At 50.2% G+C, this 56,912-nt stretch carries 53 protein-coding genes and 1 tRNA gene (1 of these 54 only partly in view); 41 read left to right on the top strand and 13 right to left on the bottom strand.

Going from position 1 to position 56,912, the window contains the following annotated elements; genetic code table 11:
- On the top strand, nucleotides 1–304 hold a 304-nt coding region (locus BLP55_RS12470; RefSeq protein WP_170826864.1), incomplete at its 5' end, for an IS3 family transposase.
- Between the two features lie 324 nt (nucleotides 305–628).
- Nucleotides 629–2,983 (top strand): GAF domain-containing protein, encoded by a 2,355-nt coding sequence (locus BLP55_RS12465; RefSeq protein WP_091144690.1) that lies wholly within the window; start codon nucleotides 629–631, stop codon nucleotides 2,981–2,983.
- Here BLP55_RS12465 and BLP55_RS12460 read toward each other — a convergent pair.
- Nucleotides 2,980–4,161: a Pycsar system effector family protein gene (locus BLP55_RS12460; protein ID WP_091144672.1), complete on the bottom strand. Its 1,182-nt coding sequence runs from the start codon at nucleotides 4,159–4,161 to the stop codon at nucleotides 2,980–2,982. The two genes, BLP55_RS12465 and BLP55_RS12460, sit on opposite strands and share 4 nt — an antisense overlap.
- Before the next feature lie 25 nt (nucleotides 4,162–4,186).
- Here BLP55_RS12460 and BLP55_RS12455 point away from each other — a divergent pair, with 25 nt between their 5' ends.
- A complete protein-coding gene (locus BLP55_RS12455; RefSeq protein ID WP_091144670.1) occupies nucleotides 4,187–7,921 on the top strand; it encodes a metallophosphoesterase in 3,735 nt (1,244 codons plus the stop codon).
- On the opposite strand, the gene BLP55_RS12450 is transcribed toward BLP55_RS12455, so the two are convergent.
- The gene (locus tag BLP55_RS12450; RefSeq protein WP_091144667.1) at nucleotides 7,904–8,767 is read right to left on the bottom strand and encodes an NHL repeat-containing protein; all 864 of its coding nucleotides are present in this window, start codon (nucleotides 8,765–8,767) and stop codon (nucleotides 7,904–7,906) included. The two genes, BLP55_RS12455 and BLP55_RS12450, sit on opposite strands and share 18 nt — an antisense overlap.
- 181 nt (nucleotides 8,768–8,948) lie before the next feature.
- Here BLP55_RS12450 and BLP55_RS12445 point away from each other — a divergent pair, with 181 nt between their 5' ends.
- Together BLP55_RS12445 and BLP55_RS12440 are read left to right on the top strand one after the other, a co-directional pair.
- Complete coding sequence (locus BLP55_RS12445; protein ID WP_091144665.1) at nucleotides 8,949–9,134, top strand: hypothetical protein; 186 nt, start codon at nucleotides 8,949–8,951, stop codon at nucleotides 9,132–9,134.
- Between the two features lies 1 nt (nucleotide 9,135).
- Nucleotides 9,136–9,486 carry a hypothetical protein gene (locus BLP55_RS12440; RefSeq protein WP_091144663.1) on the top strand — a complete coding sequence of 117 codons (351 nt, stop codon included), beginning with the start codon at nucleotides 9,136–9,138 and terminating at the stop codon, nucleotides 9,484–9,486.
- A gap of 84 nt (nucleotides 9,487–9,570) precedes the next feature.
- Here the strand turns inward: BLP55_RS12440 and BLP55_RS12435 are convergent, their stop codons facing one another.
- Nucleotides 9,571–10,098 (bottom strand): DUF892 family protein, encoded by a 528-nt coding sequence (locus tag BLP55_RS12435; RefSeq protein ID WP_170826863.1) that lies wholly within the window; start codon nucleotides 10,096–10,098, stop codon nucleotides 9,571–9,573.
- Nucleotides 10,099–10,249: 151 nt separating this feature from the next.
- On the bottom strand, nucleotides 10,250–11,449 hold the full coding sequence (locus BLP55_RS12430) for a T9SS type A sorting domain-containing protein (RefSeq protein ID WP_170826862.1): 1,200 nt from the start codon (nucleotides 11,447–11,449) through the stop codon (nucleotides 10,250–10,252).
- Between the two features lie 328 nt (nucleotides 11,450–11,777).
- Between BLP55_RS12430 and BLP55_RS12425 the strand changes: the two genes are divergently transcribed.
- Nucleotides 11,778–13,535, top strand: a complete 1,758-nt coding sequence (locus BLP55_RS12425) for a tetratricopeptide repeat-containing sensor histidine kinase (RefSeq protein ID WP_139149667.1) — start codon at nucleotides 11,778–11,780, stop codon at nucleotides 13,533–13,535.
- The gene (locus tag BLP55_RS12420; RefSeq protein ID WP_211516830.1) at nucleotides 13,532–14,281 is read left to right on the top strand and encodes a LytR/AlgR family response regulator transcription factor; all 750 of its coding nucleotides are present in this window, start codon (nucleotides 13,532–13,534) and stop codon (nucleotides 14,279–14,281) included. Before BLP55_RS12425 ends, BLP55_RS12420 begins: the two co-directional genes overlap by 4 nt.
- Nucleotides 14,282–14,330: 49 nt before the next feature.
- Here BLP55_RS12420 and BLP55_RS12415 read toward each other — a convergent pair whose 3' ends face one another.
- Nucleotides 14,331–14,675 (bottom strand): DUF3244 domain-containing protein, encoded by a 345-nt coding sequence (locus BLP55_RS12415; protein ID WP_091144655.1) that lies wholly within the window; start codon nucleotides 14,673–14,675, stop codon nucleotides 14,331–14,333.
- A 179-nt stretch (nucleotides 14,676–14,854) separates the two neighbouring features.
- On the opposite strand from BLP55_RS12415, the gene BLP55_RS12410 reads away from it, so the two are divergent.
- The 3 genes from BLP55_RS12410 (at nucleotide 14,855) to BLP55_RS12395 (ending at nucleotide 19,504) form a co-directional block, all read left to right on the top strand.
- Nucleotides 14,855–15,724, top strand: a complete 870-nt coding sequence (locus BLP55_RS12410; RefSeq protein WP_091144653.1) for an AraC family transcriptional regulator — start codon at nucleotides 14,855–14,857, stop codon at nucleotides 15,722–15,724.
- A 148-nt stretch (nucleotides 15,725–15,872) separates the two neighbouring features.
- Nucleotides 15,873–15,945: transfer RNA gene (locus tag BLP55_RS12405), tRNA-Met, on the top strand.
- A 373-nt stretch (nucleotides 15,946–16,318) separates the two neighbouring features.
- Nucleotides 16,319–19,504, top strand: a complete 3,186-nt coding sequence (locus tag BLP55_RS12395; protein WP_091144650.1) for an Ig-like domain-containing protein — start codon at nucleotides 16,319–16,321, stop codon at nucleotides 19,502–19,504.
- Between the two features lie 30 nt (nucleotides 19,505–19,534).
- On the opposite strand, the gene BLP55_RS12390 is transcribed toward BLP55_RS12395, so the two are convergent.
- Complete coding sequence (locus BLP55_RS12390; RefSeq protein ID WP_244503461.1) at nucleotides 19,535–19,747, bottom strand: hypothetical protein; 213 nt, start codon at nucleotides 19,745–19,747, stop codon at nucleotides 19,535–19,537.
- 178 nt (nucleotides 19,748–19,925) lie between these two features.
- Here BLP55_RS12390 and era point away from each other — a divergent pair, with 178 nt between their 5' ends.
- Nucleotides 19,926–20,810 (top strand): GTPase Era, encoded by an 885-nt coding sequence (era, locus tag BLP55_RS12385; protein WP_091144648.1) that lies wholly within the window; start codon nucleotides 19,926–19,928, stop codon nucleotides 20,808–20,810.
- A gap of 15 nt (nucleotides 20,811–20,825) precedes the next feature.
- Here era and BLP55_RS12380 read toward each other — a convergent pair whose 3' ends face one another.
- Entirely contained in the window at nucleotides 20,826–21,302 is a 477-nt protein-coding gene (locus BLP55_RS12380; protein WP_091144647.1) for a hypothetical protein, read from the bottom strand.
- Between the two features lie 514 nt (nucleotides 21,303–21,816).
- On the opposite strand from BLP55_RS12380, the gene der reads away from it, so the two are divergent.
- The 3 genes from der (at nucleotide 21,817) to BLP55_RS12365 (ending at nucleotide 25,570) form a co-directional block, all read left to right on the top strand.
- A complete protein-coding gene (der, locus tag BLP55_RS12375) occupies nucleotides 21,817–23,127 on the top strand; it encodes a ribosome biogenesis GTPase Der (RefSeq protein ID WP_091144716.1) in 1,311 nt (436 codons plus the stop codon).
- A 92-nt stretch (nucleotides 23,128–23,219) separates the two neighbouring features.
- Entirely contained in the window at nucleotides 23,220–24,656 is a 1,437-nt protein-coding gene (locus tag BLP55_RS12370) for an MBOAT family O-acyltransferase (RefSeq protein WP_091144645.1), read from the top strand.
- Complete coding sequence (locus BLP55_RS12365) at nucleotides 24,656–25,570, top strand: SGNH/GDSL hydrolase family protein (protein ID WP_091144643.1); 915 nt, start codon at nucleotides 24,656–24,658, stop codon at nucleotides 25,568–25,570. The genes BLP55_RS12370 and BLP55_RS12365 overlap by 1 nt, the downstream gene beginning before the upstream one ends.
- Here the strand turns inward: BLP55_RS12365 and BLP55_RS12360 are convergent, their stop codons facing one another.
- From BLP55_RS12360 to BLP55_RS12335, 6 genes are all read right to left on the bottom strand, one after another.
- Entirely contained in the window at nucleotides 25,571–26,338 is a 768-nt protein-coding gene (locus tag BLP55_RS12360) for a tetratricopeptide repeat protein (RefSeq protein WP_091144640.1), read from the bottom strand. It lies immediately after the preceding gene.
- Nucleotides 26,339–26,347: 9 nt separating this feature from the next.
- Nucleotides 26,348–27,142 carry a TPM domain-containing protein gene (locus BLP55_RS12355; RefSeq protein ID WP_091144636.1) on the bottom strand — a complete coding sequence of 265 codons (795 nt, stop codon included), beginning with the start codon at nucleotides 27,140–27,142 and terminating at the stop codon, nucleotides 26,348–26,350.
- On the bottom strand, nucleotides 27,142–27,579 hold the full coding sequence (locus tag BLP55_RS12350; protein ID WP_091144633.1) for a TPM domain-containing protein: 438 nt from the start codon (nucleotides 27,577–27,579) through the stop codon (nucleotides 27,142–27,144). The genes BLP55_RS12355 and BLP55_RS12350 overlap by 1 nt, the downstream gene beginning before the upstream one ends.
- Before the next feature lie 3 nt (nucleotides 27,580–27,582).
- Nucleotides 27,583–28,170, bottom strand: coding sequence for a LemA family protein (locus BLP55_RS12345; RefSeq protein WP_091144629.1), 588 nt, complete (start codon nucleotides 28,168–28,170; stop codon nucleotides 27,583–27,585).
- A 184-nt stretch (nucleotides 28,171–28,354) separates the two neighbouring features.
- Nucleotides 28,355–28,687: a MerR family transcriptional regulator gene (locus BLP55_RS12340; protein ID WP_091144627.1), complete on the bottom strand. Its 333-nt coding sequence runs from the start codon at nucleotides 28,685–28,687 to the stop codon at nucleotides 28,355–28,357.
- Complete coding sequence (locus BLP55_RS12335; RefSeq protein ID WP_091144625.1) at nucleotides 28,688–29,665, bottom strand: peptidoglycan DD-metalloendopeptidase family protein; 978 nt, start codon at nucleotides 29,663–29,665, stop codon at nucleotides 28,688–28,690.
- 331 nt (nucleotides 29,666–29,996) lie between these two features.
- On the opposite strand from BLP55_RS12335, the gene alaS reads away from it, so the two are divergent.
- From alaS to BLP55_RS12200, 27 genes are all read left to right on the top strand, one after another.
- Nucleotides 29,997–32,624, top strand: coding sequence for an alanine--tRNA ligase (alaS, locus tag BLP55_RS12330; RefSeq protein WP_091144623.1), 2,628 nt, complete (start codon nucleotides 29,997–29,999; stop codon nucleotides 32,622–32,624).
- Between the two features lie 85 nt (nucleotides 32,625–32,709).
- Nucleotides 32,710–33,543 (top strand): hypothetical protein, encoded by an 834-nt coding sequence (locus BLP55_RS12325; protein WP_139149666.1) that lies wholly within the window; start codon nucleotides 32,710–32,712, stop codon nucleotides 33,541–33,543.
- A 4-nt stretch (nucleotides 33,544–33,547) separates the two neighbouring features.
- Complete coding sequence (locus BLP55_RS12320) at nucleotides 33,548–34,279, top strand: hypothetical protein (protein ID WP_091144618.1); 732 nt, start codon at nucleotides 33,548–33,550, stop codon at nucleotides 34,277–34,279.
- A gap of 3 nt (nucleotides 34,280–34,282) precedes the next feature.
- Nucleotides 34,283–35,029, top strand: coding sequence for a hypothetical protein (locus BLP55_RS12315; protein ID WP_091144615.1), 747 nt, complete (start codon nucleotides 34,283–34,285; stop codon nucleotides 35,027–35,029).
- Between the two features lie 3 nt (nucleotides 35,030–35,032).
- Nucleotides 35,033–35,977, top strand: coding sequence for a GSCFA domain-containing protein (locus BLP55_RS12310; protein WP_091144611.1), 945 nt, complete (start codon nucleotides 35,033–35,035; stop codon nucleotides 35,975–35,977).
- Between the two features lie 119 nt (nucleotides 35,978–36,096).
- Complete coding sequence (locus BLP55_RS12305; RefSeq protein WP_091144607.1) at nucleotides 36,097–36,618, top strand: DUF6252 domain-containing protein; 522 nt, start codon at nucleotides 36,097–36,099, stop codon at nucleotides 36,616–36,618.
- Between the two features lie 129 nt (nucleotides 36,619–36,747).
- Complete coding sequence (locus BLP55_RS12300; protein WP_091144603.1) at nucleotides 36,748–37,032, top strand: hypothetical protein; 285 nt, start codon at nucleotides 36,748–36,750, stop codon at nucleotides 37,030–37,032.
- 46 nt (nucleotides 37,033–37,078) lie between these two features.
- Complete coding sequence (locus tag BLP55_RS12295; RefSeq protein WP_091144599.1) at nucleotides 37,079–39,007, top strand: tetratricopeptide repeat-containing sensor histidine kinase; 1,929 nt, start codon at nucleotides 37,079–37,081, stop codon at nucleotides 39,005–39,007.
- A gap of 237 nt (nucleotides 39,008–39,244) precedes the next feature.
- A complete protein-coding gene (locus BLP55_RS12290; protein ID WP_091144596.1) occupies nucleotides 39,245–39,892 on the top strand; it encodes a response regulator transcription factor in 648 nt (215 codons plus the stop codon).
- Nucleotides 39,893–40,106: 214 nt separating this feature from the next.
- On the top strand, nucleotides 40,107–40,604 hold the full coding sequence (locus tag BLP55_RS12285) for a DUF6252 domain-containing protein (RefSeq protein WP_139149665.1): 498 nt from the start codon (nucleotides 40,107–40,109) through the stop codon (nucleotides 40,602–40,604).
- Between the two features lie 152 nt (nucleotides 40,605–40,756).
- Nucleotides 40,757–42,682 (top strand): tetratricopeptide repeat-containing sensor histidine kinase, encoded by a 1,926-nt coding sequence (locus BLP55_RS12280; protein WP_091144589.1) that lies wholly within the window; start codon nucleotides 40,757–40,759, stop codon nucleotides 42,680–42,682.
- Nucleotides 42,679–43,326 carry a response regulator gene (locus BLP55_RS12275; protein WP_091144586.1) on the top strand — a complete coding sequence of 216 codons (648 nt, stop codon included), beginning with the start codon at nucleotides 42,679–42,681 and terminating at the stop codon, nucleotides 43,324–43,326. The genes BLP55_RS12280 and BLP55_RS12275 overlap by 4 nt, the downstream gene beginning before the upstream one ends.
- Before the next feature lie 114 nt (nucleotides 43,327–43,440).
- Nucleotides 43,441–44,058, top strand: a complete 618-nt coding sequence (locus BLP55_RS12270) for a DUF4230 domain-containing protein (protein ID WP_091144713.1) — start codon at nucleotides 43,441–43,443, stop codon at nucleotides 44,056–44,058.
- A complete protein-coding gene (locus tag BLP55_RS12265) occupies nucleotides 44,058–44,630 on the top strand; it encodes a TetR/AcrR family transcriptional regulator (protein WP_091144583.1) in 573 nt (190 codons plus the stop codon). The genes BLP55_RS12270 and BLP55_RS12265 overlap by 1 nt, the downstream gene beginning before the upstream one ends.
- 64 nt (nucleotides 44,631–44,694) lie before the next feature.
- Nucleotides 44,695–45,768 carry a 1,2-phenylacetyl-CoA epoxidase subunit PaaE gene (gene paaE / locus BLP55_RS12260; RefSeq protein WP_091144579.1) on the top strand — a complete coding sequence of 358 codons (1,074 nt, stop codon included), beginning with the start codon at nucleotides 44,695–44,697 and terminating at the stop codon, nucleotides 45,766–45,768.
- A 114-nt stretch (nucleotides 45,769–45,882) separates the two neighbouring features.
- Nucleotides 45,883–46,827 carry a 1,2-phenylacetyl-CoA epoxidase subunit PaaA gene (gene paaA / locus BLP55_RS12255; RefSeq protein WP_091144576.1) on the top strand — a complete coding sequence of 315 codons (945 nt, stop codon included), beginning with the start codon at nucleotides 45,883–45,885 and terminating at the stop codon, nucleotides 46,825–46,827.
- A gap of 92 nt (nucleotides 46,828–46,919) precedes the next feature.
- On the top strand, nucleotides 46,920–47,201 hold the full coding sequence (gene paaB / locus BLP55_RS12250) for a 1,2-phenylacetyl-CoA epoxidase subunit PaaB (RefSeq protein WP_091144573.1): 282 nt from the start codon (nucleotides 46,920–46,922) through the stop codon (nucleotides 47,199–47,201).
- Between the two features lie 89 nt (nucleotides 47,202–47,290).
- Nucleotides 47,291–48,037, top strand: coding sequence for a 1,2-phenylacetyl-CoA epoxidase subunit PaaC (gene paaC / locus BLP55_RS12245; RefSeq protein WP_091144570.1), 747 nt, complete (start codon nucleotides 47,291–47,293; stop codon nucleotides 48,035–48,037).
- Nucleotides 48,038–48,324: 287 nt separating this feature from the next.
- Nucleotides 48,325–48,825 (top strand): 1,2-phenylacetyl-CoA epoxidase subunit PaaD, encoded by a 501-nt coding sequence (paaD, locus tag BLP55_RS12240; protein ID WP_091144566.1) that lies wholly within the window; start codon nucleotides 48,325–48,327, stop codon nucleotides 48,823–48,825.
- 31 nt (nucleotides 48,826–48,856) lie between these two features.
- The gene (locus BLP55_RS12235) at nucleotides 48,857–49,636 is read left to right on the top strand and encodes an enoyl-CoA hydratase-related protein (RefSeq protein ID WP_091144563.1); all 780 of its coding nucleotides are present in this window, start codon (nucleotides 48,857–48,859) and stop codon (nucleotides 49,634–49,636) included.
- The gene (locus tag BLP55_RS12230) at nucleotides 49,637–50,785 is read left to right on the top strand and encodes a 3-hydroxyacyl-CoA dehydrogenase NAD-binding domain-containing protein (RefSeq protein ID WP_091144560.1); all 1,149 of its coding nucleotides are present in this window, start codon (nucleotides 49,637–49,639) and stop codon (nucleotides 50,783–50,785) included.
- Entirely contained in the window at nucleotides 50,785–51,189 is a 405-nt protein-coding gene (locus BLP55_RS12225; RefSeq protein WP_091144556.1) for a hotdog fold thioesterase, read from the top strand. Before BLP55_RS12230 ends, BLP55_RS12225 begins: the two co-directional genes overlap by 1 nt.
- 75 nt (nucleotides 51,190–51,264) lie before the next feature.
- On the top strand, nucleotides 51,265–52,467 hold the full coding sequence (gene pcaF / locus BLP55_RS12220) for a 3-oxoadipyl-CoA thiolase (RefSeq protein WP_091144552.1): 1,203 nt from the start codon (nucleotides 51,265–51,267) through the stop codon (nucleotides 52,465–52,467).
- A gap of 51 nt (nucleotides 52,468–52,518) precedes the next feature.
- Complete coding sequence (gene paaZ, locus BLP55_RS12215) at nucleotides 52,519–55,017, top strand: phenylacetic acid degradation bifunctional protein PaaZ (protein ID WP_091144548.1); 2,499 nt, start codon at nucleotides 52,519–52,521, stop codon at nucleotides 55,015–55,017.
- A 37-nt stretch (nucleotides 55,018–55,054) separates the two neighbouring features.
- Nucleotides 55,055–55,804, top strand: coding sequence for an enoyl-CoA hydratase/isomerase family protein (locus BLP55_RS12210; RefSeq protein WP_091144710.1), 750 nt, complete (start codon nucleotides 55,055–55,057; stop codon nucleotides 55,802–55,804).
- Between the two features lie 87 nt (nucleotides 55,805–55,891).
- Complete coding sequence (locus BLP55_RS12205) at nucleotides 55,892–56,488, top strand: acyltransferase (RefSeq protein WP_091144543.1); 597 nt, start codon at nucleotides 55,892–55,894, stop codon at nucleotides 56,486–56,488.
- A 1-nt stretch (nucleotide 56,489) separates the two neighbouring features.
- Nucleotides 56,490–56,912: the 5' end (the start) of a dihydrolipoamide acetyltransferase family protein gene (locus BLP55_RS12200; protein WP_091144539.1), read on the top strand. The gene runs 873 nt beyond the window's last position; only the first 423 of its 1,296 coding nucleotides appear in the window; the start codon lies at nucleotides 56,490–56,492; its stop codon lies beyond the right edge, outside the window.

Below are 56,912 nucleotides of genomic sequence, written 5' to 3'. Positions count from 1 at the left end.
AATCCTGCACTCGGATCAGGGCTGGCAGTACCAGATGAAACAGTACCAAAGACTGCTGAAGCAAAATGGCATCACACAAAGCATGTCCCGAAAAGGAAACTGCCTGGATAATGCCGTAATCGAAAACTTCTTCGGGATACTTAAATGTGAACTCTATTACATCAATAAGTTCAGGTCAATAGACCATTTAAGGCATGAGATAAAAGAGTACATCAATTATTATAACAATGACAGGATTAAACTGAATTTAAATGGAATGAGCCCGACACAATATCGGGTTCATCATTATCAATGTAATTATTAACTTGTCTAAACTTTTGGGTGCAGTCTACTTTTTTGTTGTGAAAATCTTGTTGTGAAATATTTGCAACAGAAATTTCACAACAATTTTTAAAATATTCGTCTCTTAAAGTATTTTGCAAAGCCCGAAACCCCAAAAAAGGTTCGGCGGTGCCCACGCCGGAATTATCTTTTCCTTACGAGGTTTTCGACTGATACCTTGAAATTCACCGCAGCCTAAATGGTATCCGCATCGAAAAGCCCAAGTTGAAGCGGCAGCACAATCGCAAAAAATCCACAAAATCAAATCCAGATATTCCGTATCTTTGTCGGGCTAAATCATCCAGTCATGATTTTCGAACAACAACCCGATAATCCGTTCCAAATCCAGATCTCGTTCCACAAACTGATCGAGAATCTGGAAACCATTGCCCAATCCGACGTAGACTACCGCGTCAGCTACGCCAAGGGGTTGCTGGCACAGGTGGCCACCGTTCCCGAATTGCGCGAGGGCATCACCGATGTGGCCCAGATCGAACAACACAAAACGCTGATCCGTTACCTGCTGTCTGATTTGTTCCCGACGGCGCTCACCAAGAACGAAATCAAGGCCATCACGATCCCGTTCCACAACATCACGTTCAATTATACCGAACGGTTCCAGCACATCCTCAACAACGCGGGCCCTGATTTTGACATGGTCATCCGCGATTTCGACGACGACCGTTTTTACATCATGAGCTGTTGTTTGATCCTGATGGTATACCACGGCTACCGTTTCGATTTCAGCAAGCCGTTTTTTTACGACATCCCCGACGAGCACAACATACTGAAGCACTACCGCATTTTGTACAACGGCGATTTCCTCGAGATTTTCCCGACCGACCAGGCGGTAACCATTTCGCAGCAGGACATCGACGTGCTCATCGACAATTTTCACGATGTGGCGCTCTGGAAGCAAAAGTTCCCGCCGCAAAGCTGGATCCTGCGCGGTTTTGGGATCATGACCCTGTACGATGCCACCACCGAAAGCGCAGTGTCGAACCTCAAGACCACGTTGCTCACCAAACCCGACGACAAGTCGATGATCACCGAGCACTTCACGCAGGTCTTTCGGTCGATCTTCAAAATACCCGATCTTGAGCTCGGGTTCACGGCGCTCGATCCCGATGAGTCGCGCTTTGTGAATTCGCCATTCGACAAAAAACTCAAAAGTTACATCCTCTCGGAAATCGACCAATGGGAATGCGACGACATGCCTTGCGACGACTATTTCGAAGATTGGATCAAGCAGCGCAAATACCTCAGTATTTCCGACATGCAACAGTTTGCGCTCGAAACGGGCCAGGTCGAATTTGTGCAAATGCTGCAACGACAGGGCGTCGAGAGCGCGATTTTTGCACCCGTGGTCAAGAACGACAGGCTTTTTGGCGTGGTCGAGATCGTTTCGTCGCAACCCAAGGTGCTCAACAGCATCAACGCGAACAAACTCGACATTGTTTTGCCGTACATCGTCGATACGATCGATCGGTATTATTCCGACATCCAGAACCAGGTCGATGCGATGATCCAAAACGAATACACCACGATCCACCCAAGCGTGTATTGGAAGTTCAAGGAAGAAGCCCTGGCGCACATCAACAGACCGGACACGGCGTTCCATGAAATCGTATTCCCCGAAGTGTATCCGCTGTACGGGCAAATCGACATCAAGGGTTCGTCCGAGATGCGCAACGCCACGACCAAGGAAGACATCGTGTTGCAGGTGAACATGCTGATTGCCATTTTTGAATCGATTTTACGCGAGAAACGATTACCCATATTCGAGCAAAAAATCTTCGAATTGCAAGACTTGAACAAAACCATCGAGGAAAGGCTCAAGGCCGACAGCGAACAATTGGTGCTCAACTACATCAAGTCGGACGTCAACCCGATTTTGCGTCAATTCAAGGCCGACGATGCGAAAACCCAGGAGTTGATCCAGTCGTATTTCGAGAAACTCGACCACACGTCGGGTACGATTTACGATGCGCGTAAAAAATTCGATGCCAGCCTTTCGGTCATCAACAAGAAAATGTCGGCCATACTCGACAAAAAGCAAACCGAGGCGCAATCGCATTATCCGCATTATTACGAACGGTTCAAAACCGACGGCGTAGAACACAACCTTTACATCGGCCATTCGATCACCAACCAGGCGGAGTTCGACTTGCTGTATCTTTACAATTTGCGGCTCTGGCAGTTGCAGGTCATGTGCGACATGGAAAACCAATACCACGCGATCAAGCCCACTTTGCCGTATCCGATGGAAGTTACCTCGTTGTTGCTCGTCTTCAACCAGCCCATCACGATCCGTTTCCGTATGGACGAAAAACGTTTCGACGTAGACGGATCGTACAATGCGCGCTACGAAGTGGTCAAGAAACGCATCGACAAGGCGTTCATCAAAGGTACCGAGGAACGCATCACGCAAGCCGACAAGATCACGATCGTTTATACGCAACAAGCCGAGGAATACGAATACAACCGTTACATCGCATTCCTGCAACACAAGAACAGGCTGGGTGCCGTCGAGTATTTCGACATCGAAGACCTGCAAGGCGTGTCGGGGCTTAAGGGCATCCGCGTACAGGTGTTGTTCGACGAATCGGCCGACGCCAAGGTGTACAGCTACCAGGAATTGCTCAAGGAAATCGAGAACTAGATCGTCACCGACCGGAACGCCAGGACAAACGCGATCACCGATACGATGATGCCCGTCATGAACACATTGTAGGTGATGCGCAGCATTTTGTATTTGCGGTTGAGCACGATGCCCAGGTAGTACAAATCCTTGATCATCGAATCATACAGGTATTCCTTGTCCTTCATCATTTCGTTCATCGCCCACACGTATTCGTCGACGGGCATTTTGTAGAAGTTGCCAAAGAACAACAGGTTGATGTTTTTTTGGCCGATTTCCTCGCGTGTAAACGAACCACGTGTGACCTTGGGTTTGGTCGACAGGATCGCGAAGATGATCGAAACCACGCTGAACATGATCATGATGAACGTCGGGATCACCAGGTGGATGTTGCTCGGGCTGTCGAGTTTTGGGATCAACGTAGACAACGCGATCGAAATGATGATCGCATTGACCGAGAGCAAAATGTTGGCTTTGCTGTCGGCAATCTGGCTCAAGTGCGTGTGGTTGTTGAGCGTGGTGCGGAACATGGTTTCGATGCCGCGGTCTGGGCGTTCTTCTTTTTCGGTCTTTTTCTTTTTACCTGCATTCTTGACCTGTTCGGCCTCAAGTTCGTTGATGCGCTGCTGCACCAGTCCTATGTTGACGTCCTTGAGCGGCTGCCATTTGCGTTTGGCATAATCCGAATAATACCGATGGCATTGCGCGAGGATATGCCGGTTTTCGAGTGCCCATTCGAGATCCGTATATTGTTTGTGTCCCAAAAGTTTCCATTCCTCGCGCAACAGTTCGCACAGCGCAAGGTAGTTCGGGTCGGCAAAATGCGCCGAATCGGCGTCGCGGATGATTTGCTCGGGTTTGGTCTTGGGCTCGTTCGAAAATTCGGTCGCGGCAATGAGTTGCGAGGCCAGCGACAAGGTTTCGGGGTCGATCGATCGGTTTTGCGCAAAATCGCGCAGTACCCCAATGCTGCGTTGTTCGTGGTGTTCGCCGCCATCCGTATACCCCGTATCATGGAACCACGCGGCAAGTAACAACGCCGTTTTTTCGGTTTGCGAGACGGGCTCTTTTTCGATCAACTTTTCGGTGGCCTGTACCACACGCACGGTGTGGTTAAAATTATGATAGGTATATGAGGGAGAAAGTTTATCTTTGAAATGGGCGAACACAAAGTCCTCGGCTTGCTGAATGATATCCATGGTCCACTTTTTATCTAGCCAAATTATGAAAATATTTCGGGATAGAAACGCAAAACTGCGCTACAGATTGTGCACGCTTGTGTTACTGGCGTTCGTATTTCAATTTTTTTATTCGTGCGCGACGCACCATTCGCAGTTTGGCGATCGCAAGCCTGCGCTGATCAAGGACGATTTCGACAACCCCAAAAACATTTCCCATTCGTTTTACCTGATAGGCGATGCGGGCAATGCCGATGAGCCGCAGGCGCAAAAATTGCTTTCGGTTTTTGAGCAGCGGTTGCAAAAAGCCGATTCGGCCAGCACCTTGCTTTTTTTGGGCGACAACATCTATCCGTCGGGCATGCCAAGTAAGGGCAACGCTTTTCGCGGTTCGGCCGAACAAAAATTAGACAAGCAAATCGCGGTGACCAAAAAATTCAAAGGCAAGCCCATTTTTATTCCGGGCAACCACGATTGGTACAACGGGACCGATGGCTTGCGCGAACAAGAGAAGTACGTCAACGATGCGCTCAAAAAGAAAAAATCGTTCCTGCCGCGCAAGAATTGCGGCATCGACCACATCGACATCAACGACAACGTCGCGCTCATCGTCATCGACAGCGAATGGTATTTGCAGGATTGGGACAACCATCCCAAGATCAACGAAGATTGCGACATCAAAACACGCGACCAATTCTTTTTGGAGCTCGAAAGCGAAATCAACAAAAGCCAGAACAAAACGCTGGTGCTGGCCATGCACCATCCGGTTTTGTCGAACGGTCCGCACGGAGGGCAGTTTTCGCTTGAAAAGGAATTGTTTCCGTTCAAGCAGCGCGTGCCGTTGCCCGTCATTGGGTCGATCATCAATCTGCTGCGCAAAACCACAGGTGTAAGTCCCGAGGATTTGCAAAACAAAAAATACAATGCGTTTGCCAAACGCGTACGCGCGATGGTACAGGACAAAACCAACGTAATTATCGTTTCTGGCCACGAACACAACCTGCAATACATCGACAACGAAGGCATCAAGCAGGTGGTGAGCGGTGCGGGTTCGAAACAGGAGGCGGCGCGCGCCATCAACAAGAATGATTTTTCGTTCGGGCGCGGTGGTTATGCCGTGGTCGACATCCACAAAAACGGTGCGGCCAAATTGTCTTTTTACGGACTCGATTCACAGGGTAAAGAAGCGCTGCTGTTCAAGACCCAACCGCTCGCGGCCCGGCCCAAACACAACCTCAAGGAGTATCCGAAGCAGTTCCCGACCACCAAGGACACGTCGATCTACACCGCGCAAATGACCAGCAAGGGTGCGGCCTATCGGTTTTTGTGGGGCAACCACTACCGAAAGTACTACAGCATGAAAATCAAGGCCAAGGCAGTAAGCCTCGACACCATCTACGGTGGGCTCAAACCCACAATTGCGGGCGGCGGGCACCAATCGCTGTCGTTGCGTTTGGCCGACAAAAAAGGCAAGGAGTATGTCATGCGCGGGCTCAAGAAAAGCGCGACGCGTTTCATCCAATCGGTCGAAGCGTTCAAGGACCAGTCGATCGAGAAGGATTTCCGCGACACTTATGCCGAGCGCTTTGTGATGGATTTTTACACGACCTCGCATCCGTATACGCCTTTCGTGGTGGGGCAGCTGGCCGACAGGCTGGGCATCAACCACACCAATCCGATGTTGTATTATGTGCCCAAGCAAAACAGTTTGGGGCTGTTCAACGAAGATTTTGGCGACCAACTGTACCTGGTAGAGGAGCGGCCAACCGATGAATGGAAAGACCTCGCGAGCTTTGGCAAGCCCGATAAAATTGTCGGTACCGACGACGTTCTGGCCAATGTGGTCGCCGACGAAAAATACGAAGTAGACGAAAAGGCGTTCATGCGCGCCCGTATGTTCGACATGCTCATTGGCGATTGGGACCGCCATCAGGACCAATGGCGTTGGGGCGAACACAAGATAGACGGCAAGGTGGTCTACCGTCCGATTCCGCGCGACCGCGATCAAGCATTTGCCAAGTACGATGGCAGCCTTTTGCTGTTGCTCATGAAAATGCCGCCGTTGCGTCACATGAAAAAGTTTACGGCCGATCTCAAGAGCATCAAATGGTTCAACCGCAACGGACATCCGCTCGATCTGGCGTTCGTGACCAAGGCGCAGGAGAAGGATTGGGTAGAACAGGCGCGTTATGTGGCGGGCAATTTGAGCGATGCCGACATCGACCGTGCTTTCGAGAATGTACCCGATGAAGTGAAAGACCAAACCATCGACCGCATCAAATCGCAACTCAAGACGCGCCGCAAACACCTCGAACGGTATGCGCGCCAGTATTACAAGATCCTTCAAAAGACAGTGCTTGTCGTAGGAACCGAAAAAAAGGACAAATTTGTCGTCGAGCGCAACGGAAACGCCACACACGTCAAGGTCTACCGGATGAAGAAAGACGGCGAGCAGCTCGTGCACGACCGAACCTACCACGCGCCACAAACCAAGGAGCTCTGGCTGTATGGCCTCAACGACGAAGATTTGTTCGAGGTCAAGGGCAAGGGCAACCGCAAGATCAAAGTGCGCCTGCTGGGCGGGCAAGACAACGATACCTACTACATTACCAGTGGCCGTAAGGTGGCGCTGTACGATTTCAAAACGAACAACATCATCGACAATCCAGGCCATGCCACAGCGGTACTGTCGAACAACTACGCGCTCAACACCTACGATTACAAAAAACCCAAATACAATGTGTTTGCGGGTTATCCGATGATTGGATTCAACCCCGACGACGGTGTCAAGGTGGGCGGCATCCTCAACTACACCGTCAACGGATTCAAGCGCGCGCCATATTCCCAAAAGCACGCGTTCAAAGGCAACTACTACTTTGCCACCGACGGCTTCGAAATGTCGTACAAAGGCACTTTCCCGCAGGTAATCGGACGGTGGAATTTTGTGGTCGATGCGTTGTTTACAAGCCCTAATTTCAGCATCAACTTTTTTGGCATCGGCAACGAGACCAAAAATTACCAAAAGACGGTGGGGCGTGACTACAACCGGGTCAAGATACGGGCATTGCGTTTCGCGCCATCGATGCAATGGGTAGGCGAAATGGGCGGATCGTTCACCACCAAACTCGCGTTCGAACGCGTCAAGATCGCCAATACGACCAATCGTTTGGTGACGTTTTTGGGTGTCGTGAACCCCGATGTTTTTAACTACAACAATTTTGCCGATGTCAATGCCGAATACAGCTTCGAGAACTACGACCGCGCTGCCAATCCCACGCTGGGTATCCACTTTTCGGTGCTGGGTGGCTTCAAGATGAACATCGAAGAGACCAAGCGCCGGTTTGGGTACGGCGAAGCGGCCCTTGGGTTCAATTACCGCATTTCATCCGACGGGCGTTTGGTGTTGGCCACCATGCTCAAAGGCAAGTCGATGTTCGACGACGGGTACGAATTCTGGCAAGCACCTACCGTGGGCGGCGACAACGATTTACGCGGGTTCAGGAACCAACGTTTCTCGGGCAAGACTACGTTTTTTCAAAGCAGCGATTTGCGGTACGACCTGGGCAAATTGCGCACAGGTTTTGTACCGATGACCTACGGCGTGTTCGGCGGATTCGACTATGGGCGCGTATGGATCAAGAACGATGCATCGAACCAATGGCACCATTCGGCGGGCGGCGGTTTATGGCTCAACGGCGTAAATTTGATCACCGCGAAGTTGTCTTATTTTCAATCTTCGGACGGCGGCCGTATCTCGTTTGGTTTAGGGCTTGGCTTTTGAGCCCGATAAGTCGATGGCGTAGAGGTTGCCGCCGGTGTTTTTCTTTTTCTCGTCGCTGATCAGCAACGTGTTGTTTCCTGAGAAACAGAGTCCTTCTTTTTGCGAAAAATCGCCAAGGTCTACCTGTTCCACCTTGCCGTCCAGGAAACGGTTGCCGTCGAAATCGGTAAACAACCAAACATGGCTCGAGCTCAACAAGGCAACGGTTTTGCCGTCGGGGCTGATGTCGGCGCTGGTGATGGCGCAATGGTTAAAGTTGTCGCAGGTCGTAAATTGACCCAGTTTTTTGGCCGCGTGGTTGCCCGGTTGGTTCGGTACCTCGTACAGCGTGGTTTGTCCATCGAATTTGGAACTGCGGTTCTTGGTGAACAGATAAAAATGGTCTTGGTAAAAAAAGAACGCCTCTACGTCGAACACCAACTGTGATTTTTTGGGCGGAAAATCTTTTTGTTCGGGGAAATAGAATTGGACCGACGAAACCGTGGCTTGGTCGTTGGCGAGTGCATTTTGGCTTACCACCAAAATCGACAGGTCTTTTCGCTTGTTTTCGTTGTTGCCAAAGTCACCGATATACAGGTTGCCCGCGGCGTCGCTGGCCAAATCTTCCCAATCGATGTTCTCGGCATTGTTCACGCGAACGGTGTGTTTGATGTTGCCGCTTTGGTCGAGGCCGTAAATTTCGGGTTCGTTTCCACTGTCTTCGATTGTCCAGATCAATTCGGATTGCGGCGTCACGGCGATTCCCGAATTTTCCTTAAGCGATTTGGGAAACTCGAATACTTTCTCGAGCACTTGGGCGTTGCAAGAAGCCAGCAGCAAAAACGAAAACAGTGCGGTCTTTTCCATAAGATGGTTTTTCATACGTTAAAGATACGAAGAATGGCGGTGTCCTGTGACGGTTCGGCTATTGAAGCTCTATTTTTTTGCTTGCAAAATATCGTAAAGGTGTAAATGTAACGGCAAAACATATAAAACAACGTCGTGCCTTTGGTTGTAATTTAATGGTGAACCTAAAGCCATTGACGCCATGAAAAAAGCACTACGAAAATCGCTGCGCCGGCAAAAGCGCACGCTCGAAAACCTATCCAACCGGTTGGCCGCGATCGACTACGATCAAATCAGACTGCACCAAAAACAGTACATCGACAATTTGCTCGAAACCAACAAAAGATTACTACAGGATTTTAAGATCGACAACATCATTGTTTTTTAATATGGAACGCAAGCACCCACATCCCGATAAAAATTCGCCGCGCACCGATGCCAAACAATTCGACAGCCAAGGCTATGCCGACGACACCAAATTTACCTCGCCCGACAAATACCTCGCCCTCGAACAGAAAGGGGTGCGCTATACGGGCGAAGGACATCCCGAAAGCAATTCGGATTATTTTGAATGGTCGAACGAGGAAGGCTCCGAGAAATACCGTCTGGCGGGCCGCAACTCGCGCAATGCCGAAGCGTTCAACCAAGACGATTACATCCTCAAGGACAATCTTGGGCTCGACCAAGACCAGAACCTTTCTGTTTCGTCCGACACCGACGACCCAAACACCTCTGCGTAAAATTGATTTTCTGGAAAAGCAAAAGCCGTCCCACCAAGGAGACGGCTTTTTTATTTACCCTAAGTTCAAGTAAAGTAAAATATTTTAGCTCGCGGCGTCGAAGTAAATCGACGACAGCTTGATTTCGGTGAGTCGCGCGAACGCGTTTTTTTCTTCTTTGATGGCCAGCGCCAAAAACTCGGCGGCCAAATCTTCGTTGAGGTTGACGGCCAAAAGATGCAATTTGCCATACGCGGCTACCTCAAACTGCATCAGCTCTTGCGCGCTTGCGATGATTTCCCGATCGCGTTCATAACCCGAGTCGATCGCTTCAAAGTCGGGATGCGCGGTCATCATCGTTTCCAGCTCGGGACACCGTTGCCCTACGGCGCGTTCCCCGATGGCGTCGAACACATGGATCAACCGGATGATTTGGTTTTCGGTGACGGCCAAATGCGCCAGTATCGCCGACGTCAGTTCGTAGGAGGTGGCCAATTTGGCCAGCTTGGGTAACGCTTGGGCGAGTTGCAATTCGCACCAGTACATTTGGTGCAGCTGCTCCTCGAATTCGTTGCGCCAGTGTAGGATTTTTTCCTGTCGTTTTGGGGACTTGGCGGTAGTGAATGTTTTCATGATGGTTCCCATTTAGACTACAAATTTTTAAAATTACGGGGTGGTCTTGGTTACACATTAGACGGGAAACATTACAACATTCACATTGCGGTACTTTTTTAGCCGAAAAGTAGGAGCAACAGGTCGAGTACCGTGGTCGTCAGGAATTCGACTAGCGCAGACATTGGGCGATGACTTTGAAAGACGATACCTTGCCCGTCGATTGCAGCTTGACCAGATACACACCCGTTGACGGTACCGAAAACCTGTGCGTCGCAGGCAAATTGACTTGCTCCAGCACGCATTTTCCAGTGGGTTCGTAAACACTTATCTTTTCGATGGGCGCGCTGTGGTCGATGGTAAACCAGCCGTCTTGGGATGGATTGGGGTACACGACGGGTTTGCTTTTTTGCTGCGGTGTATCCACCGAAAGCGATGCGTCTTTGACATACACACCTTGGTTCGACGCGATGAACGTTTTCTCGCCCAGTTCGACCAACGCATAAGTAAAAAAGTCGAGCGTCTCGGAACCTACCGACCAATCGGTGCCTACCGCGTCGCGTTGTCTTTTGCACAACAGCGTGAAGTTGGCGTCTGCTACGGCCGTTGTGGTGATCGCATAGAGATGGTTCGCGCCCAATGCCATGGTGCGGCCGAGTCCGCCCGGCAGTCCGGTTTGGTCGGTGCTCCAGGTGTAGCCAAAGTTGTCGCTGCGCAACAATTGGTTAAACCGCGATACATACATCGCATCGCCTGCGCGTTGGGCATCTTCAAAATCGAGCCCCGGCTGGTATCCTTGCGCATTGTAATAAAACTCGACCCAACTGTTCGATTCGTTCAGGAAACGATAAAGTGTTCCGTTCGAACCCGCAAAGGCAATCAATCCGTCGGGGGTGTCGAGTAAGTCGTAGGCCGACATCGAGTAACTTGGCAAACCATTGGAAAAGTTGATCCACGAACCGTCGGGTTTGCGTTTGTAGATGCCGCCCCCGATGGTCGACGCAAACAATTCGCCGTCGCGTTGCGCAAAAGCCGTGACCCAACTCGAATTGAAATGGTGTGTCCACGTACCCGAAAGTTGGGACATCGGCGCCGAAAAAACGCCGTGCTGGGTACCCACGTACAGTCGGTTGCCCATTTTGGCGATGCACCTGATCTCGGTAGGCAAGGCCGTGATGGTTTTGTGTTGCCAACTTTGCGCGGCGTCGGTGCTAAAATAAACCGTCGGCCCCGACGCGGCAAAGAGCGTACCGTCTATGATGTCGATCTCGGTAAAATCGGCGGTGGGTAGGTTTTCTAAACGCGTCCAGGTTTGGGCCCCTGCCGTCATGGTGAGCAGCAGATGGGCCGCTAAGAAAATGATTGTTTTCATGATTGGTGATTGATTGATGATTGATTGTGATTGATAATTCGTTTTTTGATGACTGAAACTCAGATGCATTGGTTGGATTGACGGGACAAAATTACTTGGCCGATTGTTTGCCCGGTCATCGTATGTAACCGAAGCCGATTTTTGTGTAATGAAGCGGCCTGGTGGACATTGTTTGGATGCCGCGCGGATTCTTGCCGTTCATGTCGCGTTTTTCGGCATTCATTACAGTTGATGTTTGACATATCAACCGATTCTGTTAGGTTTGCTTTAACATCGGTCTATTGCCGTATTCCGATAAGTGTTTATCTTTAAGCCCAATAACCTGACCGTGAAAACGTTTTTGCCCTTTTGTCGTTTCTGGCTGGCCATCGTGCCGGTGCTTTTTGGTTGCCTTGCATCGGCGCAAATCCGAAAAGGCGATGCGTTTACCATGCGTATCGATTCACTCAACCGTATGGCGTTCGACGAGCCCATCGGTGTAATCAAAACCGCCGATGCGATGCTCGTGGCTGCGAAAAAGAACAAACGTACGGTAGACGAAGGTTTGTTGTTGCAGGTGAAAGGCGTCGCCAAAACCTCGCTCGGACACAACACCGAAGCGTTGCAATACCACATGCAGTCCTACCAGCTGTTCGATTCGATCCAGAACAACGAAGGCAAAATACTGGCCTTGATCAACATCGCCACGGTACACCTGAACATCGACAATGCGGTCAAGAGCCGCGAGTATCTTTTCAAGGCGTTGTCGATTACACCGCAAGGCGCCGACAACTACCTCAAGACCATTTATGTCAATCTCGGTGTGTCGTTCACCTACACCAACGATTTCAGGAAGTCGATCCATTATTACAACAAAGCCATCCCATGCCTCAAACGCGAGAACGACCACAATGGCTTGGCGGTAAACTACCACAACATCGCGGCGTGCTACCTCGAACTCAAGGAAATCAAGAATGCCGAGGCGTTTGAATTGCGCGCCCTCGAACACTACCGGCAATCGGGGAGCAAGAGCACGTTGGCGATGATTTCGCTCGAATTGGGCAAATTGTACACGATAGACCGCCAGCTCGACAAGGCGCATACGTATTTGCAAATGGGCGGGAAAGCCGCCGCCGAGCTCAATTCGCCGTACTACCGCGAAACCCATTACGAATACCTGGCGACGTGGTTCGAGGCCAAGGGCGATTTCAAGCAAAGCGCCGATTATTGGCAGCGCGCGTTGTATTTGTCCGATTCGATCCATTCCGACGAAACATTGCAAACCAGCGTCATGCTCGAGCAGCAATTCCAGTCGGGACTCCAGGCCAAGGAAATAGAGTTGCTCAAGGTGCAAAAGGCGCTCGATGCGGCCACCATCGGCAAGGCCAAGGTATGGCGACTGGTGTTTGCGGGTTTTACGTTTTTGTGCATCGCGCTTTTGTTCGTGCTGTACCGCAACTACAAACTCAAACAGTTGTCCAACCAACAGCTTTTGCACGAAAAGGACCAGCTCGCGCAAAAGAACCTGCAACTCGAAAACGAAAACATCCTCGTGCAATTCGAGACGCTCAAAAACCAGGTGAGTCCGCACTTTTTGTTCAACTCGCTCAACGCTTTGGCGTCGCTGATCAATACCGATCCGCAAAAGGCCGTACAATTTACCACCGCGTTCTCGAAGATTTTCAGGAATGCGCTCGAACTCAAGGACCGCCATCTGGTCACGTTGGCCGAGGAATTGCAGCACGTCAACGCCTATTTGTCGCTGCAAAAAATGCGTTTCGGCGACAACCTCAAGACCGAAATTTCGGTGCCGTCGAGCCGCATGAACGACTACCTTCCGCCGTTTTCGCTGCAAATGGTGGTCGAGAATGCGATCAAACACAATGTGATCTCGTCGGCCGAACCTTTGCAGATTGACGTGGGTGTCCGCGATCATTTTCTGGTGGTCACCAACAATTTGCAGCCGCGTCAGTTTGTCGAGGATTCGACCGGAACCGGCGTGAGCAACATCAAGTCGCGGTACAAATACGTGACCGAACTGGAACCTGTTTTTGAAGTCAGGAACCAGCAATACCATGTCGAACTTCCGCTAATCCAAGAAGAATGATCAGAGCTGTAATTATTGAAGACGAAAAGCCAGCGTCCGATTACCTGGCTTCGGTGTTGCACCGCATCGCACCCGACGTGACGGTGCTCAAAACCATCGACAATGTCAAGACCGCGGTACAATGGCTGGCCGAGAATCCCGTCGATTTGATTTTTCTCGACATCCATTTGGGCGACGACATCGGGTTTTCGATTTTCGAGAAGCTCAAGATTTCGGTACCCGTGATTTTTACGACGGCCTACAACCAGTATGCGATTCGCGCGTTCAAACTCAACAGCGTCGATTATTTGCTCAAACCGATTATGGAGGAAGATTTGCAGCAGTCGCTCGACAAATTCCGCTCGCAAAAGTCCAGCCCGGCCATCGACATCAACGCGCTGTTGGAAGCGATGAACAAAAAACCCGATTACCAGGAGCGCTTCATGGTGGTTTCCGGACAAAAGATCAAAAGTATTTTGGTGGGCGATGTGGCTTATTTTCTATCGGAAGGGCGTTATGTAAAATTGATTACCAAGACCAATGAGAAATATTTGCTCGACCAATCCCTTGAAAGCGTGTCGCACAAACTCGATCCGAATGTGTTCTTTCGCGTGAACCGGCAAGTAATCGTAGGGTTTGAGGCGATCCAGCAGATGGTAGTTTGGTCTAAAAGCCGGATTAAGTTGGAATTGAAACCGGCTGCGGAATTCGATGTCATTGTGAGCATCGACAATTCGGGCGATTTCAAACGCTGGCTCAACCGATAAAAAAAGCGGCCAAAAGGCCGCTTCCCAACAAAAAACTGGTAACTTAAACTTACTTTTTCACAGTTTCGGTAAACGTGGTGTTGTTGTAGGTAAAGGCAAAAAGGTATTCGCCTCTAGGAAACGCGCTGATGTCGAATTTCTTGAAAAACGATTCCTTGTTTTCGAATTTACCGGTGTAAATCTCGGTGCCGTCGGTTTCCATTACCGTAACGGTTACGGGTGTTTGCGCAAATAAAATGCTCACCGTAACCATGCTGTCCTGGATGCGCAACATGGGCTTGGCTACTTTGGGTACCGGGTTGTATGAGGTCACTTCCGGAGCGATTCCGGCGAAAGAGGTCGATGCGGTCAAAACTACCGCCAGCACTGCACTGAATTTCAATAGCTTTTTCATGATTTTTGTTTTTAAAAATTAATACTGATTGATAGGGCAAAGTACCGACATCAATCTGGCGCCCACTACACCCTGTTTGCCCAATAGTTGTGCTATTTTAACAACGAAAACGCTGTAGGTTAAAATGATGGCGCAAAAAAGCATATTGCACTACTTTTGTGGTACCAAAATCTACGGTCATGAAAACCGCACCGTCTTTTGAATCCATCGCGCCTTCGTTTGGCAGCTCGTTTTATTTTTCGCGCTACGACGAAAACCAGAACAGCAAGGCCCACGTTTGGCATTACCATCCCGAGATCGAATTGGTGTATGTGAACGGCGGGTCGGGCAAACGCCAGATCGGTTCGCATATCTCTTATTATACCGACGGCGATTTGATCCTGATAGGCAGTAATTTGCCGCACTGCGGATTCACCAACGAGCAAACAGGCAACAAGGACGAGACCGTCATCCAGATGCGTCCCGATTTTCTCGGTGCCGAATTTTTCGATACACCCGAAGCCAAACACATCCGCAATTTGTTCGTGCGCGCCAAGGCCGGATTGGCTTTTGAAGGCGAAACCAAGAAGCGGATCGGCAAGAAAATCCAACAAATGGCCGACAAGCCACAATTTGAGCGACTGCTTTCGATGCTCGAAATTCTCAACGATTTGGACCAATCCGGGGACTGCCGCATCCTCAATGCCGAAGGTTTTACAATCCAGACACGCGTCGAGGACCACGACCGCATCAACATGGTGTTCAATTTTGTCAAGGACCATTTTCGCGAACCAATCGCCTTGGAAACCGCCGCCGAACTCGCGCATTTGGCCGTGCCTTCGTTTTGTCGGTATTTCAAGAAGATCACGGGAAAGACCTTTACGAAGTTCGTCAACGAGTACCGCTTGGTGCACGCCTCGAAGTTGCTGGCCGAGCAATCGCTGAGCATCACCGAAATTTGCTACGAAAGCGGATTCAACAATTTCAGCCATTTCAACAAATCGTTTCGCGCGTTTACGGGCAAAAATCCGTCGGAATACCGTATGGCGCACAAAAGCCTTCTCGGATAATCGATCCGGGATAGTCGACGTTGGGTTTTATTGGATTGACGTTGACGGGATTGACACGATTGCCGCGTTGGAAAACGCCGATTAACAAAACTTTTCAAATATTTTACTTGCCGTTCCCGATTTCTGTCGTATATTTGCACCGAAACATCGCGGGATAGAGCAGTAGGCAGCTCGTCGGGCTCATAACCCGAAGGTCACAGGTTCGAGTCCTGTTCCCGCTACTAAACAAGACCCATCGGAATCCGGTGGGTTTTTTTATACCTTTTCGCGACGCTTTTCTGCGTTGCTTTTACACCCTGACGGATATACGTGTTGTTGGTCGATATTAACATTCGACGACGTTGGTTTCTCGCTACTTTTGCCGCCGATTTGACAAAATTGAACGCATAAATAGGATGGTTACAGTTTGTTGGGTGGACTATCTTCTTGATAATACTGCGCTTAATGCGAACTACTGCGATTTCGTAAATTCTCAAATCGAACAAAAATGTTTAAAAAAACCTACAAAACAAAAAATTTAACGCATTTTATCGATAAAAAACTACATTTCATCGATATTTTTACTTTTCTTTGTCGCTACAAGTTTTAAAAGTCATGAAAAAATTACCACTACTTGCACTCTTGATGATATTGCTTTTTCGGGTCGCCAGCTACGGACAATGCAACAACTGCCAGTACACGATTACCGTACCCAATAACGCAACCCATAACCTGACCAGCGGACAAACGGTTTGCATCACAGGGACCGGTGTCTTTACGGGCAGGCTCAACAATTTTAACGGGAATACGCTTTGTGTCGGGACCGGGGTGACCTACAATCCGTCGCAAACCCCCAATTATAATGGGAACTGGACCATCATCAACCATGGTACCTTTCAAAATACAGGAAACCTGAATTTCAATTCGGGGACGAGTTTTACCAACGGTGCTACAGGTGTGATCACGTTGGGCAATGTCAACGTCAATTCGAACATCGGTTTTGCCAATTATGGGACCATGACACTGGCCTCGTTGACCGTCAACGGCAACGGCAATGTCACCCTGGGGGGCACGACCACCATCAACGGTTCGCTCATGAACAACGGCAACATCACCGTCATCGGGAGTGTGATAGCCAACGGCATCACCAACAACGGCGGCGGTCGTATCATTGGCGGTCCGAATTCCGACTGCAACTACATCCGTTCGACAGGATCGTTCAACAACAACGGCATTTATGGACAGAATGGAACCGCTTTGCTCGTGGGCAACACGGGCGGATCGATCCAAAGCCCCGCGAGCAGTACCGTTCCTGCGGCACCCGCTTCTCAAGCCAGCAACCTACAATTGTCAGGGTCGGGCAACACGGTGAGCGGCAGTTTTACCGCGGCTACCTCGGGCGGCTATGTGATTTTGCGCGCGACGGGCAATACTGTTCCCGCAACGACCAATCCGGCTAATTTTGCAACGTTGTCGGCGGGACAAACCTTGGGTGCGTGGACGGTCGTGGCGATCAACTCGGGTCCGGGCAGCACAACTTTTTCGGACGCAGCGCCCACACTCTGTCAAAACATCTACTATAGGGTGTATACCTACAACGCCACCGGGAATTGCCGCATTTACAACACGACCAACGTGCTCACGGGATCGGTCGCCAGCACACCGGTTTTGGTCAACACGACGCCGGCTTCGCGTTGCGGAGTGGGAAGTATATCGGTTTCGGCCGACTACAGCTTGGGTTCGGTGCGCTGGTACGATGCCTCGACGGGCGGAAACCTGGTCGGTACGGGCAATAGCCTAACCTTGAATTCGCTTTCGGCGACACAAACGTTCTATGCCAGCGCTACGTTCGGCAGTTGTACGACTGCTTCAAGGACGCCGGTGACCGCCACGATCAATACGGCGCCGTCGGGCAGTATCGCGAACAGCCAAGAGGTATGCCGTGCGGCGAATCTCAACAGCATTACCATCAACACGCTCAACGGGTCGGTGGTGCGGTGGGAGTCGGCCGATGATGCCGCCTTCACAACCAATGTGACACCATTGTCCAATACGACGGGTACGCTTTCTCCCGCGCAAATGGGTTCGATAGAAAACATCAAATATTTTCGTGCGGTACTCGATAACGGCGGATGTCAGTCGACGACCAATTCGGTCTATGTAAAATATCCAACCACGACCTGGAACGGAACGCAATGGAGCGACGGCCAACCCGATTCGTCCAAACGCGTGATTTTCTCGGGTAACTTTTCTTCGGACGAGGATTTGTATGCTTGTTCGGTGCAAGTCAATGCGGGTGCGGTCGTCAAAGTCAATTCGGGCCACAATATGGTCGTGACTTGTGGCGTCGACGTCAACCAATCGAACACGCCGGGTTCGCTCACGTTCGAAGACAACGCGAGCCTCGTGCAGGTGCTTGATGGCTACACCAATTCGGGCAACATTACCTACAAGCGCAATACGGCGCCCGTTCGCCGGTTCGATTATACTTATTGGGCATCGCCGGTAGCCAACCAGAACTTGTTGGCCGTTTCGCCGGGTACGCTTTCGGACAAATTTTACCAATACAATCCGGCCATCAGCAATTGGCAGGGTGTGGCCGCGGCCAGTACCGCCATGCAACAGGGCCGCGGCTACATCATACGTGCGCCGCAAGCCTTCAGCCAAGATACGCCTGCGGTTTATGCCGCGAACTTTGTGGGCGTGCCCCACAACGGTGTGCTGACTTACAATGTGGTAGGCACGGGTTCGGGTTGGAATTTGATCGGCAATCCGTATCCCTCTGAATTGGATTTGGACGATTTTTTTGCCTACGCAGGCAACGCGGCCCTTTTAGAAGGCACCGCTTATTTGTGGACACACAATACGCTGCCGAGCAATCAAGTCCCTGGTGATTGGACCTACAACTACACCTCAGACGACTATGCCGTGTACAACAGTACAGGGTCGGTCGCGACGCGCAAGTCGTTGAGCGATGGGGAAAACGGCAACGCGCCATCGGGGAAAGTCGCTTCGGGGCAGGCCTTTTTTGTCAAGGCCGCGCAATCGGGATCGGTGGTGTTCAACAATGCCATGCGACAACGTGGCGGCAACGACGATTTTTTCAAACAAAGCCACCCTGTTTCGGGCAATGCGGCCAAACAACGTTTTTGGCTCGATTTGACCAACGACCAGGGCGCTTTCAAACAGATCCTCGTGGGATATGTGGCGGGTGCTACCAATGGTTATGAAGGACAATTCGATGGCGAGAATTTCAACGCTAACTCGGCGGTCAACTTTTACTCGATTGGCGGCGAAAAAATGCTGTCGATACAAGGTCGTGCGATGCCTTTTGAGGTAGCCGATACGGTGCCGCTCGGCTTCTCGTCTACCATGGGCGGCAGTTTCAGCATTGCGATTGGTAAGACCGATGCCGCGTTTGCCGACCGCGCGATTTATATCAAAGACCATTTGCTCCAAACCGAACACAACCTCCAAACCGGGCCTTACATTTTTACGACGGCCACCGGAACGTTCAACGACCGTTTTGAATTGGTATTCCAAACAGACGCGGCGCTCGGGCGCAACGAGGTAGATTCGAAAGGGTTGGCCATTTGGAACAACCAGGAAATACTCGGTATTGCATCGCCCAAGGTTATGGCATCGGTACAGGTATTGGATTTGAATGGACGCGTGCTCCTCGATCAGAAAATGTCGTCGGCCAGCGGTAAGGTAGACATCAGCGCGTTGAGCAATCAAATGCTGCTGTTGCGCATCAATTTTGCCGACCATACGGTGCTAACCAAGCGTTTTGTCAAATAAAACAGAGACCGTCTTTCGAGACGGTTTTTTTTAGTCTTCCCAGCCGCAAAGCGAAAGCCCCAATGACTCGGCTTTGGATTTCGGAACTTCGAATGTGCCGTGTTTGCAAGCCGACAAGCCTCGGCAATTGGCCGTGTAGTGGTATTTCTTGGCGCCCGCGGGGCCGCAGATAAAGACCTGGGTTTCGGCCCTGAACGACGTCAAGGTGATCAACAGCGACAAGGCGATCATGTACCGCAGCATGGTAACGTATTTGGGCTACCAAGATAACAAAATTCTGAAAAATGCCGCCATCGGGTGAAAATGTCCTAATTTTGCAACTTGGAACACAAAGCAGGATTCGTAAATAGTATCGATTTGATATGAAGACGAGAATGTCCGATGGATATTCGGCTTTTTGTCTTATTTAATCAAGTACCAGATGTCACACAAAGCAGGATTCGTAAATATTATCGGCAACCCCAACGTCGGCAAGTCGACACTCATGAACGCGCTGGTGGGCGAAAGGCTGTCGATCATCACCTCTAAGGCGCAAACCACGCGTCATCGTATTTTGGGCATCGTCAACGGCGACGATTTCCAGGTGGTTTTTTCGGACACACCGGGCATCATCAAGCCCGCTTATGAAATGCAGGAGTCGATGATGAACTTTGTCAAATCGGCTTTTGAAGATGCCGATGTGTTGATTTACATGGTCGAAATCGGCGAACAAGCCTTGAAGGACGAGGCGTTTTTCAACAAAATCGTCCATGCGAGGATTCCGGTGATGCTGTTGCTCAACAAAATCGACAATTCGAACCAGGAACAGCTTGAGGAACAGGTGCAATTTTGGAAAGAAAAGGTGCCCAACGCCGAAATCTTTCCGATATCGGCGTTAAAGAATTTCAACGTTCCCGAAGTATTTGCGCGCATCATCGAATTGCTTCCTGCCTCGCCACCGTTTTATCCAAAAGACCAGCTCACCGACAAACCCGAGCGCTTTTTTGTCAACGAAACGATACGCGAAAAAATCCTGCTGCACTACAGCAAAGAAATTCCGTATGCTGTAGAAATCGAAACCGAGGAGTTTCTCGAGGACGACAAAATCATCCGCATCCGTGCCGTGATCATGGTCGAGCGCGATACGCAAAAAGGCATCATTATTGGCCACAAAGGCGCCGCACTCAAGAAAGTGGGCGTCGAGGCGCGGGCCGATCTCGAAAAATTCTTCGACAAGCAGGTGCACCTGGAAACCTACGTCAAGGTCAACAAGGATTGGCGCAGCAACGAGCGGCAATTGCGCCGCTTTGGCTACAACCAGAACTAATCATTTTAAGGAAATCTAGGCCGCGATGGCATCGACAAAGTGATAGAGCGCGTCGATTTGCCGCGCGCCTTTGCGTTTGTATTGTTCGGCCACGAGATACATGGCAAACCACACCGAAACCATCACAAACATCACAAAGAGTTGCACGTTGAAGTTGTAGCCAAGGTTAAACTTGTACCACGCGATAACCCCCGACAGCACAAAAATAAAGATGCTCGCAATTTTGATCATCACGAAAAAGGCCCAAAGCAATGGGTTTTCGGCGATTTTCCCTTCGATGCGCGTTTCGTTCTCGGCCTTGACCAACCGCAGGCGCAACATGGGCGACCAATAGTGTTTCTTTCGCTGGTCGACCTCTACCCAAATGTGGTCGCCGTTGCTGCGCACCTCGTAATCGGCTTGGTCTTTGGCTTGCAGTTGGTTGCAGGCCGCCTTGATTTCGTCGGTGGTTTTGTACGACGATTTTTGGATTTGCCATTTTTCGGTTCTCATGGTAGTCGTTTTTGGTATTTTACAAACGATGGGGCGTTTCAAAATATTCGTTAAAGTTGGTTAAAGAAAAAATAAATAAGACACACCTAAAAAATTAATCGTTGAAAATCAAAACTTTACGGCGAATTGCAAAAATAATATCACCTTCCCTGTAACGCGTCGCGCAACTTGGCGTCAAGTAGGGCATCATCAATCAAAAATCAATCAACATGCAATCACTAAGCGTCGCGTGCCTTGTCCTGCGCGGCTTCCCTTCCAGTTTACATTATCGTTTCACGCCGTTGGGCGAATGCTAGACGGTGTTGATCGCCCTAAGTCTTGTCCTTTTTCATGGGGCTGACCAAGGACGGTCTACCATCAATCAAGAAAGAAAGTTAGGTTATAGTTTTGTTTAGGTAGGAAAGGCCGCGCGGTAACGTTCGGTCTTTTCTTTTTTAGTTGTGGTTTGACTTTACGCCAAACGCACGGTTTTTGGTTTTTTTACGCTACCTTTGCGCAAAATTTTCAAGCCACTATGAGCCATATTGTTGCGATTGTAGGAAGACCAAACGTTGGGAAGTCGACGTTGTTCAACCGGTTGATCCAGAGAAGGGAAGCGATTGTCGATTCGGTATCGGGCGTTACGCGCGACCGCAATTACGGGAAAAGCGAATGGAACGGAAAAGCGTTTTCGGTGATCGATACCGGCGGATATGTACGCGGGAGCGATGATATTTTCGAAGGCGAAATCCGCAAACAAGTCGAATTGGCCATAGACGAAGCCGATGTCATTTTGTTTGTCGTAGACGTCGAAGAAGGCATTACACCCATGGACGAAGAGGTCGCCAAATTGCTGCGCAAAGTAACCAAGCCCGTGCTGTTGGGTGTCAACAAAGTCGACAACGCGATGCGCGAGAAAGATGCAATCGAGTTTTACAACCTCGGTTTGGGCGATTACACCACGTTTGCCAGTACGTCGGGCAGCGGGACGGGCGAATTGCTCGACAACCTGGTCGCTGCGTTTCCCGACAAACCCGAACCCACCAAAGAAGAAATCGAATTGCCGCGTTTTGCGGTCGTCGGACGTCCGAATGCGGGTAAGTCGAGCTTCATCAACGCGCTGATAGGCCAGGACAGGTATATCGTCACCGATATTGCGGGAACTACGCGCGATGCGATCGACACCAAATTCGACCGTTTTGGTTTTGAATTTAATTTGGTCGATACGGCCGGAATCCGCCGAAAAGCAAAAGTCAAGGAAGACCTCGAGTTTTATTCGGTCATGCGTTCGGTGCGCGCCATCGAACACGCCGACATCTGCATCCTGATCATCGACGCGACGCGCGGATTCGAAGGACAGGACCAAAGTATTTTTTGGCTGGCCGAGAAGAACCGCAAAGGGCTCGTCATTTTGGTCAACAAATGGGACCTGGTCGAGAAAGATACCATGTCTACGCGCGATTACGAAGCCAAGATCCGCAAGGAAATAGAACCTTTTACCGACGTGCCGATTTTGTTCGTGTCGGCGCATACCAAGCAACGTTTGCTCAAGGCGCTCGAGGCATCGGTACAGGTGTTCGAGAACCGCAAACAGCGCATCCCGACGTCTAAATTCAACGATTACATGCTCAAAGTGATCGAGGGGCATCCGCCGCCGGCGCTCAAGGGCAAGTACGTCAAGATCAAGTATTGTATGCAGCTTCCTACGCCTACGCCGCAGTTTGTGTTTTTTGCCAATTTGCCGCAGTATGTCAAGGAGCCGTACAAGCGTTTCCTCGAAAACAAGATCCGTGAGAATTGGGACTTTTCGGGCGTGCCGATCGATATTTACATCCGCGAGAAGTAAGCATACCCAACGCATCAATCAAAATCAATCGCCGGGCTAATCACCCCATGATGACGGGCTTTCCCGACATCGCCAGCCGTTAATTTTTTGATATGCTTTTCAATACCGTAAATTTTGCGGTCTTCCTGCCTGTTGTGCTTGCGCTGTATTGGCTCGTGACCCAAAGGAATCTCAAGTTGCAGAACGTTTTGCTTCTGGCGGCGAGTTATTTCTTTTATGCGTGTTGGGATGTGCGGTTCCTGGCGTTGCTCATTTTCTCTACGGGGCTCGACTATTACACGGGCATCAAGATCCACGATGCGCGTGGCAAAAAGGCGAAAAAGTTTTGGCTTTGGTTGAGTTTGGCGATCAACCTTGGTTTTCTCGGAATTTTCAAATACTATAATTTCTTTGTCGAATCGTTTGCCGACGGGATTGCGCTGTTTGGCGCACGCCCCAACGTTTGGCTGCTCGATTTGATCCTGCCCGTCGGGATTTCGTTTTACACCTTTCATGGCATCTCCTACATTGTCGACATTTACCGAGGGAAAATCAGCCCGGAGCGCAATTTTGTCAACTATTCGGTTTTTGTGAGTTTCTTCCCGTTGCTCGTGGCCGGGCCTATCGAACGCGCGACGCACCTGTTGCCACAAATCAGGAACAAGCGTATTTTTTCGTCGGCGCAATTCAACGACGGGCTTCGTCAAATCCTGTGGGGACTCGTCAAAAAAGTAGTCATTGCCGACAATTGCGGTGTTTTTGTGGATGATATTTTTAGCCATTCCGATACCTATTCGGGCAGTACGCTGGTTTTGGGCGCGATTTTGTTTTCGTTCCAGCTCTATGGCGATTTTTCGGGTTATTCCGATATTGCACTCGGAACGGCCCGTCTTTTTGGCATCGAACTGTTGCGCAATTTTTCGTTTCCGTACTTTTCGCGTGACATCGCCGAGTTTTGGCGACGCTGGCACATGTCGCTCACCACTTGGTTCAAGGATTATGTTTACATTCCGCTCGGTGGATCCAAATCGTCCAAATGGTTCAACATTCGTAACGTGTTCATCATCTTTTTGCTGAGCGGTATTTGGCACGGCGCGAGTTGGAAATTCGTATGTTGGGCCATGATCAACGCATTGTATTTCCTGCCATTGTTGCTGGCCAACCGCAACCGCAAGCATTTGGAGATCGTGGCCTACGATCGTATGTTTCCGACACCAAGGGAAGTATGGCAAATGGTAGCCACGTTTATGCTCACGGTATTCTCACGCATTTTTTTCCGTGCCGATGACGTGCACCACGCCTTTGCGTTCATAAAACGTGCGTTCAGCGAATCGTTGTTGACCATCCCACAAGTCATACCAACGCGCGTGCTGTTGCTCATCGCGGTGTTCATGGTAATCGAATGGACGGGCAGACGCGGCGGTTACGCCATCGCCCACACGTTCGAAAAGGCGCCCAAACCGCTCCAATGGTCGTTTTACTATGTGTTGGTATTCGCGGTGTTTTACTGCAGCAACAGCGGGCAACAATTCATTTATTTCCAATTCTGATGAGAAAGACGGCCTTCAAATTAGCGTTGTTTTTGTCGCCGATCTTCTTGGTGTGGATTGCCGTCGAGACCTTTTATCGGGCGGTGCCGAACAATTACACCGTCAAGCACGACTACATGCAGGCCAATGCGCGCGAGATCGGGACGTTGCTTTTTGGGAGCTCGCACTGTTTTTACGGACTCAATCCCAAGTATATGTCGGGACACGTCTATAATTTGGCCAACATCAGCCAGCCTTTGTATTACGATGCATTGTTGTTCGACCAATACATCGATAAGATGCCAAAGCTCAAACGGGTGGTTTTTTGCATCGAATACTCCAACCTGAGCCATGTGCCGGGAACGGGCGAGGACGATTTCCGCAAATACTACTATGAAAATTACATGGATATCGATGCCGGTATCGTGTCGGCGTTCGATCCCAAAAAGTACAGTTTGGCGTTTACGCGAAGCCTTGAGCAAACATGGGCTTCTTATGAACGATTCGATTATTTCGGGACCATCGTCGATTGCGATGCCAACGGTTGGGGCAACAATTACCCCAAGGTCTATCGGTACAAACCGAGTTACAATGTCCAGGAAAGACTGGCCGCGCACGAGGACGGTTCGACCGATTTCTCGGCCAACCTAAAAAGACTTGAAAACGCAATCGCGCGGTGCGGCCAACGCAACATCGAAGTGGTCATCGTCTCGTTGCCGCAAAGTCAATTGTACACCGCAGGGCTCAACCGCCACAAACTTGAATTGATTTATGCTACGTGCACGCGATTGTCCGGAAAGTACGACCATGTACGCTATCTCAATCTGTTCGAAGACCGTCGTTTTACCGACGAAGACTTTTTTGACGCCGATCACTTGAACGACGTCGGCGCCATCAAATGCACGCAAATCGTCGAGAAGTTCCTCGTAAAATAGCTACTTGCATTTTTCGGCCACGATGGCTTTGGCCCTTCCGAATCCCATGCGTAGCGCGATCTTTAAGTCGGCGCAAAAATCACCACTTACTTTGTGGTTGATGCGGTACATGGCCCGATTGTAATAGGCTTCGGGGTTTTGCGGATCCAACGAAACCACTTTGTCAAAATCGGCCAAGGCTTCCTTTTGCCCGAGCATGGCCTTGCAGATGCCCCGGTTTTGATAGGCGTCGGCCAAACTGGGTTTGAGCGCTATGGCGGCATCAAAATCCGACACGGCTTCGTTGAATTTTCCGTTTTCCTGCAGCAACGTGCCGCGGTTCATGAGTGCCGCAAAATGATCGGGATTGCGGTCCAGACATTGGGTGTAGGCCTCGATTGCGCCTGCCTTGTCGCCGCAATTGGACATCGAATAGCCGCAATTGAAATGCGCTTTCGCCGAACGGTTGTCGAGCGCGATGCACTTTTGATAGTCGGCTACCGCACCTTTAAAGTCGCCCAGCTTGTCCTTGACCATGCCACGGCTGTAGAAAATCCCGAAATCGTCCGGGTCGCGCAAAGCGGCCAAGTCGTAATCGGCGAGGGCGCTTTTGAATTCGCCCAGTTTGTATTTGCGTTGCCCGCGCAGGTGAAAATTGAATGCCGACGGATCGGTTTTGATCATTTCGTCGAGCTCCATGATTTCTTCGTTGAGTTCGGCTGCGCTGAGGTCTTGGGCTTGCGAAAACCCATACCAGAACAAGGCCAGAAAAACCAACAGTTTTTTCATATCCGCTGCTTACCAACTGCCGCTCGAGCCACCGCCGCTGAATCCGCCGCCGCCAAATCCGCCGCCAAAACCACCGCCACCAAAGCCGCCACCGCCAAAGCTGCCGCCGCCAGACGAGCCGCCAAAGCCGCCGCGTCCGAGGCTGCTCAGGATGATCATGTCGCCCAGATCAAAACCACCGCCGCCACGTCCGGAGTTGTTGCCGCCGCCACGTCGTCGGGTAATGATGGCCAAAATAATGATGAAGATGATGACAAAAACGATGACGGGAATGCCGCCGCCGTGGTCTTGTTTGCGCTGGCCTTTGTATTTTCCGGTGAATACGTCGAACAAAGCATCGGCACCCTTGTCGAGCCCGTTGTAATAACTTCCGGCCTTGAATTCGGGGATGATGATGTTTCGGATGATTTCGCCGCCCTGACCCGCGGTGAGCCGGTCTTCGAGCCCATATCCGGGCATGATGGCAACCTGCCGGTCGTTTTTGGCGACCAGGATGATCACGCCGTTGTCCTCTTTTTCTTGCCCGATACCCCAGGTGTGGCCCCAATTGGTGGCCAGTTGCTTGATGTCTTCGTTTTGGAGCGATTCGATCGTGATGGCCACGATTTGTGTGGTGGTCGAATCGGAATAACGGATGAGTTTTTGTTCGAGTTGCGTTTTTTCGGAGGCGCTGAGCAAGTTCGCGTAATCGTACACCGAGGTTTGCAACGACGGCTTGGGCGGAATCTTGAACTGCGCAAAGGTCAGTTGGGTCAACAACAATAACGATAAAATCGTTATTTTTTGGTAGAAAGAACGCACCATCAGCCTTTCGAGATTTCGTTAGACAATTCGTTGGTATCGCCGTGTTCCCACGGGAAGTATTGGTGCAGTTTTTCGCCGGCCCGCGTGATGCCATCGACAAGGCCTTGTTTGAAGTGGCCTTGTTTGAATTGCGTTTGCATGGCATCGCGTGTGCAATCCCAAAAATCGTCGGGAACTACAGCGTCTATCCCCTTGTCGCCGCAAATCACAAACTGATGATCGTCGACGGCCACATAAATGAGCACGCCGTTTTGGAGCTTGGTGTTGTCCATCTTGAGCCAATGAAAAACTTCCGTCGCACGCTCGAAGGCGGCAACGGAAGTTGATTTTTCTATATGTACGCGGATTTCGCCCGACGTTTGGCTTTCGGCGCGTCGGATGGCTTCGACGATTTCGCGTTCTTCGTCGGCGGTCAAAAAATCCTCGACTTGTGACATGGTTTAGAATTTAACTTCGACCGGTTTGTCGGCACCCGCCACGGCTTCGAAATACGCTTTTTTCTGGAACCCGAGCATGCCCGCCAAGAGCGAATTCGGGAACGTGCCGATGTGGTTGTTGTATGGCTTGACCGCTTCGTTGAAACGCGTACGCGCCGTGAGGATCTGGTTTTCGGTGCTCGCCAATTCGTCCTGCAATTTGAGGAAGCTTTGGTCGGCCTTAAGGTTAGGATACTGCTCTACGCTCACCAACAACCGCGACAAAGACGACGATACGCTGCTTTGCGCCGCGTTGAATGCGGCAAGTTGTTCGGCGGTGATGTTAGAAGGGTCGATGGTCACCTGTGTCGCCTTGGCGCGCGCCTCGATGACCGCGGTAAGCGTCGATTTTTCGTGCTCGGCATAACCCTTGACCGTGTTGACCAAGTTGCCGATCAAGTCGTTCCTGCGCTGGTAAGACGTTTGTACGTTACCCCAAGACTCCTCGATGTTCGAATTGAGTGTCACGGCCGTGTTGTTGATTCCCTTAACCCAGAAATAGCCGATCAATACGATGGCTCCTACGATAATCCAAGGCAAAAATTTTCTCATGATTGTTTGTTTTTATGATTAGTGATGCGGCCGTTCAGCATAAAACGTACCAATTTTTATTTTGCTGTATTTTTAGTCTTAGGCAATAAACTTATTGCTGAATTTTCAAGCGGGTTCTCCGGTTTCTTAATTTTGCTTATTGCTTATTGCTTATTGCTTATTGCTTATTGCTTATTGCTTATTGCTACAAATGATTTTTGATTTCGGTGAGTTGCGCCTTGATGGTCTCGAGCTTGTTGATGATCTCGAACTTGTCGAGCGTCTTCTTTTGGCCCTCCTTCAAATGCGTGCGCGCGCCATCGAGCGTAAAGCCGCGTTCCTTGACCAGGTGGTAGATCAGCTGCAGGTTCTTGACGTCTTCGGGTGTGAACATGCGGTTGCCCTTGGCATTCTTCTTGGGTTTGAGGATGTCGAATTCCTTGTCCCAAAAACGAATCAAAGACGCGTTGACGTTGAACGCCTTGGCGATTTCGCCTATGCTAAAATACCTTTTGTCTGGTGATAAATCGATGTGCATTTAGTCGAGAGATTGGTTTTCCTGATTGGCTAATTTAGAAATTACTACGTATTCTGCCGCAGAAATATTGCCATAATAAAAATTAAGCGGGTTCACGACCTCGCCGTTTTTGTGTACTTCGTAGTGCAGGTGCGGTGCTTCAGACCGTCCGGTGGAGCCCACAAACCCAATAACATCGCCACGTTTGACACTTTGTCCGGCGCGTACCTTGTACTTGCTCAAGTGCCCGTACAGCGTGTGGTAGCCGAATCCGTGGCGAATCACGATGTGGTTGCCATAACCCGATGCGGTGTTGTCGGCGCGTTCGACCACGCCATCGCCCGTGGCATAAATCGGGGTGCCCGTTTTGGCCGAAAAATCCATACCTGCGTGAAATTTGCGCGCCTTGGTAAACGGATCGGTGCGGTAACCAAACCCCGACGCGACGGCGCGTAGGTTTTCATTCCGTACGGGCTGTATGGCCGGGATGGCCGCAAGCAGTTTGTTTTTTTCCTTGGCGAGTTTGGCGATTTCGTCGAGCGATTTGGATTGGATCACGAGTTCCTTCGAAATGACATCGACGCGTTTGGACGTATTGACCACCAGTTCCGAATTGTCGAAACCTTCGAGCTCCTTGTAGCGGTTGACCCCGCCAAACCCGGCTTTGCGTTGCTCTTCGGGGATCGGGGCGGTGTTAAAGTAGGTGCGGTACAGGTTGTTGTCGCGGTCTTCGATTTCGGCCAGGACCTCGTCTATCTGGTCCATCTTTTTGTTCAGGATGGCGTAATTGAGTTTGAAGTTCTCGATCTCACGCGCCTGCAAGCGGTCTTTTGGCGTTTCGAAAAAAGGCGTGTTCAACAACACCAAAAAAGCCAAGACCCCAAACAACGCCGCCGCCGTCAAAAACAACGCCGCATAAGCGAATTTCGTTCGCTTGCGCACCTTGATTTTTTTGTACGCCAGATTTTCGGGATCGTAGTAATATTTTACCTTTTTCATTCGAAGGTATTCATTGTTTTGTCAATGGTCTCATGGAATTCGCATTATTGGCTTTTGTATCAAATTCAAAATCTACAAAATGCTCATTTCACTCGGTTTTGCTATTGTTTTTTTGGTCTCGTGGAATTCGCATCATTTGGCATTTCGGCTCTGAATAAATTTATTCGATGCTCATTTCATTCTGTATAAATTCCTATTTTTGCGCGAGAAAAGCAGGAGGTGAACAAATTTACCAAAAAGTTTTTAAAAAGGTTGAATCGTTGATTTGTTTAATCGTTTAATCGATGGCAACGGTTCAACGATTAAACGGTTCCACGATTAAACCCAAAAAATGAAGTCACAAGACATTAGAAAACAGTTTCTCGATTTTTTCCAATCCAAAGGCCACTTGATCGTGCCGTCGGCGCCGATTGTCTTGAAAGACGACCCGACGCTCATGTTCAACAACTCGGGCATGGCGCAGTTCAAGGAGTTTTTCCTGGGCAACGGTACGCCCAAGTCCAAAAGGATTGCCGATACGCAAAAATGTCTGCGCGTGTCGGGCAAGCACAACGATTTGGAAGAAGTGGGCATCGATACCTACCACCATACGATGTTCGAAATGCTCGGCAACTGGTCTTTTGGCGATTATTTCAAGAAGGAAGCGATCCATTGGGCATGGGAACTGCTCACCGAAGTCTACAAAATCGACAAGGATATTTTGTATGTGACCGTGTTCGAAGGTTCGAAAGAAGAAAACGTCCCGTTCGACCAGGAAGCCTACGACATCTGGAAGACGTTGATTCCGGAAGACCGTATCTTGCTCGGCAACAAAAAAGACAATTTTTGGGAAATGGGCGATCAAGGCCCTTGCGGACCGTGCTCTGAAATACACGTCGACATTCGTTCGGCAGACGAAAAAGCAAAAACGCCGGGCAAGGATTTGGTCAACGCCGACCATCCGCATGTGGTCGAAATCTGGAACAACGTGTTCATGGAGTTTAACCGCAAAGCCGACGGTTCGCTCGAAAAATTGCCTGCGCAACACGTCGATACCGGTATGGGATTCGAGCGTTTGTGCATGGTTTTGCAAGGCGTACAATCGAATTACGACACCGATGTGTTTTCGCCGTTGATCCAAAAAATCGAAGCAGTTACGGGCGCCAGTTATACGATGAAAGCGTCGGGTGAAGCCGAAGAAAAAACCAACATCGCGATTCGCGTCATCGCCGACCACGTGCGCGCCGTGGCCTTTGCCATCGCCGACGGACAATTGCCGTCGAACACGGGCGCGGGCTACGTCATCCGACGCATTTTGCGCCGTGCGATCCGCTACGGATTTACGTTTTTGAATACCAAGGAAGCGTTCATTTACCAATTGGTCGAAACGCTGGCTGCGCAAATGGGCGGCGCGTTTCCGGAAATCGTTACCCAGAAAAACCTTGTCATGAACGTGATCCGCGAAGAGGAACAATCGTTTTTGCGCACGCTCGACCAAGGCCTACAGTTGCTCGACAACGTCATTGCGGAAACCAAGGGCGAAGAAGTCGCGGGCGAAAAGGCGTTCGAACTTTACGATACCTTCGGATTCCCGAAAGATTTGACCGGGCTGATCCTCAAAGAAAAAGGCATGTCGTACAACGAGACCGATTTCGACAAGGCGATGCTCGAGCAAAAAACCCGATCGCGCGCCGCATCCGAAGTGTCGACCGACGACTGGACGGTTTTGGTAGATGGCAACGTCGAGACCTTTGTCGGGTATGACCAACTCGAAAACGAAGTCAAAATCACGCGCTATAGAAAAGTCGATTCAAAAAAAGACGGTATGTTGTACCAGATCGTACTCGACCACACGCCATTTTATCCCGAAGGCGGCGGACAAGTAGGCGACAAGGGCACATTGTCGAATTCGAACGAGAGCATCGACATCATCGATACCAAAAAAGAAAACAACCTGATTTTGCATTTCGCCAAGCGATTGCCCGAAAATGTCAACGGGAATTTTGTCGCCAAAGTCAACGGCGGTTTGCGCGACCACACCGCGAGCAACCACTCGGCGACGCACTTGCTGCACCAGGCCTTGCGCGCGATTTTGGGTACGCATGTCGAGCAAAAAGGCTCGCTCGTGAACCCGAATTATTTGCGTTTCGACTTTTCGCACTTTGCCAAGGTCACCGACGCCGAACTCAAGCAAGTCGAAGATTTTGTCAACGAAAGAATACAAGAGCATTTACCGCTCGTGGAACGCCGCAGCATCCCGTTTGCGCAAGCGATCGAGGAAGGCGCGATGGCACTCTTTGGCGAAAAATACGGCGACAACGTGCGCGCGATCAAATTTGGCGACAGCATGGAATTGTGCGGCGGCATCCACGTGCCGAACACGGCCGACATCTGGCATTTCAAGATTGTCAGCGAAGGCGCAGTGGCTGCGGGAATCCGTCGTATCGAAGCCATCACGAACGATGCGGTCAAGGACTATTTTGCATCGCAGGAAAAAGCATTGGACGAAATCAAATCGGCCTTGAAGAACCCGCAGGATGCCTTGAAAGCCGTGGTTTCTTTACAGGAAGAAAACGCCAAACTCGCCAAGCAGATCGAGGCTTTGCTGAAAGACAAGGTCAAGGCGATGAAGACCGGATTGGTATCGGAACTGCAAGAAATCAACGGCGTGCAATTCCTGGCCAAGCAAATCGATTTGAATCCTGAAGGCGCGAAAGATCTCGCCTACGAAATCGGCGCGACGGGCCAGAATATTTTTCTGTTGTTGGCCACGGCCGATGAAGGCAAACCGATGCTGACGTGCTACATTTCTAAGGAGCTTGTGGCCGAAAAAGGATTGAACGCAGGGCAAGTCGTGCGCGAACTGGGCAAATACATCCAGGGCGGCGGCGGCGGCCAACCGTTTTTTGCGACCGCGGGCGGAAAGAATCCGGACGGGATTGCCCAAGCGCTTGAAAAGGCGGTTGACTTTATCAAATAAATTGAGCCCGGGTAATCTCGGGCTTTTTTGTACGATTGTTTTTTTGTTGGTTTTTTTTGAGTTTATTTGTTGCAAACAAACCGTGATGAAAAGAATACGACTGTTAATAGGCGTGGTTTTTTTGTTCGCATCGTGCGGAGATGATCAAGAAAATGCATTTCCCGTAGAATCGATCAACCAAAACGGGACGAGATTGGTTCGGCTGGTGTCGCACAACGATGATTATCCGAACGCGATCTATACGATGCGGTATTACTATTTGGGCAATATGCTGTACAAGTTTACCGGGAACGATGGTAATTCGTCTAACGACTTGACCCTGATTTATACGTATTCAGGCAATCGGATTGCTAAAATCGAGAGTTTCAATTACAACAACTCGAAAATGCGCGAAACGTTGTTCACATACAATGGCGCCGGCGATTTGATCCATGAAACACGTTATGAGCTAGCCGATACAGAATTCAGTTACACATGGAATTCGAGCAACATCCTAACCAGGCAAGCCTATTTTGTAGACGATGACAACCAAACCCATTACGGCAACAAGCAACGCTTTGCGTTCAACAACAATGAGGTGGTCAACAAATGGAGTGAGGTGGACAACATCGCCCGTGACAGCGTTCACGAAACCATCACCTATGACGCGCACAACAGCCCGATGAAGAATGTGCCAGGATATGACAAAGTGGTTTATTTTCACCCTTGGCGCGAATTTTTTTATTTTGGCAACCAACAGAATGTGTTGACATCGTCGTCGGTAATTTACTACAACGGTAACCAAAGCATACAAAATATGGTTTTTGCCTACACCTACAACAGCTTTGGCTATCCTATGTCGTGCCGATTGCAATTCGTCAGCAATGATACCGGTGAAATAGTCGACACGCCTTACCGAATGGAATACTATTATGAATGACACTATGAAAAAACTGGCTTTTATTTTCGGCGTTTTGATGTTCGTAGCTTGCGGCGACGACGATCAACCCATCGTCGTCCCCGACAACGTCGATGGTACGCTGCTCAAAAAAGCCGTGTACATCAACACCAACGGCAATGTCTCTACCGCCGAATACACGTACGACAACAACAAACTGCTCAAGATCGAGGCCAATTCGGGGTCATCGACGACCTATGTGTACACGGGCAACCTGATCACGCGCATCCACTATAATTTTGGGTCGCTCAACACCGAAACCCATTGGCTTACGTACAACGGTGCGGGCCGTCTCGAATCGCTCAAGAAAAAGGTGCTCGACGACATCACCTACAGCGTGACCTATACCGAAAACGACGACAACACCGTAACGGTCAACGAATACAACGGCGATTTTGCGCTGGGTGCAACCATGGTGGGCGAAAGCAAGGTCTATCTCGCGGCCGACGGATCGGTGAGCAAGCTCGAGCGTTACAACGGCCCGGCGACCACCACCTATCATTTTACCTACGATGCGCAATTGGTACCTACGGCCGACATAATAGGGTACGACAAATTGCGTTTCTACCATGTGGGGACGTCGGCGAATCCGCACAATTTGTTGACGGTGACCGGTTCGGCCGAACTGACGATGACCAATACGTACAACGCGCAAGGCTATCTTTCTACCGCCAAGGAAGGCGACAACGGGCCGAGCGTCAAATATTTTTATTACTAAACCATGAAAAAACTACTTTTCCTGTTGGCCGTTGTGGCCGTTTCCTGCGACAGCGGGGCAGACCTCACGCCTTATGACCCGAACGCTACGCTGACCACGACGTTGCTGTCCAAAATCATCGAGACCGACGATTCGGGCAACGAGGTGACCACCGAGTTCAATTATGAAGGCTACAAGATTGTGAATTTTGTGAGCTCGGACGGCGGCTCTGCTGTGTTCATCTATTCGGGCAACATCATCAGCCAGATCAAATACTTCCAGGGCACGACGCTCGAACAAACCGATTTGTTCAATTACAATGCGCAGGGGCAAATCACCTCGCATACGATGCAAATCCACGAAAGTGACTACGCCACGCGCGAAGATTATGTGCACCATCTGGACGGCAGCATTTCGTATACGGTTTGGTTTGGTACGATCGATTCGCAACCCGATTCCGATTTGTCGGGCAAGTTGTTCTTCGAGAACGGCGAGGTCGTCAAGCAAGAGACCTATTTGAACGGGTCGTTGTCGATGTCGGAAACCTATACCTACGACGCGAACAACAATCCGCTGCGCAACGTCATCGGGCTCAACCAGGCATTTTTGTACCAGCTCGATATTGGCGGCATGGCGCGTAACCTGCGTCAGACGTCGGGTTCGACCAATCCGGTAGACATCACCTACACTTACACGTTGAACGGATTTCCAGAGACAAGCCAATCGACGAGCGCGCTCGAGGGCGGTGTTTTTACACAGTATTTCTACTAGGCGTTGCAGCTGACCACACCCATAGCGATCACGCCAAGCGACAAACCGATAGGATACGGGTCGAACGTGGTGCTGTTGGGTTCGTGCTTTGCGGTGAACATGGCCGATAAATTCGATTATTTCCAGTTCAGGCATACGGTGAACCCGTTCGGGATACTGTTTCATCCGCTGACCATCGAAAGGTTGGTGGAACGGGCGTTGGCGCCGCGCGATTTTGTCGAAGCCGAAGTATTTTTCCACAACGAGCGCTGGCATTTTTTCGATGCACATTCCGAGTTGAGCCATCCCGATAAGGCGCAATTGCTTGCTGCGCTCGATACCGCCGTCGCGCAAACCCGCGATGCGCTGCAAACGGCGACACATATTGTAGTCACGTACGGCACGGCATGGGTGTACCGTCACCTTGAAACGGGGCGTGTGGTGGCCAATTGCCACAAAGTGCCGCAACGCGAATTCACCAAGGAGCTGCTTTCGGTTTCGGGTATTGTCGAGTCGGTCGAGAACACGTTGGCGATGGTGGCGCAAATCAATCCTTCGGCTACGGTTGTCTTTACGGTATCGCCCGTGCGCCATCTCAAGGACGGATTGGTCGAAAACCAGCGCAGCAAGGCGCATTTGATTGCGGCGTTGCACGAGGTGTTGGACGGTTCGCATCACCATTATTTTCCGGCGTTTGAGATCATGATGGACGAGTTGCGCGATTACCGTTTTTATGCCACCGATTGGATCCATCCGAACCAAACCGCCATCGAATACATTTGGGAAAAATTTGCCGGTGCCTGGATCGACCCCGCAGCACAAGCCGTCATGGACCGCGTCGACAGCATCCGAAAACGCACCGCGCACAGGCCGTTCAATCCCGAATCGGAAAGCCATCGCAAGTTTTTGGGTCAACTCCAATCGGACATTGCGCAACTCCAATCGCAATGCCCGCACATGCGGTTTTAGGGAATCGTACGAAACAGCTTCTTTGTGCTGAGATCAAAAATACGTAGTTCTTCGTATTGTAACGCACCATTACTTGGGCCAGATTTGCAGGGTAAAACTTTAACTCAAAATCAAAACCCATGAAAACTTTTGCAAAAACTTCTTTGATTGCTTTTTCGTTGTTCTTGGCTGCGTGTAGCTCAGACGACAACAACAATGCTTACGTGCCGCCTGTAGGTACGCCGAGCAACGATACTTATGTGACCGGAAAAGTCGAAGGCGCCGATTTCAGTTCGATTATTTTTGGCGTGTCGGCTGCGAACTGCCAGAAGATAGGATCGGGCGACGACCAGATCGTGACCATTTTGGGTAGCGACATGGCGGCCAATTCGATCACCATTTCGTTGTATGGTCCGATCACCGCACGCGACTATACGGTCAACGCGGGTACCAATTCGTTCCTGAATTACAGCCCAGGGTCTGGCGGCGTAGCATTTGCGACCACAGCCGATTGTACAGGCGCAAGCGGCACGATTACCGTAACCCATGTAGACGACAGCAAGGTCGAAGGGACGTTCAGTTTTACGGGCGTAGACACCGAAGATTGCGCAGGCGGAAGCAAGACCATCACCCAAGGAACGTTCAGGGGAACGTACCAGTAATAATAGCACACGGTGGCTGGATCTGCGACCGCCGTTTGTTGGTTTAGTTCTGAAAAAATACGGCATCTGTCGTATTTTTTCTTTTGTCGCCTTGGTGCAAATTTGTACACTGACTAACCCCGTTTGAATATGGTTCTCTTCCTGATCGCCGTGATTGTTGCCCTGCTGGGTATCATCGTTTACCTGAATATCGAATTCTATAAAGAGAAAAAGCGTTTTCGTGCCAAGATCGAGGCCATGCAACACGTGATTCGTGAAATCACGAACAAGCAATTGGGGCAACAAGGCAAGCTCAGGCTGTCGGACGAACTCAACCAGTCGCTTCGGTCGAGCCAACATGCGTTGAGCCAGGACATTTTTGGGCTCAACTATGCGCTTTTCGATATGTTGAAAAATAACCGTGGCGAAGAATAACCGACAATCCAATTTTGTTATTTTTATCAGCAAACGACTCGCGTCTATGAAGTTGATTCTCTTGGTTACCGGTTTGTTGTTCGTATGGGGTGTTCACGGACAGTCCAAATTAGACAGCGTCAAAAGAGTCGCGAAAACCGGAAAAGGCTTGGCGCAGTTCCACGCGCTCAATACCTTGTCGGATTACTACTCAGACAATGACCTGCCGTTGTCGATGCAGTATGCGCGCCAGTCTTTGGTCAAGGCACGCAACCTAAAAAACGATTCGTGTGTGGCGTTGGCCTACAATTCGATTGCCAATGTGTTCCAATACCAAACGCGGCTCGATTCGGCGTTGGCGTTTCACCAAAAGGCGCTTGCGTTGCGCATCCAACTGAAGGATTCGGCCGGAATGGCCGACACGCACAACAACATCGGGATCGCCTACGACCAGCAAGCCGATTTCCCAAAGGCATTGCAGCACTATTTTATGGCGTTGGCTTATTTCGACCGCAAACAGCTGGCGGCCAAGCAGGCGATGACCTATACCAATATCGGGATCGTGTACAAGGCGCAAAAGGAATTTACCAAAGCGCTCGATTATTACCGCAAAGCCTATGACGCCTACCAGCGCACGACCGATGCCTTTGGACAAACGGTGTCGGCGGGCAATCTAGGGTCGATTTTGATCAATTTCAAACGGTATGACGAATCACTCCGGTATTCCGAAATGGCACGTCTGGGCTACCAAAAAATAGCGGGCGATCGGTTTACGGGTTATCCCATTGCGAACATGGCGACGGTGTACGACAGCCTCAAGCAATTCGATCGGGCCAACGCGCGGTACCGTGAAGCCATCGCGCTCCACGAAAAGCACCACAACGATTTTGAAGTGGCCGAGACCGCCAATACTTTTGCCCATTCGCTGATCCGACAAAAAAAATACAACGAAAGCATCGCCGTATCCAACCGCGCGCTTCGGTTTGCACGGGCCACCAAAGCCGCCATCAATGTGGTCGCGGCCTACAAAAATCTGGCGCATGCCCATGCGGCGTTGCGACAGTATCCCGAAGCCTATCGGTATTCGGATTTGTACAACGCAGGCAAGGACAGTATTTTTCGGGCCGAAAAAACGCAGGCCATGGCCGAGATGGCCGCCAAGTATGATACCGAAAAAAAGGAACGTTTGATCAACGAACAAAAAGCCGAGGCGCGACGCAAGAATTTTATGTTGCTTGTGGTTTCGCTGCTTGCCGTTTTTGTCGTCTTGATCGTGCTGTTGCTCTTCAGGCAGCAACGGCTCAAGAATGCGCAGTTGCAACAGGAGCACAGGCTCAAGACCGCGATTGCCCAAATCGAGACGCAAAACCAGCTGCAGGAACAAAGGCTTGGCATCTCGCGCGATTTGCACGACAACATCGGGGCGCAGCTTACGTTCATTATTTCGTCGGTCGAGAACATCAAGTATGCGTTTGACATCGGCAATCCAAAACTCGACGACAAACTGCAAAGCATCAGCAGCTTCGCGCAATCGACCATCGTGGAACTGCGCGATACGATTTGGGCCATGAACAGCCAGGACATTGTGTTCGAGGACCTCAAGGCGCGGATCCTGAACTTTATCGAAAAGGCCAGGACGGCTACCGAGGAGGTCGATTTTCAGTTTGTCATCGATCCTGAACTGGTGCCGCAACGGATGAGTTCGGTGGTAGGGATGAATTTGTACCGCACCATACAAGAGGCCGTGAACAATGCACTCAAATATGGCCAGTGTTCGCGCATTGTTATTTTGGCCGAATCCGTCGGCGAGGACATACAGGTTTCGATAGAAGACAACGGCGTAGGATTTGACCCCGAAACCATAGCGCGCGGCAACGGACTGGTCAACATGGAAAAACGGATTGCCGATATTGGCGGCTCGTTCCAGTTGCAGACCCAGGTGGGCAAAGGGACCAAGATTGTCGTAACGTTGGCATGTGACAGAACGCTGACGTAAAACGAAATCGGCTTGGCGAGTAAAATTTACAGATTTTCTGTAATGGACTTGTTTTTAAAAAGTGTATTTTTCCTGTAGGGAAGGGGGCTATGAAGGTATCCCCTACGGAATTAAAAAATACCGTCATTACAGAAAATCTGTACATTTTGTTAAAATTGATTTTTTTGATTGAATACGCGCTGGGTGAATCGGCGCGCCACGGGAAAGTATTTTTTTGACGATACCAATTTGAATGATATGATCAAACTCGCGCTTGCCGACGACAATGTTTTCCTGCTCAAATCGGCGCAGGAAAAATTGTCTTTTTTTGACGATTTTACGATCAAGGTTACCGCGCTTAACGGTGTGGAATTGCTCGACAAGTTGGCCACCAACCACAACATCGATTTGATCCTGATGGACATCGAAATGCCCAAAATGGATGGCATCGAGGCCACGCTGCGCATCAAACAAAAACACCCGCAAATCAAAATCATCATGCTGACCGTGTTCGACAACGACGAAAATATTTTCAAGTCGATCAAGGCCGGGGCCGATGGCTATTTGTTAAAAGAGGTCAGCCCAAAGGATTTGCGGCAGGGGATTTTGGACACACTCAACGGCGGGGCCACCATGACACCGTCTATCGCACTCAAGACCTTGAAGCTGTTCCGCAACCCGATCGATTTTGAAACACCCGAAAACACCGAGGAAATTCGACTCACCGCACGCGAAGTCGAAGTGCTCGAACAGTTGAGCAAGGGCTTGAAGTACGAAGCCATAGCGTCGAATTTGTTCCTGTCGGCAGGCACCATCCGCAAACATGTCGAGAACATTTATACAAAGCTACAGGTCCACAACAAGTTGGAAGCGATTGAAAAGGCGCGGAACAACAAGTTGATTTGAGTCGAAAGACAAAAGACAAAACTCGAAAATCGAAGTGCTGTAAGGCGAGCTATTCATTAAAATGGCGCAGTCTTCCGCGGGCACGCCCATTCAAAATTTAGAATTCAAAATTCAAAATATTAAAAAACAGCCCAAATGGGACAATTGCCCTATTGTATGCCCCATGTGATTGCCCCAACTTTGCTTCAAACAAAAACTCAAATTCAAATCTATTATGAAAACTTTGAAAACCCTTAGCAGAATGATTATGGTTGCGGCGGTACTTGCATTTGTATCGTGCAACAAAGACGACGACAACAACACCTGGGTACCCGCGGGCGGCTCGGGCGAGTACTACATGAAAAGTAAGGTAGACGGCAACGACTACAACAATTCGGCGTTTTTTGCGCCATCGGCGACACTCAACTCGGGTGTATTGATGATCCAGAGCAGCACCGACGTGGGCAACTCGATCCAAATCCAGATCCCTAATTTCGACGGGGTAGGGACGTACAATTCGGGGTCAAACAACCTGGCCAACGGGTACATCAACTACCTGACGTTGTCGCCACTCAGGACTTACACTTCGGTAAGGGGAAGCGGTACGGTAGAAGTGACCGAGGTGACCGAGACTTACATCGCGGGAACTTTTAGTGCCGTGGCACCGGAAAACGACGAAACGCCGTCGGCTACGGTTACCATTACCGAAGGAGAATTTAAAGTAAAACGTTAATTTTTGGTTTAGGTTTACTTTGCGAAAATACGGCTTCGGCCGTATTTTTTGTTTTGTGTCAAATGGCCTGCCGTTGCCGAACATTTAAAGCATGGTGTGCTTTGCGATTTTGCACTTAATTTTTATATTTACCTGATACGAAACCAATTTCAATGCGAAAAAGAATACTGTTGCCCTTGTTGTTGTGTTGGATGGCAAGCCACGCGCAATCCCCCGTACAAAAAATCATAGACAGCCTCAAACTCCAGTTGCATCAAAAACCCGATGCCAAGCAAAAAGCCAAATTGTATGGCGATCTGGCATGGTACTACAACATGATTTCGATGGATTCGGCGTTGGTGTATGGCGTCAAATCGCTCGACGCAGCCAAATCGCTCAAAGACGACAAGATGATTGCCCAGGCGCTCAGCGACTATGGCGCCATCTTATACACCAAAGGCGATTACGACCGCGCGATGGATATCCTGCAGCAGTGTCTGCAAATCAGGACGCGGCTCAAAGACGAAGAAGGAATCGCTTCGGTGCGTTTCAAGATCGGTAACGTATACTTCAGGCAGTTTGCGCTCGAGAAAGCCATGGGGCACTACATGCACGCGTTGCAGTACTACGAGAAAACCAAGAACGCGCAAGTGGTGGGTACGCTCGAAACGAACATCGCGGCCGTGTACCATGCGCTCAAGAATTACCCCAAGGCGCTCGAATATTTGCGCCGCTCCGAGAAATACCTGACCCAGACGAATCAAGAATCCGAACTGGCGAACACCATCGTCGGGATCGGCAACGTCTACTTTTCGTCGCATGATACGGTGCGCGCCTACGAACATTTCAAACGCGGGGCGCAGCTGGCCGAGAAAACGCAAAATCTGCCTGCAATGGGTACGGCCTACAACAACCTGGGGCTCATTTACACCTACCGCAAGCAACCGCAAAAAGCGATCGAATACATCACCAAATCGCTGGCGTTGCGCCAAAAGGTCAACCAGCCCGCCGAAGTAGCGTCGTCGCAACTCACGCTGGCCATCAACCACAATACGCTAGGGCAATTCGCCAAGGCCAAACCGCTTTTGCTCGAAAGCCTCAAGGTGTTCGAACAGGACAGCATCCGCGACAAAATGGGTAATGTATACGTGCAGTTGATTCCGGTTTACGCGAGTCTCGGAAACGTAGACAGCGTGAACTACTACACCAACCGCTACCTCAAGCATGTAGAAACCAACCTCGACGACAGTGTGGTCAAGATCACGGCCGAGCTCGAAGCCAAATACCAAACCGAAAAAAAGGAAAAGCTACTGATCCAAAAAGAAGCCGAAGCCAAGCGCAAAAGCCTTCTGCTCGCGCTGGTATCGTTGTTTGCAGTATTTATAGGCCTGGTTGGCTACTTAATTTACCGTCAGCAAAAACTCAAGAACCGACAACAGGAGCAGGAACACGAGCTCAAACTCGCGATATCGAAAATCGAGACGCAAAGCAAATTACAGGAGCAAAGGCTCAACATTTCGCGCGATTTGCACGACAACATCGGCGCGCAGCTTACGTTCATCATTTCGTCGGTAGACAACATCAAGTACGGGTTTAATGTCGAGAACCCGAACCTTACCTCAAGGCTCGACCGCATCAGCAATTTTGCCAAGAGCACCATCGTCGAATTGCGCGATACGATTTGGGCCATGAACAGCGACGCCATTTCGTTCAAGGACCTCGAACTGCGCATCATGAATTTTGTCGAGAAAGCCAAAACGGCGCGCGAGCACATCAAGTTCGATTTTGCGATTGCCGACGACCTGGCGCAGGTGCCGCTGAGTTCGGTGACCGGGATGAATGTGTACCGTACCATACAGGAAGCCGTCAACAACGCGGTCAAGTATGCGGACGCGGGTAAAATTTCGATTGCCGTTTCACGCGTGGGCGAGCGCATCCAGGTGGTTGTTTCAGACGACGGAAAAGGATTCGACGTCGCGCAGGCCGATACCGGAAACGGGCTCAAGAACATGAAAAAACGCATGGGCGACATAGGGGGCAATTTTGCCATCGCTTCGGCCGAACAAGGCACGACCGTCACGCTAACTTTTACCGCATGAAAAAACTCGTAATCGTAGACGACAATTCGTTTTTGCAAAAAACCATTCTCGAAAAACTCGATTTTTTTGACGACATCAAATGCAAATTCACGGCAAGCGACGGCAAGGACCTGCTCGAAAAGCTCGACGGCAACCACAACATCGACTTGATCCTGATGGACATCGAAATGCCCGAAATGAACGGGATCGACGCCACGCAGGCCGTCAAATCGCGCTATCCGCACATCAAGATTGTGATGCTTACGGTGTTCGACAACGACGAGAACATCTTCAACGCGATCAAAGCCGGTGCCGACGGTTATCTCTTAAAGGACGTCAACCCCAAGGAATTGTACGATGGCATTGTCGAGACGCTCAACGGCGGCGCGGCGATGAACCCGTCGATTGCGTTCAAGACGCTAAAACTGCTGCGCAACCCGATTGATTTTGCGAGCAAGACCGAACAAGAAGAAATCAAGCTCACACCGCGTGAAATAGACGTGTTGGAGCAACTCAGCAAAGGCCTTACGTATACGGTGATCGCCGAGAATTTGTTTTTGTCGCCCAGCACGATCCGGCGGCACATCGAGAACATTTACACGAAGTTGCAGGTGCACAATAAACTTGAGGCGGTGGAGAAGGCGCGGAACAACAACTTGATTTAAATTCCAAGTACCAAATTCCAAATTCCAATCGTTGCCCGGAGCGTTTGGAATTTGGAATTTGGGTTTTGGAATTTGAGATTTGGAATTTCTTTTTGTATTTTTAACAAAAAGTATATGCTCCGCAAACAAATCCTCTACCTCATTTTTGCCGTTATCGCGGCGCTGTTGCTGTTCAAGTTTTGCGAGTTCAAAAAAGAAAGTGACGGCCAGATTGATTACAACACCAATTTGATCCAGCAGCAAATCGTCAACGTTGGGAAATTGGTCGTGACCGAGGGCCATTTCTCGCAGGTGCTCACCTACAAAGACCAGGACAAGTATTTCATGGACATGATTTCGTTCGATAAAAAGGCGCTCATTGTGGTCAATGCCGAAGCGACCGTGTCGTACGATTTGCGTCAGATGAAGTACGACATTGACGAAAAAAACAAAACCGTGACCATTTTGAGCATCCCCGCAGCCGAAATCAAAATTTCGCCCGACATTCAATTCTACGACGTCACGCAAAGCACGCTCAACCATTTTACGGGCGACGATTACAACAAAATCAATAAGTCGGTACGCGCCAATCTCTCGAAAAAGATTGCGGCCTCGTCGCTCAAAACCAACGCACAAAACAGGCTCATCGGCGAATTGTCGAAAATCCTGATCCTGACCAATACCATGGGTTGGACGCTGCGTTACGACGGCAAAACCTACGACGACAAAACCATTGGCAACATCGTTTTGTGATGCAAAAACCTTCTGAAAGAAAACTCGAGATCGTGACCGTATCGGCGCGATTGTTCAAGGAAAAAGGCTACAGCGCCGTGACCATGCGCGACATTGCGCAGGCCATGGACATCAAGGCCGCGAGCCTTTACAACCACATCAAATCCAAACAGGAAATACTTGTTTTGATGATCATTGCGATTGCCGAGGAATACACCGAAACGATCCGCGCGATTGCGGCTTCAGGCGAAACGTCGGTCGAGAAGATCGAAAAGGTCATCCAACTCCACATCGACATCACCGTGCGCAACCCCGATGCGCTCGCGTCGCTCAACAACGACTGGATGCATTTGCCCAAGCCAGAATTGCAGTATTTTTTACAAATGCGCGAGGAATATGAAGACATCTTTCGGGCCATCGTCAAAAAAGGTATTGCAGACGGCGAGATTGCAGCTTACAACGCCGAAGTCATCATTTTTTCGATTTTGTCGACCATCCGTACGCTTTATCTTTGGTACGGCAAGAAGAAGGATTTTAATGCTAACGTATTGAAAACGAACTTAAAGAAAGTTTTGCTCGAGGGCATAATTTAACTTTATCATTAAAAAAATATTACTAAATTTGCATAGTAAACTAACAATTGTTAGTCTGTTTTTTATGGCAAAGTTTCATTCGATTAAGGTCCAGGACATTCACAGGGAAACCAAGGATTGCTCGGTTTTGTCGTTCGACATTCCCGTCGATTTGAAGGACGAATTCAAATATGCGCACGGGCAACACCTGACATTGCGCGCGTTTATCGACGGCCAGGATGTGCGTCGTTCGTATTCGTTGTGCTCGAGCCCCGTCGAAGACCAATGGCGGGTCGCGGTCAAACGCATCAATGGCGGATTGTTCTCTTCGTATGTACACGAAAACGTCAAAAAAGGCGATGTGCTCGACATCATGCCGCCCAACGGGATTTTCAACACGCCCATCGCGCCCGACAAAGCCAAGAATTATATCGTTTTTGCCGCCGGAAGCGGGATCACCCCGATTTTATCGATCATCAAAACGCACTTGGCGCTCGAACCCGACAGCAAATTCCAATTGTTTTATTTGAACCGCAGCGTCAAATCGATTATCTTTAAGGAGGAAATCGAACAACTCAAGAACCGCTATTTCGGCCGACTCGAGATTTTTCATTTCCTGACCAAGGAGCACCGCAGCATCGAATTGCTCAACGGAAGATTCACCGAAGAGAAATTGCAGACGCTCGCCAAAAGCATCATAGACGTGCCGGCGGTCGACGAATGTTTCATCTGCGGACCCGAATCGATGATTTTCCTGATCCGCGACGAACTCGTCAAAGCCGGTTTGTCCAAAGATAAAATCCACTTCGAATTGTTTAACACGGGGCATTCCGAAGCCGATCAACAAAGAACCAAACAGATTTTAGAAAAGAAAGTCGAAGGCACCGAAGTCACCATCATCGACGGGGGCAAGGAGTTCCATTTTGTCATGGATGACGATTTCGACAACATACTCGACGGGGCACTCGCAGCCGGCGCCGATTTGCCGTTTGCGTGCAAAGGCGGCGTGTGCTCGACCTGCAAATGCAAGGTCGTCGAAGGTACCGTAGAAATGAAGATCAATTACGCACTCGACGAAAAAGAAGTCGCGCAAAACCTGGTGCTGAGTTGCCAGGCCGTGCCGACATCGGGGAAAGTGGTCGTCGATTTCGCCGTGTAATTTGAAAATTTGAACCCGAGCCGCAGGCGAACTGAACGACGCGAAGCTCGTTAAATTTGGAAATTTGAAAATGAGGCAGCTGTAAGGCAATTCGTTTTCTTAAATCAACGAAATATGGAAGCAAACATCGCAGAATTGGAAGCGGAATTCGAAAGAAAAATCGCCAATGACGAGAAGATCGAGCCCAAAGACTGGATGCCCGAAAAATACCGCAAGACGCACATCCGCCAAATCTCGCAGCATGCACATTCCGAAATCGTCGGGATGTTGCCCGAAGGGAATTGGATTACGCGCGCGCCTTCGCTCCGACGTAAAGTAGCCTTGTTGGCGAAAGTCCAGGATGAAGCCGGCCACGGATTGTACCTGTATTCGGCGTGTGAGACCTTGGGCATTTCGCGTGAGGAATTGTACGACCAATTGCACTCGGGCGAGGCGAAATATTCGTCGATCTTCAACTATCCGACCGTCACCTGGGCCGATATGGGCGCCATCGGTTGGCTGGTTGACGGCGCGGCCATCATCAACCAAGTGCCGCTTACCGCAACTTCTTACGGACCGTACGCCCGTGCGATGGTCCGTGTCTGCAAAGAAGAAAGTTTCCACCAACGCCAAGGTTTCGAAATCATGCTCACGCTTTGCAACGGCACACCCGAGCAAAAAGCGATGGCGCAAGACGCACTCAACCGCTGGTGGTGGCCGTCGATGATGATGCTTGGCCCAACCGACGCCGAGTCTGTCCACACCGAGCAATCGATGAAATGGAAACTCAAACGCAAAACCAACGATGAATTGCGCCAACAATTCGTCGACCAAACCGTTCCGCAAGCCGACCTGCTTGGGCTCACTATTCCAGATCCCGATTTGAAATGGAACGAAGACCGTAAAAGCTACGACTACGGCGACATGGATTGGGAAGAATTCTGGCAAGTCGTCAAAGGCCACGGTCCGTGCAACAAAGTCCGTATGGACGCACGCCGCAACGCGTGGGACAAAGGCAAGTGGGTGCGCGACGCCGCGATGGCCTACGCCGAGAAACAAGATAAATTAGAAACCGCATAATAGTCATAAAGTCGTAAAGTCATAAGGTCATAAAAGCATCGTGACCGGAATGACCTGCCTTTACGACTTTACGACCTTAAGACTTTACGACTATGAAAAATTGGCCACTCTGGGAAGTATTTGTAAGAAGTAAAAACGGACTCGAACACCGCCACTGCGGAAGTTTGCACGCCTCCGATGCGACGATGGCGCTCGAAAATGCGCGCGATGTTTACACAAGACGAATGGAAGGCGTCAGCATCTGGGTTGTTCCGTCGTCGGCAATCACGGCGTCGAACCCCGACAACAACGGTGAGTTTTTCGAACCCGCGAAGGACAAGGCTTATCGCCATCCGACGTTTTATGAATTGCCCGAAGAACTCAAACACATGTAGTCATAAAGTCGTAAAGTCATAAGGTCATAAAAGCATCGTGACCGTAACAACCTGCCTTTACGACTTTACGACCTTAAGACTTTAAGACTATGAAGCTCGTCCAATACCTCTACGGCATCGCCGACAACGCACTGATCCTGGGCCAACGCCTCGGCGAACTCTGCGGCCACGGCCCGAACCTCGAGACCGACATCGCAATGACGAACATTTCGCTCGACCTGCTCGGCCAAACGCGTAGCTATTACCAATATGCGGCGCAAATCCTCGGTGGCGACGCGACCGAAGACACGATTGCGTTTTTGCGTTCGGAACGCGAATACAAAAACGTGCTGCTCGTCGAACAGCCGAACACCGATTTTGCGTATTCGATCGGGCGTCAATTTTTATTCGACGTCTACCATCTGTTGCTGCTCCAGGAATTGCAGCTGAGCCAAGACGAAACGCTGTCGGCCATCGCCAAAAAATGCATCAAGGAAGTGCAATACCACACACGTTTTTCATCCGATTGGATCAAACGCCTCGGCGACGGCACACCTGAAAGCAAAGAGCGCATGCAAAACGCGATCAACGACCTCTGGACGTTCACCGACGAACTCTTCCACCAAACCGAAGCCGACCAAGCGATGGTTTCTGAAGGCATCGGCGTCGACGTCACGAAATTAAAAGACAACTATTACCAAAAAATAAACGAAATATTAATAGAAAGCACGCTCGCCATCCCGGAAATGAAATATTTCCAAAAAGGCGGCAAACACGGCATCCATACCGAGCACATGGGGTATTTGCTCGCAGACATGCAGTACATGCAGCGCACGTTCCCGAACATGACTTGGTAATGGAGACGAAAGACGAAAGACGAAAGACGAAAGACGAATGACGAAAGAGCAAGATGTTTGTAATCAGGAGCCGGGAACCTGCTGTACGCTGCAAACGAAGTTCACTGAACTCCGCTTGAAAATAAAAGTTAAGTGAAGTAATCTTTTCGCTTTTTAAATTCCGACGTAAGGAGGAATCTCATGCGAAGCGAAAAGGATTTCCGCTACTATCCGGGCTAGGGCACCCCAAACAAAACAAACTCTGTGTGCTTTGCGAAGAACTCAGCGTACTTTGCGGTAAAATAAAAATGACTACAACAAATATCCATATCGAACCCCAACTCGCCGAAATCCTCGCCACGGTCTCAGACCCCGAGATTCCGGTGCTGTCGATCATGGACATGGGCGTCGTGCGTTCGGCAGAAATGAACGGCAATATTGCTGAGGTCACGATTACGCCAACCTATTCCGGCTGTCCCGCGATGGACGTCATTGGCGACGACATTAAAAAAGCGCTGCGCGACAACGGTATCGAGGCCAAAGTTAACCTGGTTTTGTCGCCCGCCTGGACCACCGATTGGATTACCGAGAAAGGCCGCAACGCGCTCGAAAAATATGGTATCGCGCCACCGCTCGAACCCGAAGCCGACATCGCCGCTTTGCTCGGCAACCAAAAAATAGTCAAATGTCCGCAGTGCGGGTCACACAATACCAAAATGATCAGCCAATTTGGATCGACGGCATGTAAGGCGTTTTTTCAGTGTCAAGATTGCCAGGAGCCTTTCGATTATTTTAAATGCCTTAAATAATTTTAAATGTTGAATTTTAAATTTTAAATGAATGTCTTCGATACTTTTAAAGATTGAAAATAATATAGGATTCATCACACTGAACCGCCCCGAGGTATTCAACAGCTTTAACCGCGAAATGGCACTCGACATGCAGTCCAAGCTGGATGAATGTGCTCATGACACCGACGTACGCGCCATCGTGATCACGGGTGCAGGCAAAGCGTTTTGCGCCGGGCAGGATTTGAAAGAAGTCACCACGCCCGAGCTCATGCCGGGTTTCAAGAAAATCCTCGAGGAACATTACAACCCGATCGTTTCGCGCATCCGCAACATAGAAAAACCAGTTGTGGCCGCGGTCAATGGCGTGGCTGCAGGGGCAGGGGCCAATATCGCTTTGGCTTGCGATATCGTCGTGGCGTCAGAAAATGCGGCGTTCATCCAGGCGTTCAGCAAAATCGGACTCGTGCCGGACAGCGCGGGAACCTTCTTTTTGCCGCGTTTGATTGGATTCCAAAAAGCGGCGGCCCTCATGATGCTCGGCGACAAAGTATCGGCGCTCGAGGCGTTGCAAATGGGCATGATTTACAAAACATTCGCAGCGGAATCGTTCGAATCTGACGTACAGAAACTCGCCGAAACGCTCGCCAACATGCCCACCAAAGCCATCGGGCTCACCAAAAAATTGCTCAACGAATCGATGAACAACAATTTAGACCAACAGCTCGCGCTCGAATCGATCTGGCAAATCGAGGCCAGCCAATCACACGATTACAACGAAGGCGTCAACGCATTCGTCGAAAAAAGAACCCCCAATTTTAAAGGAAACTAAATGAACGTAGCAGTAATCGGATCGGGCACCATGGGCAGCGGCATCGCACAAGTTGCGGCCACGGCGGGTTGCGCGGTAAAAATCTACGACAACAACCAAAATGCGCTCGACAAAAGTGCGGCCGGTCTTGAAAAAACGCTCACGACCTTGCTCGAAAAAGGCAAAATCGATGCGGGCGCGCGCGACGCAATCTGGGGCAACCTTTCGTTTGTATCGGCGCTCGAGGAATTGGCTGACGCCGATTTGGTCATCGAAGCCATTGTCGAAAACCTCGACATCAAACGCAAGCTGTTCGCCGATTTAGAAAGCATAGTGTCAGAAAATACCATTCTCGCATCGAATACCTCGTCGCTTTCAATCGCGTCGATTGCCGCTTCGGTCAAAAAATCGGAACGCGTCATCGGGATCCATTTTTTCAATCCGGCGCCGCTGATGCAACTCGTCGAAGTGATTCCGGCGGTGCAAACAAGCAGCGAAGTACACACGCGAACCGTTCAAACCATTGCAGGCTGGAAGAAAACCGTGGCGGTTGCCAAGGACACGCCGGGGTTTATCGTCAACCGTGTTGCGCGTCCGTTTTATGGCGAAGCGTTGCGCATTTACGAAGAAGGCCAAGCCGATTTTGCCACCATCGACTGGGCGATGAAAACCTTTGGCGGTTTCAGGATGGGCCCGTTTGAACTTATGGATTTTATCGGGCACGATGTCAACTATGTGGTCACCGAAACCGTGTTCACATCGTTTTATTTCGACCCGAGATACAAGCCATCGTTTACGCAAAAAAGACTGCTCGAAGCGGGCTTTTTAGGAAGAAAATCGGGCCGTGGATTTTACGATTATGCGAAAGATTTACCTGCGCCCGACGAGAATCAAGCGCTGGGAAAACAAATTTTTGAACGCGTGCTCGCGATGCTCATCAACGAGGCTGCCGATGCGCTGTTTTTGCAGATCGGTTCGGCGCAAGACATCGACAACGCCATGACCAGGGGCGTCAACTATCCGAAAGGCTTGCTCGCGTGGGCAGACGAAATGGGCATCGATTGGTGTGTGAAAACACTCGACGGATTGTATGACGAGTACCGCGAAGACCGCTATCGCTGCAGTCCGATTTTGCGAAAAATGAAAACCGAAAACAAAACGTTCTTCTGATGACACCGCGTGAAATCGTACATAAAATGTTTGACAACGATGCCTTTAGCCAATGGCTTGGGATTGTCGTCGAGGACATTTCGGAAGGCAGTTGTACATTATCGATGACCGTCCGCAAAGACATGCTCAACGGATTCGGCATCGCCCACGGCGCGATCACTTATGCGATTGCCGACAGTGCACTGGCCTTTGCGTCGAATTCGCATGGCAAACAATCGGTGAGCATCGATACGGCCATCAACCACATCGAGTCGTTGAAGGAAGGCGATGTGATTACGGCGACTGCATTCGAGAATTCGGTCAAAAACAAGTTTGGGTTTTATAGCATTAAGATCAAGAAAGAAGATACGCTCGTCGCGTTGTTCAAAGGAACGGTTTACCGAAGCGACCGCAATTGGAGTTAATAATAAAATTCCAAGCACCAAATTCCAATCGTCAACCTTGGAATTTGGAATTTGGAATTTGGAATTTGAATTTTTATGGAATCTTACATCATAGACGGCGTCCGAACGCCCATCGGCAATTACCAAGGAACTTTAGCGGCGGTGCGCGCCGACGATTTGGGCGCACACGTCATCAAAGCCCTGGCAAGCAAACACCCTGAAATTCCAAGCGACGCCTACGACGACGTGATCTTCGGCTGCGCGAACCAAGCGGGCGAAGACAATAGAAATGTTGCACGCATGTCGTTGCTTTTGGCTGGTTTGCCGCAAACCGTACCCGGTGAAACCGTCAACCGATTGTGCGCTTCGGGCTTGTCTGCGGTGATCCACGCCAACCGTGCGATCAAGGCAGGCGACGGCGATTTGTTCATTGCGGGTGGGGTCGAAAACATGACACGTGGGCCGCTGGTCGTTTCCAAACCGTCGTCGGCGTACGGTACCGATAGCAAAATGTACGACTCGAGCTTTGGATGGCGTTTCATCAATCCAAAAATGAAGGAAATGTACGGCGTCGATGCGATGGGCGAAACCGCCGAAAATCTCGTCGACCAATACCAGATTTCGCGCGAAGACCAAGACAAATTCGCTTTGAATAGCCAACAAAAAGCGGCCAAGGCGCAAGAAAACGGACGACTCGCCAAAGAAATCGCTCCGATAGCAATTCCGCAACGCAAAGGCGATCCGATTGTTTTTGCCAAAGACGAATTCGTCAAGCCGAACAGCTCGATGGAAGGGCTGGCCAAATTGCGCGGCGCGTTCCGGGCAAACGGCAGCGTCACGGCGGGCAATGCATCGGGCCTCAACGACGGAGCAGCGGCGGTGTTGATTGCATCCGATAAAGCGGTCCAAAAATACAACCTGAAACCGCTGGCCAAAATCGTCAGTTCGGCCGTGGTAGGCGTCGAGCCAAGAATTATGGGCATCGGCCCGGTCGAAGCGACCAAAAAAGCGCTCGAAAAAGCAGGCTTGACGTTGGACCAAATCGACATCATCGAACTCAACGAAGCGTTTGCCGCGCAAAGCATCGCCTGCGTTCGTGCACTCGGCTTGAAGGACGACGATCCGCGCATTAACCCAAACGGCGGTGCCATTGCCATTGGGCATCCGCTGGGTGTAACCGGCGCAAGAATCGCTTATTCGGCGGCGCTTGAATTGCAATTGACAGGAAAAAAATACGCACTCGTGACCATGTGCATCGGCGTCGGACAAGGCTACGCAGTGATTATCGAAAGAACATAAACTTTGCAAACTTTGCGAAAACTTCGCGGACTTTGCGGTTAAAAAAATAAAATGAGCAAACTAGGAAATTACGTCAACGGACATTGGACAGAAGGCAACGGCCAAGGTGCGCCGTTGTTCGATTCGGTCACGGGCGACATCATTACGCATGCCACAACCGACGGCCTCAATTTTGAGGAAATCCTGCACTACGGACGCACCAAAGGCGGCGAGAAACTGCGTAAGATGACGTTCCAGGAACGCGGTAACATGATCAAGAAATTGGCGCTGTACCTGACCAAACGCAAAGAGCAATTTTATGAAATCAGCTATAGAACCGGGGCGACGCGCGTCGATTCGTGGATCGATATCGAAGGCGGGTTCGGCAATTTGTTTGCCAACGCTTCGCTTAGAAAGTTGTTCCCGAACCAACCCTACGACGTCGAAGGCGACCCAATCGATTTGTCGCGCGGCGGACGTTTCATGGCGCACCACATCCTGGTGCCCAAACCTGGCGTGGCCGTACACATCAACGCGTTCAACTTCCCGATTTGGGGCATGCTCGAGAAATGCGCCGTCAATTGGATGGCCGGAATGCCGGCGATCGTCAAGCCCGCAACGGCGACGTCGTATTTGACCGAAGCCGTCGTACGCGAAATCATTGCATCGGGGATTTTGCCCGAGGGTGCGTTGCAACTCATTTGCGGCCCGGCGGGCAATATGCTCGATTATGTCGAATCGCAGGACGTCGTGACATTTACGGGTTCGGCCGATACCGGGCGCAAACTCAAATCACATCCGCGCATCATCTCAGAATCGGTGCCGTTCAATATGGAAGCCGATTCGTTGAACTGTTCAATTCTGGGTGAAGACGCGGTTCCGGGTACGCCAGAGTTTGATTTGTTCGTGAACTCCGTCCGCTCTGAAATGACGGTCAAATGCGGGCAAAAATGTACCGCGATCCGCCGCATCATCGTTCCCGAGAAATTGGTCGAAGACGTACAGATTGCGCTCGGCAAGGCACTCGACAAAGTCACCATCGGCGATCCGCGACTCAAGGAAGTCCGCATGGGATCGTTGGTTTCGAGCGATCAGGTCGAAGAAGTCAAGATGCGTACGCGTGAAATCGCCAAAACCGCATCCATCGTCTACGGCGATTACGACAAAATTACGACCGTTGGTGCCGATGCCAAAAAAGGCGCATTCATCAGCCCGATGGTGTTGCGCGAAGATAACCCATTCAAGAATACACTCGTCCACGAAACCGAGGCATTTGGTCCGGTGGCGACGATCATGCCGTATAAGAACCTCGACGAAGCGACTGAACTCGCGCGTATGGGCAAAGGTTCACTGGTTTCATCCATCGTAACAAACTCTGATAAAATCGCCAAGGATTACGTCGTTGGCGCGGCTTCGCACCACGGACGGATTTTGGTGTTGAACCGCGAAAACGCCAAGCAAAGCACCGGGCACGGTTCGCCATTGCCGCAACTCGTACACGGTGGCCCGGGACGCGCGGGCGGCGGCGAGGAAATGGGCGGCGTGCGCGGCATCAAACATTACATGCAGCGTTGCGCGGTGCAAGGTTCGCCGACGACACTGACTGAAATCACCGGAATTTACCAACCGAATTCCGCCTATAAAGAAGCGCCGAACCATCCGTTCCAATATTACTGGGACGACATCGAGCCCGGTATGTCTTTGAAAACGCACAAGCGCACCGTCACCGATACCGACATCATCAATTTCGCGAATTTAACGTGGGATCATTTTTACGCGCACACCGACATCACGTCGCTCAAAGGCAGCATTTTTGAAAAACGCACAGCGCACGGCTATTTCATTCTGGCCGCAGCCGCAGGACTTTTCGTGTGGCCGAACAAAGGCCCGGTCGCTGCGAATTACGGGCTCGAAGAATGCCGATTCCTGCGTCCGATTTACCACAACGATACGATGTGTGTGCGACTCACATGTAAGCAAAAAATCGAACGCGACCATGTGGGCGAACAAATGCCGAGTGGCATCGTCAAATGGTTTGTAGAAGTGTTTGATGCAAACGATGAACTGACGGCCGTGGCCACGATTTTGACGATGGTACAAAAACGCTCGCCTTTCACCGAAATCAACCGCAACAACATCAACGCTTATCTGAATAAATTGACTGTCGACCATAGACCAAGTTGGGGCATCATGACGCCGCAGCATTTGGTCGAACACATGGAGCAGCAATTCCGGTACGCATCGGGTGAAATCCAGGATTTTGAGATTGTAACGCCCGAGGAACATTTGCCGAAATGGCGCGAGACAATTTTTAACCACCGTCCGATGCCACAAGGACACCAGCACCCGCTGATGAAACAGGGCGAAAACGAAGCATTGCGACACGAAAACCTCGATGCCGCAAAGGCCAAACTGATCGAAGCGATGGATGCCTACGAGCAATTTTTCAAGGACAATCCGGAGGCGCGCACCAAAAATGTGGTGTTTGGCATGATGGACAAATTCGAGTGGGATTTGCTCGGGACAAAACATTTTAACCACCATTTCAAGCAATTTGGAATCTTGGGTTAAATTCCAAATTCCAAAAAACAAATTCCAAATAGTATCAATGGAAGCATACGTCAAAATAGACATTCAAGAAAACATCGCCACGATCGAGTTTTTCCACCCGGAACAAAATTCCTTGCCCGGAACGATCCTCGCGCAGTTGGCGCAAACCATTACCGACGCGGGCAACAATCCCGACGTTCAAGTTATCATCCTACAATCGGGCGGCGACCGAACGTTTTGCGCCGGTGCAAGTTTCAAGGAACTTATCACGATCAACGACGCAGCTACCGGAAAGGTATTTTTCTCGGGATTCGCCAACGTCATCAACGCGATGCGCAAATGCCCCAAGTTCATCATCGGACGCGTTCAGGGCAAAACCGTCGGCGGTGGTGTGGGTATTGCGGCGGCTACCGATTATTGTATGGCGACGAAATTTGCGGCGATCAAACTCAGCGAGCTCAACGTGGGGATCGGGCCGTTTGTGGTAAGTCCTGCGATTGAGCGCAAAATGGGCGTTTCGGCAACCTCACAAATCGCCATCGACGCCAATAATTTTTACGAAGCCGAATGGGCCAGAAGCAAAGGCCTATTTGCCGAAGTATTCGAATCAATCGAGGAAATGGACGCCAAAGTAGCATCGTTTGCGCAACATTTGTGCACGTACAACCCCGAAGCCATGCGCGAAATGAAGCAAATTTTCTGGAAAGGCACCGACGACTGGGACATGCTTTTGGCCGAACGTGCCGCAATTTCAGGCCGATTGGTTTTGAGTGATTTTACGAAGAAAACGTTGGAAAAATTTAAGTGACAAAAGACCAATAACAAAAGACGAACGGGTGCTTTATTAGGCATTTTGGGAGTCCTTTGTCTTTCGTCTTTCGTCTTTCATCAAAAAATGGTATACGAATTCAAGGGTTTCATTCCCGTCATCCACGAAAGCGCCTTCATCCATCCGCAGGCGGCCGTTACCGGTAATGTGATTATCGGCAAGGACGTTTATGTCGGGCCTGGTGCGGCGATCCGTGGCGATTGGGGCGGTATTGTCATCGAAGACGGTTGCAATGTGCAGGAAAATTGCACGATCCACATGTTTCCGGGCAAGGACATCGTCTTGAAAGCAGGCGCGCATGTCGGTCACGGCGCGATCATCCACGGCGCGAACTTGGGCAGAAATTGCCTGATTGGGATGAATGCCGTCATTATGGACGATGCCGAAATCGGGGATGAGTGCATTATCGGCGCGTTGAGTTTTGTGAAAGCAGAGATGAAAATCCCTGCACGTTCGCTCGTGGTAGGCAATCCGGCACAAATCGTCAAACAGGTTTCGGACGACATGATTGCGTGGAAAACCAAAGGAACGGGTTTGTACCAGCAATTGCCCAAAGAAATGTACGACACCTGGAAAGCAGTCGAACCGTTGCGCGAAATCCCCGCGAATCGCCCGACACAGGAATCGTTTTACCAAACGCTAGAAGAATTTAGAAAGAAATAAAATGCCGATTACCGAATTCAAAATGCCCAAAATGGGCGAAAGCATCACCGAAGCAACCATCATCAACTGGCTCAAGAACGTCGGCGATACTGTCATGGCCGAGGAAACCATAGTTGAGGTGGCGACGGATAAAGTAGACAATGATGTTCCCGCGCCGGTTTCGGGCGTGATTACCGAGATCCGGTTTAAGAAAGACGATATCGTAAAAGTAGGTGAGGTGTTGGCGTTGATTGATTCGGAAGGTGTCGAGAGCCAAGTGCCAACCGCGCCACGCCCAGACGCTGAAACAAGTTCAGCGTCCCCAAAAACCCAAACCGAAGACCACAAAATTCCGAATCCCGAAGTCAAACTAAAGACCAACCCAGACGCGTTCTTATCGCCGTTGATCATCTCGATCGCGCAAAAAGAAAACCTGTCGCTCGAA

The sequence above is a fragment of the Flavobacterium caeni genome (genome assembly GCF_900101895.1).
Classification (GTDB): Bacteria; Bacteroidota; Bacteroidia; order Flavobacteriales; family Flavobacteriaceae; genus Flavobacterium; species Flavobacterium caeni.
This window is presented reverse-complemented; position numbering and strand designations above follow the sequence as displayed.

Excerpts from the sequence above, each read along its gene's own strand:
- BLP55_RS12325 (WP_139149666.1), top strand. The coding sequence starts at position 32,710 with ATGAAAAGAATACGACTGTTAATAGGCGTGGTTTTTTTGTTCGCATCG.
- BLP55_RS12235 (WP_091144563.1), top strand. The coding sequence starts at position 48,857 with ATGTCTTCGATACTTTTAAAGATTGAAAATAATATAGGATTCATCACA.
- alaS (WP_091144623.1), top strand. The coding sequence starts at position 29,997 with ATGAAGTCACAAGACATTAGAAAACAGTTTCTCGATTTTTTCCAATCC.
- BLP55_RS12305 (WP_091144607.1), top strand. The coding sequence starts at position 36,097 with ATGAAAACTTTTGCAAAAACTTCTTTGATTGCTTTTTCGTTGTTCTTG.
- BLP55_RS12395 (WP_091144650.1), top strand. The coding sequence starts at position 16,319 with ATGAAAAAATTACCACTACTTGCACTCTTGATGATATTGCTTTTTCGG.
- BLP55_RS12320 (WP_091144618.1), top strand. The coding sequence starts at position 33,548 with ATGAAAAAACTGGCTTTTATTTTCGGCGTTTTGATGTTCGTAGCTTGC.
- BLP55_RS12280 (WP_091144589.1), top strand. The coding sequence starts at position 40,757 with ATGCGAAAAAGAATACTGTTGCCCTTGTTGTTGTGTTGGATGGCAAGC.
- BLP55_RS12410 (WP_091144653.1), top strand. The coding sequence starts at position 14,855 with ATGAAAACCGCACCGTCTTTTGAATCCATCGCGCCTTCGTTTGGCAGC.
- BLP55_RS12360 (WP_091144640.1), bottom strand. The coding sequence starts at position 26,338 with ATGAAAAAACTGTTGGTTTTTCTGGCCTTGTTCTGGTATGGGTTTTCG.
- BLP55_RS12275 (WP_091144586.1), top strand. The coding sequence starts at position 42,679 with ATGAAAAAACTCGTAATCGTAGACGACAATTCGTTTTTGCAAAAAACC.
- BLP55_RS12335 (WP_091144625.1), bottom strand. The coding sequence starts at position 29,665 with ATGAAAAAGGTAAAATATTACTACGATCCCGAAAATCTGGCGTACAAA.
- der (WP_091144716.1), top strand. The coding sequence starts at position 21,817 with ATGAGCCATATTGTTGCGATTGTAGGAAGACCAAACGTTGGGAAGTCG.
- paaC (WP_091144570.1), top strand. The coding sequence starts at position 47,291 with ATGAAGCTCGTCCAATACCTCTACGGCATCGCCGACAACGCACTGATC.
- BLP55_RS12350 (WP_091144633.1), bottom strand. The coding sequence starts at position 27,579 with ATGTCACAAGTCGAGGATTTTTTGACCGCCGACGAAGAACGCGAAATC.
- BLP55_RS12380 (WP_091144647.1), bottom strand. The coding sequence starts at position 21,302 with ATGAGAACCGAAAAATGGCAAATCCAAAAATCGTCGTACAAAACCACC.
- paaE (WP_091144579.1), top strand. The coding sequence starts at position 44,695 with ATGGCAAAGTTTCATTCGATTAAGGTCCAGGACATTCACAGGGAAACC.
- BLP55_RS12430 (WP_170826862.1), bottom strand. The coding sequence starts at position 11,449 with ATGAAAACAATCATTTTCTTAGCGGCCCATCTGCTGCTCACCATGACG.
- BLP55_RS12210 (WP_091144710.1), top strand. The coding sequence starts at position 55,055 with ATGGAAGCATACGTCAAAATAGACATTCAAGAAAACATCGCCACGATC.
- era (WP_091144648.1), top strand. The coding sequence starts at position 19,926 with ATGTCACACAAAGCAGGATTCGTAAATATTATCGGCAACCCCAACGTC.
- BLP55_RS12205 (WP_091144543.1), top strand. The coding sequence starts at position 55,892 with ATGGTATACGAATTCAAGGGTTTCATTCCCGTCATCCACGAAAGCGCC.
- BLP55_RS12365 (WP_091144643.1), top strand. The coding sequence starts at position 24,656 with ATGAGAAAGACGGCCTTCAAATTAGCGTTGTTTTTGTCGCCGATCTTC.
- BLP55_RS12445 (WP_091144665.1), top strand. The coding sequence starts at position 8,949 with ATGAAAAAAGCACTACGAAAATCGCTGCGCCGGCAAAAGCGCACGCTC.
- BLP55_RS12370 (WP_091144645.1), top strand. The coding sequence starts at position 23,220 with ATGCTTTTCAATACCGTAAATTTTGCGGTCTTCCTGCCTGTTGTGCTT.
- BLP55_RS12230 (WP_091144560.1), top strand. The coding sequence starts at position 49,637 with ATGAACGTAGCAGTAATCGGATCGGGCACCATGGGCAGCGGCATCGCA.
- BLP55_RS12340 (WP_091144627.1), bottom strand. The coding sequence starts at position 28,687 with ATGCACATCGATTTATCACCAGACAAAAGGTATTTTAGCATAGGCGAA.
- BLP55_RS12465 (WP_091144690.1), top strand. The coding sequence starts at position 629 with ATGATTTTCGAACAACAACCCGATAATCCGTTCCAAATCCAGATCTCG.
- BLP55_RS12435 (WP_170826863.1), bottom strand. The coding sequence starts at position 10,098 with ATGAAAACATTCACTACCGCCAAGTCCCCAAAACGACAGGAAAAAATC.
- paaA (WP_091144576.1), top strand. The coding sequence starts at position 45,883 with ATGGAAGCAAACATCGCAGAATTGGAAGCGGAATTCGAAAGAAAAATC.
- BLP55_RS12345 (WP_091144629.1), bottom strand. The coding sequence starts at position 28,170 with ATGAGAAAATTTTTGCCTTGGATTATCGTAGGAGCCATCGTATTGATC.
- BLP55_RS12460 (WP_091144672.1), bottom strand. The coding sequence starts at position 4,161 with ATGGATATCATTCAGCAAGCCGAGGACTTTGTGTTCGCCCATTTCAAA.
- BLP55_RS12355 (WP_091144636.1), bottom strand. The coding sequence starts at position 27,142 with ATGGTGCGTTCTTTCTACCAAAAAATAACGATTTTATCGTTATTGTTG.
- BLP55_RS12455 (WP_091144670.1), top strand. The coding sequence starts at position 4,187 with ATGAAAATATTTCGGGATAGAAACGCAAAACTGCGCTACAGATTGTGC.
- pcaF (WP_091144552.1), top strand. The coding sequence starts at position 51,265 with ATGGAATCTTACATCATAGACGGCGTCCGAACGCCCATCGGCAATTAC.
- paaD (WP_091144566.1), top strand. The coding sequence starts at position 48,325 with ATGACTACAACAAATATCCATATCGAACCCCAACTCGCCGAAATCCTC.
- paaZ (WP_091144548.1), top strand. The coding sequence starts at position 52,519 with ATGAGCAAACTAGGAAATTACGTCAACGGACATTGGACAGAAGGCAAC.
- BLP55_RS12290 (WP_091144596.1), top strand. The coding sequence starts at position 39,245 with ATGATCAAACTCGCGCTTGCCGACGACAATGTTTTCCTGCTCAAATCG.
- BLP55_RS12285 (WP_139149665.1), top strand. The coding sequence starts at position 40,107 with ATGAAAACTTTGAAAACCCTTAGCAGAATGATTATGGTTGCGGCGGTA.
- BLP55_RS12415 (WP_091144655.1), bottom strand. The coding sequence starts at position 14,675 with ATGAAAAAGCTATTGAAATTCAGTGCAGTGCTGGCGGTAGTTTTGACC.
- BLP55_RS12300 (WP_091144603.1), top strand. The coding sequence starts at position 36,748 with ATGGTTCTCTTCCTGATCGCCGTGATTGTTGCCCTGCTGGGTATCATC.
- BLP55_RS12265 (WP_091144583.1), top strand. The coding sequence starts at position 44,058 with ATGCAAAAACCTTCTGAAAGAAAACTCGAGATCGTGACCGTATCGGCG.
- BLP55_RS12450 (WP_091144667.1), bottom strand. The coding sequence starts at position 8,767 with ATGGAAAAGACCGCACTGTTTTCGTTTTTGCTGCTGGCTTCTTGCAAC.
- BLP55_RS12315 (WP_091144615.1), top strand. The coding sequence starts at position 34,283 with ATGAAAAAACTACTTTTCCTGTTGGCCGTTGTGGCCGTTTCCTGCGAC.
- BLP55_RS12440 (WP_091144663.1), top strand. The coding sequence starts at position 9,136 with ATGGAACGCAAGCACCCACATCCCGATAAAAATTCGCCGCGCACCGAT.
- BLP55_RS12225 (WP_091144556.1), top strand. The coding sequence starts at position 50,785 with ATGACACCGCGTGAAATCGTACATAAAATGTTTGACAACGATGCCTTT.
- BLP55_RS12420 (WP_211516830.1), top strand. The coding sequence starts at position 13,532 with ATGATCAGAGCTGTAATTATTGAAGACGAAAAGCCAGCGTCCGATTAC.
- BLP55_RS12270 (WP_091144713.1), top strand. The coding sequence starts at position 43,441 with ATGCTCCGCAAACAAATCCTCTACCTCATTTTTGCCGTTATCGCGGCG.
- BLP55_RS12390 (WP_244503461.1), bottom strand. The coding sequence starts at position 19,747 with ATGCTGCGGTACATGATCGCCTTGTCGCTGTTGATCACCTTGACGTCG.
- BLP55_RS12295 (WP_091144599.1), top strand. The coding sequence starts at position 37,079 with ATGAAGTTGATTCTCTTGGTTACCGGTTTGTTGTTCGTATGGGGTGTT.
- paaB (WP_091144573.1), top strand. The coding sequence starts at position 46,920 with ATGAAAAATTGGCCACTCTGGGAAGTATTTGTAAGAAGTAAAAACGGA.